The 57151-nt window shown below is 69.2% G+C and carries 47 protein-coding genes and 4 pseudogenes (2 of these 51 cut by a window edge); 21 read left to right on the top strand and 30 right to left on the bottom strand.

Annotated elements, in window-relative coordinates:
* Window positions 1–472: the end of a methyl-accepting chemotaxis protein gene (locus DEW08_RS22910; RefSeq protein ID WP_109331649.1), read on the top strand. It extends 743 nt beyond the left edge of the window; the window shows 472 of its 1215 coding nt (coding positions 744–1215); the start codon falls outside the window, past its left edge; its stop codon occupies window positions 470–472.
* 15 nt (window positions 473–487) lie between these two features.
* Here DEW08_RS22910 and DEW08_RS22905 read toward each other — a convergent pair whose 3' ends face one another.
* Window positions 488–1246 carry a class I SAM-dependent methyltransferase gene (locus tag DEW08_RS22905; protein WP_109331648.1) on the bottom strand — a complete coding sequence of 253 codons (759 nt, stop codon included), beginning with the start codon at window positions 1244–1246 and terminating at the stop codon, window positions 488–490.
* A 65-nt stretch (window positions 1247–1311) separates the two neighbouring features.
* Between DEW08_RS22905 and gloB the strand changes: the two genes are divergently transcribed.
* The 5 genes from gloB to DEW08_RS22880 all read left to right on the top strand — a co-directional run bounded on the left by gloB (window position 1312) and on the right by DEW08_RS22880 (window position 5034).
* A complete protein-coding gene (gene gloB / locus DEW08_RS22900; RefSeq protein ID WP_109331647.1) occupies window positions 1312–2079 on the top strand; it encodes a hydroxyacylglutathione hydrolase in 768 nt (255 codons plus the stop codon).
* Window positions 2080–2198: 119 nt separating this feature from the next.
* Entirely contained in the window at window positions 2199–2801 is a 603-nt protein-coding gene (locus DEW08_RS22895) for a glutathione S-transferase N-terminal domain-containing protein (RefSeq protein WP_109332353.1), read from the top strand.
* Between the two features lie 2 nt (window positions 2802–2803).
* Window positions 2804–3232 carry a cupin domain-containing protein gene (locus DEW08_RS22890; protein ID WP_109332357.1) on the top strand — a complete coding sequence of 143 codons (429 nt, stop codon included), beginning with the start codon at window positions 2804–2806 and terminating at the stop codon, window positions 3230–3232.
* 185 nt (window positions 3233–3417) lie between these two features.
* A complete protein-coding gene (locus tag DEW08_RS31325) occupies window positions 3418–4452 on the top strand; it encodes a hypothetical protein (protein ID WP_168220482.1) in 1035 nt (344 codons plus the stop codon).
* A gap of 144 nt (window positions 4453–4596) precedes the next feature.
* The gene (locus DEW08_RS22880) at window positions 4597–5034 is read left to right on the top strand and encodes a c-type cytochrome (protein WP_109331644.1); all 438 of its coding nucleotides are present in this window, start codon (window positions 4597–4599) and stop codon (window positions 5032–5034) included.
* Between the two features lie 130 nt (window positions 5035–5164).
* Here DEW08_RS22880 and DEW08_RS22875 read toward each other — a convergent pair whose 3' ends face one another.
* The 3 genes and pseudogenes from DEW08_RS22875 to DEW08_RS22865 form a co-directional block, all read right to left on the bottom strand.
* Window positions 5165–5746, bottom strand: coding sequence for a cytochrome b/b6 domain-containing protein (locus tag DEW08_RS22875; RefSeq protein ID WP_245986916.1), 582 nt, complete (start codon window positions 5744–5746; stop codon window positions 5165–5167).
* An 83-nt stretch (window positions 5747–5829) separates the two neighbouring features.
* Window positions 5830–6752 (bottom strand): annotated as a pseudogene (gene yddG, locus DEW08_RS22870) (aromatic amino acid exporter YddG).
* A 53-nt stretch (window positions 6753–6805) separates the two neighbouring features.
* Window positions 6806–7528 (bottom strand): hypothetical protein, encoded by a 723-nt coding sequence (locus DEW08_RS22865; protein WP_109331639.1) that lies wholly within the window; start codon window positions 7526–7528, stop codon window positions 6806–6808.
* Window positions 7529–7772: 244 nt separating this feature from the next.
* On the opposite strand from DEW08_RS22865, the gene DEW08_RS22860 reads away from it, so the two are divergent.
* The 4 genes from DEW08_RS22860 (at window position 7773) to DEW08_RS22845 (ending at window position 10970) form a co-directional block, all read left to right on the top strand.
* Window positions 7773–8912 (top strand): NAD(P)/FAD-dependent oxidoreductase, encoded by a 1140-nt coding sequence (locus DEW08_RS22860; RefSeq protein WP_109331638.1) that lies wholly within the window; start codon window positions 7773–7775, stop codon window positions 8910–8912.
* 35 nt (window positions 8913–8947) lie between these two features.
* Window positions 8948–9433, top strand: coding sequence for a hypothetical protein (locus tag DEW08_RS22855; protein WP_109332352.1), 486 nt, complete (start codon window positions 8948–8950; stop codon window positions 9431–9433).
* A gap of 169 nt (window positions 9434–9602) precedes the next feature.
* Complete coding sequence (locus DEW08_RS22850) at window positions 9603–10310, top strand: OmpW/AlkL family protein (RefSeq protein WP_109331635.1); 708 nt, start codon at window positions 9603–9605, stop codon at window positions 10308–10310.
* Window positions 10311–10535: 225 nt separating this feature from the next.
* Complete coding sequence (locus DEW08_RS22845; RefSeq protein ID WP_109331634.1) at window positions 10536–10970, top strand: CBS domain-containing protein; 435 nt, start codon at window positions 10536–10538, stop codon at window positions 10968–10970.
* A 104-nt stretch (window positions 10971–11074) separates the two neighbouring features.
* On the opposite strand, the gene DEW08_RS22840 is transcribed toward DEW08_RS22845, so the two are convergent.
* The 14 genes and pseudogenes from DEW08_RS22840 to DEW08_RS22785 all read right to left on the bottom strand — a co-directional run bounded on the left by DEW08_RS22840 (window position 11075) and on the right by DEW08_RS22785 (window position 31571).
* Window positions 11075–11725, bottom strand: coding sequence for a response regulator (locus tag DEW08_RS22840; RefSeq protein WP_109331633.1), 651 nt, complete (start codon window positions 11723–11725; stop codon window positions 11075–11077).
* A gap of 407 nt (window positions 11726–12132) precedes the next feature.
* Window positions 12133–13922 (bottom strand): annotated as a pseudogene (locus DEW08_RS22835) (acyl-CoA dehydrogenase C-terminal domain-containing protein).
* Between the two features lie 16 nt (window positions 13923–13938).
* Complete coding sequence (locus DEW08_RS22830) at window positions 13939–16272, bottom strand: 3-hydroxyacyl-CoA dehydrogenase/enoyl-CoA hydratase family protein (protein ID WP_109331632.1); 2334 nt, start codon at window positions 16270–16272, stop codon at window positions 13939–13941.
* 30 nt (window positions 16273–16302) lie between these two features.
* Window positions 16303–17438 (bottom strand): annotated as a pseudogene (locus DEW08_RS22825) (thiolase family protein).
* Window positions 17435–17893, bottom strand: coding sequence for a MerR family transcriptional regulator (locus DEW08_RS22820; RefSeq protein WP_109331631.1), 459 nt, complete (start codon window positions 17891–17893; stop codon window positions 17435–17437). The pseudogene DEW08_RS22825 and the gene DEW08_RS22820 overlap by 4 nt, the downstream one beginning before the upstream one ends.
* Window positions 17894–18546: 653 nt before the next feature.
* The gene (locus DEW08_RS22815) at window positions 18547–22500 is read right to left on the bottom strand and encodes an alpha-2-macroglobulin family protein (protein WP_245986915.1); all 3954 of its coding nucleotides are present in this window, start codon (window positions 22498–22500) and stop codon (window positions 18547–18549) included.
* Between the two features lie 26 nt (window positions 22501–22526).
* A complete protein-coding gene (locus DEW08_RS32795; RefSeq protein WP_245986914.1) occupies window positions 22527–23297 on the bottom strand; it encodes a hypothetical protein in 771 nt (256 codons plus the stop codon).
* Between the two features lie 142 nt (window positions 23298–23439).
* Window positions 23440–25065 (bottom strand): sensor histidine kinase, encoded by a 1626-nt coding sequence (locus tag DEW08_RS22810; protein ID WP_109331630.1) that lies wholly within the window; start codon window positions 25063–25065, stop codon window positions 23440–23442.
* Between the two features lie 152 nt (window positions 25066–25217).
* The gene (locus DEW08_RS22805) at window positions 25218–26393 is read right to left on the bottom strand and encodes an aminotransferase (protein WP_109331628.1); all 1176 of its coding nucleotides are present in this window, start codon (window positions 26391–26393) and stop codon (window positions 25218–25220) included.
* A gap of 380 nt (window positions 26394–26773) precedes the next feature.
* The gene (locus DEW08_RS22800; RefSeq protein ID WP_109331627.1) at window positions 26774–27085 is read right to left on the bottom strand and encodes a PGPGW domain-containing protein; all 312 of its coding nucleotides are present in this window, start codon (window positions 27083–27085) and stop codon (window positions 26774–26776) included.
* 77 nt (window positions 27086–27162) lie between these two features.
* Window positions 27163–27576 (bottom strand): hypothetical protein, encoded by a 414-nt coding sequence (locus DEW08_RS22795; RefSeq protein ID WP_245986913.1) that lies wholly within the window; start codon window positions 27574–27576, stop codon window positions 27163–27165.
* Window positions 27577–27738: 162 nt separating this feature from the next.
* Entirely contained in the window at window positions 27739–29517 is a 1779-nt protein-coding gene (locus DEW08_RS22790) for an SLC13 family permease (protein ID WP_109331621.1), read from the bottom strand.
* A gap of 42 nt (window positions 29518–29559) precedes the next feature.
* Window positions 29560–30108, bottom strand: coding sequence for an AsmA-like C-terminal region-containing protein (locus DEW08_RS32790; protein ID WP_245986912.1), 549 nt, complete (start codon window positions 30106–30108; stop codon window positions 29560–29562).
* A complete protein-coding gene (locus DEW08_RS22785; protein WP_245986911.1) occupies window positions 30075–31571 on the bottom strand; it encodes an AsmA family protein in 1497 nt (498 codons plus the stop codon). The genes DEW08_RS32790 and DEW08_RS22785 overlap by 34 nt, the downstream gene beginning before the upstream one ends.
* 214 nt (window positions 31572–31785) lie before the next feature.
* On the opposite strand from DEW08_RS22785, the gene DEW08_RS22780 reads away from it, so the two are divergent.
* The 3 genes from DEW08_RS22780 to DEW08_RS22770 are packed head-to-tail and all read left to right on the top strand — an operon-like array spanning window position 31786 to window position 34593.
* Window positions 31786–32889: a hypothetical protein gene (locus DEW08_RS22780; protein WP_109331615.1), complete on the top strand. Its 1104-nt coding sequence runs from the start codon at window positions 31786–31788 to the stop codon at window positions 32887–32889.
* Window positions 32890–32891: 2 nt separating this feature from the next.
* A complete protein-coding gene (locus DEW08_RS22775) occupies window positions 32892–34205 on the top strand; it encodes a hypothetical protein (protein ID WP_109331614.1) in 1314 nt (437 codons plus the stop codon).
* 19 nt (window positions 34206–34224) lie between these two features.
* A complete protein-coding gene (locus DEW08_RS22770) occupies window positions 34225–34593 on the top strand; it encodes a hypothetical protein (RefSeq protein WP_342760794.1) in 369 nt (122 codons plus the stop codon).
* A gap of 9 nt (window positions 34594–34602) precedes the next feature.
* Here DEW08_RS22770 and DEW08_RS22765 read toward each other — a convergent pair whose 3' ends face one another.
* The 3 genes from DEW08_RS22765 to DEW08_RS22755 are packed head-to-tail and all read right to left on the bottom strand — an operon-like array spanning window position 34603 to window position 38330.
* Window positions 34603–35514, bottom strand: coding sequence for a DMT family transporter (locus tag DEW08_RS22765; RefSeq protein ID WP_109331605.1), 912 nt, complete (start codon window positions 35512–35514; stop codon window positions 34603–34605).
* 40 nt (window positions 35515–35554) lie between these two features.
* On the bottom strand, window positions 35555–36841 hold the full coding sequence (gene gabT, locus DEW08_RS22760) for a 4-aminobutyrate--2-oxoglutarate transaminase (RefSeq protein ID WP_109331604.1): 1287 nt from the start codon (window positions 36839–36841) through the stop codon (window positions 35555–35557).
* Window positions 36842–36869: 28 nt separating this feature from the next.
* Window positions 36870–38330: an NAD-dependent succinate-semialdehyde dehydrogenase gene (locus DEW08_RS22755; protein WP_181449474.1), complete on the bottom strand. Its 1461-nt coding sequence runs from the start codon at window positions 38328–38330 to the stop codon at window positions 36870–36872.
* 153 nt (window positions 38331–38483) lie between these two features.
* On the opposite strand from DEW08_RS22755, the gene DEW08_RS22750 reads away from it, so the two are divergent.
* Window positions 38484–39050, top strand: coding sequence for a cupin domain-containing protein (locus DEW08_RS22750; protein ID WP_109331603.1), 567 nt, complete (start codon window positions 38484–38486; stop codon window positions 39048–39050).
* 44 nt (window positions 39051–39094) lie between these two features.
* Here the strand turns inward: DEW08_RS22750 and DEW08_RS22745 are convergent, their stop codons facing one another.
* The 6 genes from DEW08_RS22745 to DEW08_RS22720 all read right to left on the bottom strand — a co-directional run bounded on the left by DEW08_RS22745 (window position 39095) and on the right by DEW08_RS22720 (window position 47156).
* Window positions 39095–40783: a methyl-accepting chemotaxis protein gene (locus DEW08_RS22745; RefSeq protein ID WP_109331602.1), complete on the bottom strand. Its 1689-nt coding sequence runs from the start codon at window positions 40781–40783 to the stop codon at window positions 39095–39097.
* A gap of 149 nt (window positions 40784–40932) precedes the next feature.
* Window positions 40933–41760, bottom strand: a complete 828-nt coding sequence (locus DEW08_RS22740) for an ABC transporter permease (RefSeq protein ID WP_168220481.1) — start codon at window positions 41758–41760, stop codon at window positions 40933–40935.
* Window positions 41757–43007: an ABC transporter permease gene (locus DEW08_RS22735; RefSeq protein ID WP_109331601.1), complete on the bottom strand. Its 1251-nt coding sequence runs from the start codon at window positions 43005–43007 to the stop codon at window positions 41757–41759. The genes DEW08_RS22740 and DEW08_RS22735 overlap by 4 nt, the downstream gene beginning before the upstream one ends.
* Before the next feature lie 156 nt (window positions 43008–43163).
* The gene (locus tag DEW08_RS22730; RefSeq protein WP_109331596.1) at window positions 43164–44210 is read right to left on the bottom strand and encodes an ABC transporter substrate-binding protein; all 1047 of its coding nucleotides are present in this window, start codon (window positions 44208–44210) and stop codon (window positions 43164–43166) included.
* 67 nt (window positions 44211–44277) lie between these two features.
* Entirely contained in the window at window positions 44278–45390 is a 1113-nt protein-coding gene (locus DEW08_RS22725; protein WP_109331595.1) for an ABC transporter ATP-binding protein, read from the bottom strand.
* 818 nt (window positions 45391–46208) lie between these two features.
* Window positions 46209–47156 carry a replication protein RepA gene (locus DEW08_RS22720; RefSeq protein WP_109331593.1) on the bottom strand — a complete coding sequence of 316 codons (948 nt, stop codon included), beginning with the start codon at window positions 47154–47156 and terminating at the stop codon, window positions 46209–46211.
* 632 nt (window positions 47157–47788) lie between these two features.
* Here DEW08_RS22720 and DEW08_RS22715 point away from each other — a divergent pair.
* Window positions 47789–48670, top strand: a complete 882-nt coding sequence (locus DEW08_RS22715; RefSeq protein ID WP_245986910.1) for a ParA family protein — start codon at window positions 47789–47791, stop codon at window positions 48668–48670.
* Window positions 48657–49517 (top strand): ParB/RepB/Spo0J family partition protein, encoded by an 861-nt coding sequence (locus tag DEW08_RS22710; RefSeq protein WP_109331591.1) that lies wholly within the window; start codon window positions 48657–48659, stop codon window positions 49515–49517. The genes DEW08_RS22715 and DEW08_RS22710 overlap by 14 nt, the downstream gene beginning before the upstream one ends.
* A gap of 95 nt (window positions 49518–49612) precedes the next feature.
* On the opposite strand, the gene DEW08_RS22705 is transcribed toward DEW08_RS22710, so the two are convergent.
* Complete coding sequence (locus DEW08_RS22705) at window positions 49613–50245, bottom strand: MBL fold metallo-hydrolase (protein ID WP_109331590.1); 633 nt, start codon at window positions 50243–50245, stop codon at window positions 49613–49615.
* A 344-nt stretch (window positions 50246–50589) separates the two neighbouring features.
* Here DEW08_RS22705 and DEW08_RS22700 point away from each other — a divergent pair, with 344 nt between their 5' ends.
* Complete coding sequence (locus DEW08_RS22700; protein ID WP_109331589.1) at window positions 50590–51042, top strand: RrF2 family transcriptional regulator; 453 nt, start codon at window positions 50590–50592, stop codon at window positions 51040–51042.
* A gap of 99 nt (window positions 51043–51141) precedes the next feature.
* Here DEW08_RS22700 and DEW08_RS22695 read toward each other — a convergent pair whose 3' ends face one another.
* The gene (locus DEW08_RS22695) at window positions 51142–52281 is read right to left on the bottom strand and encodes a Fic family protein (RefSeq protein WP_109331586.1); all 1140 of its coding nucleotides are present in this window, start codon (window positions 52279–52281) and stop codon (window positions 51142–51144) included.
* A 225-nt stretch (window positions 52282–52506) separates the two neighbouring features.
* Here DEW08_RS22695 and DEW08_RS22690 point away from each other — a divergent pair, with 225 nt between their 5' ends.
* The 4 genes and pseudogenes from DEW08_RS22690 to DEW08_RS22675 all read left to right on the top strand — a co-directional run bounded on the left by DEW08_RS22690 (window position 52507) and on the right by DEW08_RS22675 (window position 56307).
* Complete coding sequence (locus DEW08_RS22690; protein WP_109331585.1) at window positions 52507–53520, top strand: sulfate ABC transporter substrate-binding protein; 1014 nt, start codon at window positions 52507–52509, stop codon at window positions 53518–53520.
* Between the two features lie 53 nt (window positions 53521–53573).
* A pseudogene (gene cysT, locus DEW08_RS22685) lies at window positions 53574–54409 on the top strand (sulfate ABC transporter permease subunit CysT).
* Complete coding sequence (gene cysW, locus DEW08_RS22680) at window positions 54399–55250, top strand: sulfate ABC transporter permease subunit CysW (protein ID WP_109331584.1); 852 nt, start codon at window positions 54399–54401, stop codon at window positions 55248–55250. Before cysT ends, cysW begins: the two are co-directional and overlap by 11 nt.
* Before the next feature lie 16 nt (window positions 55251–55266).
* Window positions 55267–56307: a sulfate/molybdate ABC transporter ATP-binding protein gene (locus tag DEW08_RS22675; RefSeq protein ID WP_109331581.1), complete on the top strand. Its 1041-nt coding sequence runs from the start codon at window positions 55267–55269 to the stop codon at window positions 56305–56307.
* 44 nt (window positions 56308–56351) lie between these two features.
* On the opposite strand, the gene DEW08_RS22670 is transcribed toward DEW08_RS22675, so the two are convergent.
* Window positions 56352–57151, bottom strand: partial view of a monovalent cation:proton antiporter-2 (CPA2) family protein gene (locus tag DEW08_RS22670; RefSeq protein WP_109331580.1) — the end only. It continues 919 nt past the right edge of the window; the window shows 800 of its 1719 coding nt (coding positions 920–1719); its start codon lies beyond the right edge, outside the window; it ends in the stop codon at window positions 56352–56354.

Raw genomic sequence — 57151 nt, 5'->3', positions numbered from 1 at the left:
CAGCCAGACCAACCTGCTGGCGCTGAACGCCACCATCGAGGCGGCGCGGGCGGGGGAGGCCGGCCGCGGCTTCGCCGTCGTCGCCAACGAGGTGAAGGCGCTGTCCCGCCAGACCGCCGAGGCGACCAAGCAGATCGCCGACCAGGTCGCCAACCTGCAGAAGGAGACGGCGGCGGTGGACGAGGCGCTGGGCCGCATCCACACCACCATCGGCTCCATCCAGACGATCAACGGCACCGTCTCCGCGGCGATCGAGGAGCAGGCGGCCCTGACCGCCGACGTCTCGCGCAGCATCGACCAGTCGCGGCAGGACGCCGTGGCGGCCGAACAGCGGATCGGCGACGCGGAGCGCACGGTGACCGACGTGGCGCAGACGCTGGACCAGCTCGGCGGGCTGGCCCGCACGGTGACGGAGCGGGTCGGCGGGCTGAACGCCCGCGTCGGCGACCTGCTGCGCCAGCTCCGCGCCTGAGAGAGCGCGCCGGGGCTATTTCGTCCCGGCGCTGCGCCGGGCGGCGGGGGCCGCCCCGCCCGGCAGCGGGACGATCAGGCGGCGCTTCACCGGCACCGCCTGCGTCCGGCGCGACACGCCGGCGAAGATCTGCTTCGACGCCTCGATCATCGTCACGCCGGCGAAGGCCTTGAACCAGCGCCCGCCGACCTCCTCCCACGCCGGGGCGGTCTTCAGCAGGAAGCGGGAGCGCAGCGGCGGCATGAACAGGGCGTGGCCGGTGCGTTCCGGCACGAACATCGCCTCGCGCAGCACCTGCTTGAGCTGCGAGGCGGAATAGGGGAAGCCGTGGCCGAACGGCGTCCAGTCGGCCCGTGCCCACAGGCCGCGCCGGTTCGGCACCACCACCAGCACCCGGCCGCCGCCGGCCAGCACGCGCCAGATCTCCCGCATCAGCGGGCGGAGCTGCTCCGTCCCCTCCAGCCCATGGACCAGCAGCACCCGGTCGATCGTCATATCGCCGAAGGGAAGGTCCGCCTCGTCGCCCAGCGCCACCAGCCCCGGGCCCTCCGGCGGCCAGAAGGTGACGCCCTGGCTGGCCGGCATCACCGCGACGACCCGGTCGGCCTCACCCTGGAAGGGCCGCAAATAAGGGGTGGTGTAGCCGATGCCGAGAACGATCTGCCCCCGCAGATCCGGCCAGATCATGCGGATCCGCCGCCGGATCATGCGGCGCGCGGCCTGCCCGAGGCCCGATTCGTAGAACTCCCGCAGGTCGACGATGTCTGTATACATGGATATCCTGATCAGGCTGTTCAGATCGTACCACGTCCAACACGACGACAGGGAGGGTTGCTGCCGTGGAGGTCCATCTCGTTCCGGCCTTTGCCGACAACTATATCTATCTGCTGCGCGATGCGGCGACAGGCAAGGTCGGGGTCGTCGATCCGGGGGATGCCGCCCCGGTGAAGGCCGCGCTGCGCGAGCGCGGCTGGAGCCTGACGCATATCTTCGCCACCCACCACCATGACGACCATATCGGCGGCTGCACCGAGCTGAAGGCGGAGAGCGGCGCCACCCTGATCGGCGCCCGCGCCGATTCGCACCGCATCCCCGGCCTGGACATCGCGCTGGATGACGGCGACAGCGTCACCTTCGGCGGCGAAACCGCCGAGATCCTGTCTGTGCCCGGCCACACCCGCGGCCATGTCGCCTTCTGGTTCGCCGGGGCCAAGGCCCTGTTCTGCGGCGACACGCTGTTCGCGCTCGGCTGCGGCCGGCTGTTCGAAGGCACGCCGGAGGAGATGTGGGGCTCGCTGACCGCGCTGCGCCGGCTGCCCGACGACACGGCGGTCTATTGCGGACACGAATACACCCTGTCCAACGCCCGCTTCGCCGTCACGGTCGATCCCGACAACCCGGACCTGCGCCGGCGCGCCGAGGCCATCGCCGCCGCCCGCGAGCGGGGGGAGCCGACCATCCCCTTCACGCTGGGCGAGGACAAGCGGACCAACCCCTTCCTGCGCGCCGACGATCCGGGGGTGCAGGCGGCGGTCGGGCTGCCGGGCGCCGATCCGGTGCGCGTCTTCGCCGAGATCCGCAGCCGCAAGGACCATTTCCGCGGGTGAAGCCCGAGATTTCCGAATGGGACGGGGCGGGAGTGCCCGGCTAGGCTCCTCCCCATCCGGCCGGTCCGGCCGGCGGAGCCCGAGCGACCGCCAGAACCTTCAGGGGGAAATACGGCATGATGAAGCTGCGCTGGAGTGCGACCTCGCCCTATGTCCGCAAGGTCATGATGGTGATCATCGAACGCGGCCTGGACTCCGCGGTGGAGCGGCAGCAGACCGACGCCTGGTCGCCGGAAACCGACCTGCCGAAGGACAATCCGCTCGGCAAGGTGCCGGCCCTGGTTCTGGAGGACGGCACCACCCTGTTCGACAGCCCGGTGATCGTCGAATATCTCGATTCGCTGGGCAGCGGCCCGGCGCTGTTCCCGGCCGCCGGCCCGGCCCGCTGGACGGCGCTTCGCCTGCAGGCGCTGGCCGACGGCATCTGCGACGCCGCGATCCTGCGCCGGCTGGAGACCAACCGGCCGGACGGCGAGAAATCCGTCGCCTGGGCCGACCGCCAGGGCCGCGCCGTCGCCCGCGCGCTCGACCTGCTGGAGGCGGAGGCCGACGGCCTGGGCGGCGACCTGACCATCGGCACGCTGGCCGTTATGGTCGCTCTCGGCTACCTCGACTTCCGCTTCGGCCACGAGCCCTGGCGGGAGGGCCGGCCGAAGCTGGCCGCCTGGTTCGCGACGGCGTCCGACCGCGACAGCTTCCGCCGCACGGCGCCCCCGGTGTGATCATGGCCGACCTGACGCCGGAGCGGATCATCGACCTCCTCGGGATGCAGCCGCATCCCGAGGGCGGCCATTATGTCGAGACCTACCGCGACAGCCCGCCGGGCGGCGGGCGCGGGGTAAAGACCGGCATCTACTTCCTGCTGCGGGCCGGCGAACGCTCGCATTGGCACCGGGTGGATGCGGTGGAGATGTGGCACTGGCATGCCGGCGGCCCGCTGGAGCTTGCCGTCTCGACCGACGGCCGGACGGTGACGCGCAGCATCCTCGGCATGGATCTCGCGGCCGGCCAGCGCCCGCAGGGCGTCGTTCCGGCCGACGCCTGGCAGGCCGCCCGCCCGCTCGGCGACTGGGTGCTGGTCGGCTGCACCGTCTCCCCCGCCTTCGAGTTCGCCGGCTTCGAACTGGCCCCGGAGGGCTGGGAGCCGGGCTGAGCGGCGACCGGCGTTCCTGCTGGCGAAACTGCGGGTGCTGTTCCGAAAGCGCACCCGCAGGATGGCCGATATCGCTTGTCATCACCCTTTTTGCAGGCTTTCATGCCACCATGAACCACCCATGAGGGTGGATTGCACCAACAGCATCGATCATTCACGCCATGCGGTTCCCGGATTGGATCAGATTGGTTGACGCCGTCGCGGCAACCCTGGCGACGGCCATGGCAGGCGATCAGGAACTGGCCAACGCCGAGCGGGCCGGGCATTTCAGGGAAGCCGTGGCGGCGCTTTCCGGACTGTTCCTGAAGGCCCCTGCCGATGTCGGCGTGGCATTCCGCGATCTCCACGAAGACGCATTGGCGGCGGAATCCTCCAACTGGATCAGACGGTTCGAGCAGGGGACATTCCGGCCCGAGTTCCATGGGACCGCGCAGAAGGATACCCTGGCGGCCGGCGCCTTCCTGCGTGCGCTCGACCGGGAATTGCATGATGCCCGTCCCCATCTGGGGGCGGTGTCGGATCCCGGGGCGGCATACCGGACGCCGTCAGGCACCGCCTATGTCGTGCCGAGGGCCATCCCGCGATCCGCCACGCGAAGGTCGCAGCCTTTTCAGAAGAGAGGCCTGCTGTTCAACCGCGTCCTGCCGGCGGAAATCGCCGGGCTGCCGGTTCGGCTGACGGAACAGCGGGTGGCGAGAACGCCCGACCAGCCGCCGCTGTTCGGCGCGGCGCTGTTCAAGGACTACGAGTTGAAGATCGCGTCGACCGGTGCGGGCTTCCTGGTGACCGGCGTCGATTGTCCGGACCAGTTGGATGCCATCCGCCGGCAGCTCGATACTGCCCTCGACGCTGGCTGCACCGTCGTGACGTGGCCGGAACTGATGATACCGGCCGAGGCGCGGGATCATATCGCCGAGACGTTGAGCGGGTTCGCTCTGGAGCGCGGCAGCGGCAAGGTTCCGGCTCTCGTCGTCGCGGGAACCTGGCATGAACGGCAGGAGGGCGGCCAGCAGCCCGCGGGCGGCCCATCGCTCGTCCGACGACCAGTAGGGCTTGGCGAGCAGCCAGACGTCCTTCAGGAAAGCACGGGCGAGGGCAAGGCGACGGAACATGGCGGCAGCGTCCGGAGGGCACGATCGATGCAGACGCCTTACCACCCTTCGGGTGGCTTGGCCCAGGAAATCGGCGTCAAGCCCCTGTCAGGCTCCGGTGCTTCGTGACTTCGTCACTTGACCTGATCGATCAGCCCTCCCTAATGTCCGTCGTCTTTCGTGTTTCGTGCAGCGCACCCACAACCGTCCGTGCCGCGCGGGACCATTGATCGGACCATTCACGTTCGCAGCATTCACCCCGAGGAGATTGTGATGACCCTTCGCAAGGCCGTGGCCTATGCCGCCCTCGCGGCCGGCCTGCTCGCCGCCGGCACCGTCAGCGCCCAGGACCCCATCGCGGCCCGCAAGGACGGCTTCAAGGCCGCCAAGGAGGCCATGGGCATGATCAAGAAGACGCTCGACGACGGCGGCGACCTCGCCGTCGTGAAGACCAGCGCCGACAAGCTGGCGGACGTCGCCACCAAGGCGGGCGGCCTGTTCCCCGCCGGGTCCGACAAGGGCGACACCAAGGCCAAGCCGGCGATCTGGTCGAACATGGACGACTTCAAGGCCAAGAACGCCGCCTTCGCGGCCGAAAGCGCCAAGCTGTCGCAGATCGCCGCCGCGGGCGACGCCGCCGCCACCAAGAAGCAGTTCGGCGCCGTCGCCGGCACCTGCAAGGCCTGCCACGACAGCTATCGTTCCGAGTAAAGCTCGCGACCGACAGCAGAAGGCCCGCTGCGGTGTTTGCCGAAGCGGGCCTTTTTTATACCGGAATGATCCGTATCCGGAATGGAACGATGACGGAACGAACCGGATGCGAAACAGCGCCCGGGGCTGGTCAGCCCTTCCTCGACGCGCTCTTCCAGCCGGTGACCATCGGGCGGATCAGGTTCTCGCGGAAGACCAGCAGATAGACGAGCACCGCCGCCACATGCAGCAGGACCAGGGCCAGGATCGCCTTGGCCTCCAGCCGGTGGATGGTGCTGAGCAGGCTCGCCGTCCTGGACGAGACAGAGGATACCAGCGGGCCGTCCACCGCGATGTCGTCGCTGGTGAACAGGCCGGTTCCCGCCTGGACGGCCAGAACCAGCAGCAGGACCACCACCATCCAGCCGCCCAGCGGGTTGTGGCCCGGCGGCGGTTCGATCCCGCCCGGCTTGCCCAGGCGATGGCGGATGTAGCCGATGACGGCCGCCGGTCCGCGGACGAACTGCGCGAATCGGGCGGTCGGCGACCCGACGAAGCCCCAGAGCAGCCGGAAAGCCAGCAGGCCAAGGATCACGTAGCCCAGAATGAAATGCAGGTCGAACTTGCCGTTCTCGCCGGACCACCAGGCGGCCGCGACGCAGACGGCCAGAAGCCAGTGGAACAGCCGGGTCGGCAGGTCCCAGACCCGGAGCTTGGAAGTCGCCGCAGACATGTCCATCCTCGCGTATCAGGAAACTCTGATAGTCTCCCAGGATCGTTGACGCGCCGCAACGGACGCGCCGCCGCAGGGGCCGATCAGCCCTTCAGAACGTCGCGGCTCGCCAGTACGGCACCACCGACGATCAGGCCGCAGGCCGTCCACACGGTCCAGCCCCCCACCGCCTGCCCGAACAGGATCAGCAGCAGGGTGGAGGCCAGCGGCGTGGCATAGGACAGCACGCCCAGCGCCCGGATGTCGCCGCGCTTCACCCCGTGGTCCCAGACGAAGAAGGCGGCGCCGACCGGCCCGACGCCCATGGCCAGCACGGCCAGCCACTCGCCCCCCACCGGGACGACGGTCGTCTCGAAGGCGAAATGGCAAAGCGCCGCCAGGATGGCGGTGGCGAGGCAGAAGCCGCCGACCGCTTCGGTCGGGACATTGCCGAAGCGGCGGGACAGCACCGAATAGGCGGCCCAGGTGACCGCGCAGGCAAGGGCCGACAGGTAGCCGGGCAGGCTCCCGGCCTCCAGCGAGACGCCCCGGCCGCGGCCGGTGACGATCAGCACGGTTCCCGCCAGCCCGCAGAAGGCGCCCAGCAGGTGGCCGCGCTTCAGCCGCTCCCCGGCAGCAGGGCCGAGAACAGGACGATCAGCAGCGGCCAGAGATAGTTGAGGAGGTTGACCTCGACCGCCGCGTCCGGCGCCAGCCGGAAGGCCAGGAAGTAGAAGAAGTGATAGCCGAACAGGCCGGCGATCCCCAGCAGCCAGACCGCCGGCGGCTGCCGCAGCACGCCGACCACGTCCTTGCCGCGCAGCATCCCAGCCGCCGTCCCGACCAGGAAGGCGATGGTGAAGGCCATGGCGACGAGCTGGAACGGAGGAATGGTCCCCGACAGCGCCGTCAGCAGCGCCAGCGTGGACCACAGGAGGATGGCGAGCGCACCGACGGCGGTGGCACGGCGCACCGCGGCGGTGGAGGCCCGGGCGCTGGATTCGGTGGTGGAGGTCTCGGCAGTCATGGTGCCCTGGATAGCGCGCCCTGCGGAATGTCGCAAGGCACCCCGGTCGCGGGTCAGAACAGACCGTTCAGCAGGGAGCCCCGGCCGCCATAGCCCGTGCCGAGGATCCGCGAGGCCGGGCCGGCGGAGCCTGCCGGGCCGGAGCCGGTGAGGATCGCCGCCAGCCCCTGCAGCCTGGTGTTCCCGCCGAAGGGATTGTCGCCCTTGGCCGGCTGCTTGGCGATGGTGTCGTAGTCCTTGCTGTAGCCGCCCATGCGGAGCTGGACGCCGTAGTTCTGGGCGTCCTTCAGCGGCACGTCCTTGTCGCGGGTGACGCGCAGGGTATAGTCGCCCTTGTCCAGCGTCAGCTCGCCCTTCTCCATCTTCTTGTAGGCATCGTAGGCGGCCCCGGCATCCTTGCCGCTGTCGGCCAGCACCTTGCCCTGCCGGTCCATCAGCTGGACCCGGACCGTGGCGTCGCCGACCCGGCCGATGGTGGCCTCCCCCTTCACCGGGACCGTGAACTTGTAGAAGTCCGCCGGATCGTTGGCGGCGAGCGTGCTGAACACGTTCAGGCGGCTGGTGTCCTTGACCAGCGTGCCGATGTTGGTGGCGAAGGGGGCGAGGTTGCTGGCCGACTTGCGGACAGTCTGCTCATACTCCTGCACCTTGCCCTTGGCGCCGGTATCCTGCGCGCCGGACGCCTGCTCCCGTACCCGCTTGACCGCGGCGTCGATCGACTGCTGCAGGCTCTGCGCCATGCTGCCGATATCACCGAGACCGGATAGGCCTGCCATCTCATCCCTCCATGCGCTCTTCGCGGAGCGTTCGAGGATTCGGAATGCAGAATGCAGGCCAACCGCGAAAACCAGCGATTGCAGCAGCGCCGCGGCCGAAGGGGCCGGCAAGGGCGGCAATTCCGGCCGGCCCCTGCGGAAATTTCTGCCTCCCCTGCGCAGGACGAGGTTGCCTTGCCCCGCCCGGCCGGTGAAGGATCGAACAACCGAGAGCGGCGCCTGAACGGACAAGAGGAGGAGTGAGGTGGAGCGAGCGGACTTTCTGGTCGTCGGCGCCGGCATGGCCGGTGCCTCCGCCGCCTATGAACTGGCCCGGCACGGCAGCGTGCTGCTGCTGGAGCGCGAGCCGCAGCCGGGCTACCACTCCACCGGCCGCTCCGCCGCGCTCTATACCCAGACCTACGGCCATGCCGTCGTCCGCGCCATGACGGTGGCGAGCTGGGAGTTCTACACCAACCCGCCCGACGGCTTCGCGGAGCATCCGCTGCTGACGCCCCGCGGTGCGCTGATCATCGGCCGCCCCGACCAGGCGGACCTGTTGGAGGACGAGTACCGGCAGTCGCGCGCCCTGGTGCCGAGCGTGGAGCGGCTGGACGCGGCCCAGGTGATGGAGATGGCGCCGTTCCTGCGCCCGGACTATGCGCTCGCCGCGGTGTGGGAGCCGGAGGCGCGCGACATCGACGTGCATTCCCTGCATCACGGCTACCTGCGCGGGCTGAAGGCCCGCGGCGGCCGGCTGGTGACCGGTGCGGAGGTCACGGCCGCCGCCAGTCGCGACGGGCTGTGGGTGGTCGACACCTCAGCCGGCAGCGTCGCGGCACCGGTTCTGGTCAACGCCGCCGGCGCCTGGGCCGACGAGCTGGCAGCGCTGGCCGGGGTGCGCCCGGTCGGGCTGGTGCCGAAGCGGCGCACCGCCGTCACCTTCGATCCCGTCTTCGCCGATCCGGGGATCAAGGAGAGCCTGGACCGCTGGCCGATGGTCAGCGACGTGGGCGAGGGGTTCTACGTGAAGCCGGACGCCGGACGGCTGCTGGCGTCCCCGGCCGACCAGACGCCCATGCCGCCCTGCGACGTGCAGCCGGACGAGTTCGACGTCGCGGTGGTGATCGACCGGCTGGAACAGGCGACACGCTTTACCGTTCCACGGTTGGCGCACCGCTGGGCCGGCCTGCGCAGCTTCGTCGCCGACAAGGTGCCGGTGGTCGGTTTCGACGACGCGGCGGAGGGCTTCTTCTGGCTGGCCGGACAGGGCGGCTACGGCATCCAGACGGCGCCGGCGATGGGGCGGACGGCCGCGGCCCTGGCAACCGGCGCCTCCCTGCCGCCGGAGGTCGCGGCCCTCGGCGTCGATGTCGGCGATCTGGCGCCGTCGCGCTTGCGGTGAAGCGACCGGGGCCGCTGCGAGAAGTGGAGGTCATCATGGCTGTGCGATCGTTCGGACGGTGGATTCTCATGGCCGGCGTGCTGGCCGGGAGCCTGGGCGGCTGCGCCAACCCGGCGGCCGACCAGGCGCTTTTCGCCCAGAACGCGCTGGTCGGAATGCCGAAGGCCACCCTGCTGTCCTGTGCCGGCGTACCGGAACGGCAGGCTGCGGTCGACAACCGCGAATTCTTCACCTACCGGAGCGGCCGGATCGTCAGCTATCCCAGCCCGTCGGTCGGCCTGTGGGGCGGGCATTGGGGCCCGCGCTACGGCTACGGGCTCGGCTATCACGACTGGCCGGACTACGGCACCGAGGTGGCCAGCGTCGATTGCGAAGCGACCTTCACCCTGCGCAACGGCGTGGTGGAGCGCATCGTCTATGGCGGCGCAACCGGCGGAGCGACACGCCTCGGCCAGTGCTATGCCATCGTCCAGAACTGCCTGGCCCTGATCCCGCCGCCCGTTCCGGTTCCCAAACCCTGAGAACGGCCTATGCGCAATTGTCTATGCGACAACTCGTCACTGTTGCATGACTGCTGCAGAATCTGGCGTGCGGTTGTGTCGCACTGGTAACCCCAGGCACGGTCTGGTAATAGCTCAAGTGGCAATTGCCAAAGATAACAGCAACACCGCATTCGCCTGGAGTGAATCCATGACCGTCCTGACCCGCGCCGCCGCCGTCCTGCTGGCGACTACGGCCCTCGCCGCCATTTCGTCTCCGTCGCTGGCCCAGGATTTCAAGGGCAAGTCGGCTGGTGACATCGTGATCCGCGCCCGCGGCGTTGCCGTGCTGCCGCAGGAGAAGGGCACCCTGAACGCCGGTGCCCCGGTCAACGCCTCCATCGGCTCCGCCAAGGTCGGCAACGACTATATTCCGGAAGTCGATTTCACCTACTTCTTCACCGACAACATCGCCGCCGAGCTGATCGCCGGCACCAGCCGCCACAAGGTGCGCGGCAACCTGAACAGCATCGTGGGCGGAAACAACATCGAGATCGGCAAGGTCTCCCTGCTGCCGCCGACCCTGACCGTTCAGTACCACTTCATGCCGAAGGAGCGGATCAGCCCGTACGTCGGCGCCGGCGTCAACTACACGCTGTTCTACAACGAGGACGCGGCGAACACGAACAACCCGAACAACCTCCGCATCACCAGCACCAACTACAAGAACCGCTTCGGCTTCGCCCTGCAGGCCGGTGTGGACGTTGCCCTGACCGGCAACTGGTCGCTGAACGTGGACGTCAAGAAGATCTTCCTGAAGACCGACGTGACCGCCTCGGTCAACGGCGCCATCCCGGTCACCTCGAAGGTTACGCTGGATCCGTGGCTGGTCGGCGTCGGCATCGGCTACCGCTTCTAATCTCCGGCTCGACCGGAACGCCGAAAAACGGCGGCCTCTCCGGAGGCCGCCGTTTTCTTTTGCCATCACATGAAACCCGGGACATGACGGGCGGAGCATGCCCGTTTCGAAAGTCAGTCGGCCGTTAAACCGAAAAGGGTAGCCTCCCCTGTCTTTTTCCGGCTTCCATCAGCGACCACAACAGTGTGATGATCTAACCTTTCCTTGGAGGGAGGCCGATACGCCATGCATGTCGCCGCCGTCTTGAAACGAAAGGGCAGCCGGATCATCTCTGCCCGCCCGACCGACACGGTCGCGGAAATCGCTACGCTGTTGACGCAGAACCGCATCGGCGCCGTCCTCGTCCAGGATGGGGACGGTCAACCGCAGGGGATCGTGTCGGAACGCGACATCGTCCGCGCCATCGCCCGCCTCGGTGCATCCGCACTCGACCTTCCGGCAACGGAGTTGATGACACGCGAACTCGTCACTGCCGGTCCCGACGACACGGTCGCCCAGATGATGGAAGTGATGACGGAGCGGCGTATCCGCCACGTCCCCATCCTGGAGGGCGGCCAAGTCATCGGCCTCGTCAGCATCGGCGACGTGGTGAAGGCACGCATCGACGATGCCGAGCTGGAGGTCGAATCGTTGCGTGGTTTCGTCGCGGGGATCGGCTGAGCGGCAGGCCCGGCCGCCCTGGCAAACGAAAAAAACCCCTCTCCCGGATCGGGAGAGGGGACTTTCATGATCGGCTCCGGCGCTGCTGGTGCGCCAGATCGGCGTCAGGCGGAGTGGGACTGCGGGAACGCCATCGCAGCCTGGGTGCGGTTGCGTACGCCCAGCGACTTGAAAATCGCGGTCATGTGGATCTTGACCGTTCCTTCGGACAGACCCAATTCGTGCGCGATCTGCTTGTTCGACTTGCCTTCACGCAGGCGGTCCAGAACCTCACGCTGACGGTGCGTCAGCAGTTGCTCGAGCTGCGGATCGACCGGCGGAACCGCAGGGCCGCCGCGGGTCTCCGGTTCGGAGTTGCCTTCACGCAGGACAGTCGGCGGAACATAGACACCGCCGGAGAAGATCAGGTCGAGCGCACTCAGCATGATCTTGACGCTGGAGGATTTGGGGATGTAGCCGACGGCCCCGTGCTCCAGCGCGTCGCGCACGTCGTGGTGAGCCTCCGATGCGGAGACCACAACCACCTTGGCGTTCGGCTGCTTCTCGCGCAGCATCTCGATGCCGCTGAACCCCGGCCATCCGGGCATTCGCAGGTCGGTCAGGACCAGATCATAGGACTCGTCCCTGCCGCACATCTCCAGCAACTCGTCAAAGTTGCTGGCTTCGGCAAAGGTCGCGCCCTCCTTCAACTGCTCCAGCAGACGACGCAATCCCTCCCGGAACAGCACATGGTCGTCTCCGATCAGGATCTTCATGACTTCAACTCCCGAACTCAAGGCTGCCCAGACACCGGCCTATGGACCATGCAGAGGAACGGTCGCCATGGACCCTCATATGTCTAAAATGCCAAAGGTATAGGAGGGGCATGACTATTGTAATGGCTGTTAAGATGTACCACGCCGTGCAGGGGATCGACAACCCGAAATTAACTTTTGTCACACGCTACAGCCTGCGGAAACGGTGTCGACTCACAACCGTCCGGGGCAATGCCGTTCGGCGATCACCCGGCCGATCTTAAGGATGGGGTCGATTCCCGCAACTCGATCTTGGCTCATATGAAGAAAGGCCGGCACGGCACCCGGAGGGTGCCGCAGCCGGCCGGAAGTCGGGAGATCTCGACAGACCAATCGGGCCGCGGCGGACCGCGGCCCTCACCACCGCCTCAGAACGCGGCTTCCTCGAACTCCATCAGCGGCTTGGCGCCGGCCATGATGGTCGCGAACAAGGAACTGTTCTGCGGCAGCAGCTTGGTGAAGTAGAAACGGGCCGTCTTGATCTTGGCGTCGAAGTAGGCGGCATCGCCTTCCCCGGCGGCAAGCCCGGCCTTCGCCTTCTTCACCATCTCCAGCCACATCCAGCCGAGCGCCACCAGCCCGAACAGGCGCAGATAGTCGGTGGCGGCCGCACCGGCCTCCTCCGGATCCTTCATGCCCTTCTGCGCGATCAGCGCGGTGGCCTGCTGCAGCTTCGCGTAGGCCTTGGCCAGCGGCAGGACGAATTCCGCCAGCTCGTCATCCTCCATGTCGGCCTCGATGCTGGCACCGACCGGGTGGAAGAAGTGACGCAGCAGCCGGCCCATGTCCTGCGGCAGCTTGCGGCCGACGAGGTCCAGTGCCTGGATGCCGTTGGTGCCTTCGTAGATCTGGCAGATGCGCGCATCGCGGACATACTGCTCGACGCCGGTTTCCCAGATGAAGCCGTGACCGCCATGGACCTGCACCGCGATGTTGGCGGCGTCGAACCCGATGTCGGTGAAGAGGGCCTTCACGATCGGGGTCATGAGCTGCACGAACTCGTCGGCATCCCGGCGGGTGCGGGCGTCCGGGTGCTTCTCCGCCACATCGAGCTTGTAGGCGGTGAGCGCGCCCAGGGCACGGGCCCCCTCGGTGAAGGCCCGGGCGGTCAGCAGGTTCCGGCGCACGTCGGGATGAACGATGATCGGGTCGGCCGGCTTGTCCGGAGCCTTCACCCCCGACAGTGACCGGCCCTGCAGACGCTCCTTGGCATAGTTGACGGCGTTCTGGTAGCTGACCTCGGCCAGTCCCAGACCCTGGATGCCCACGGCCAGCCGGGCCGCGTTCATCATCACGAACATCGCCCGCATGCCCTTGTGCGGCTCGCCGACCAGCCAGCCGGTGGCGTCCTCGAAGTTCATGACGCAGGTGGCCGACGCCTTGATGCCCATCTTGTGCTCGATGGAGCCACAAGCGACGCCGTTGCGCGGGCCGGGGGTGCCGTCCTCGTTGGGCATGAACTTCGGCACCAGGAACAGGCTGATGCCGCGGGTCCCGGCCGGCGCGTCGGGCAGGCGCGCCAGCACGAGATGGAGGATGTTCTCCGTCAGGTCATGCTCGCCGGCCGAGATGAAGATCTTCGTGCCGGTGATCTTGTAGGAACCGTCGCCGGCCGGCACCGCCTTGGTGCGGATGATGCCGAGGTCGGTGCCGCTGTGCGGCTCGGTCAGGCACATGGTGCCGGACCAGGTGCCGTCCACCAGCTTCGGCAGGAAGCGGGCCTTCAGCTCGTCCGATCCGTACATCGACAGCGCGTTGTAGGCGCCGAGCGACAGGCCGGGATACATGCCGAAGCTGAGGTTGGCGGAGCAGATGAACTCCTCCAGCATGATGTTGATCAGCTTCGGCAGGCCCTGCCCGCCATAGGCCGGATCGCAGGCGAGCCCCTGCCAGCCGGCCTCGATGTAGGTCTGGTAGGCCTCCTTGAAGCCCTTCGGCGTGCGGACCACGCCGTTCTCGTAATGGCAGCCTTCGCCGTCGCCCGGCTGGTTGAGGGGAACAGGACCTCCTCGCACAGCTTGGCGCCCTCGCCCAGCACCTGCTCGACCAGGTCCGGCGTCACCTCTTCATAGCCCGGCAGGGCGGAGAGCTTGTCCAGCCCGACGATCTCGTTGAGGACGAAGCGCACGTCCTCCAGCGGAGCCTTGTAGATCGGCATTCCTCGTTCCTCCCGCTCAGTTCCGCAGCGGCTTGCCGGTGGTGAGCATATGCTCGATACGGTCGATGGTGCCGGGGGTGCGGACCAGCTCCATGAAGGCCTTGCGCTCCAGGCGCAGCAGGTCGTCCTCGCCCACCGGCTTGCTGATGTCGGCATCGCCGCCGGTCAGGATCTCGGCGAGCGCCGAGCAGACCACCTTGTCGTGGGGCGTGACCTTGCCCTGCAGGGCGAAGCCCTCCACGAACAGGTCGAGCGCCGCCTTGCCGCCCGGCCCCGGCAGGACATAGCTGTCCTTCTCCGGCGGCGTGTAGCCGGCAGCCAGTTCCAGCGCCTTCGCCTTGGCGTCGGCCAGCAGCCGGTCGCGGTTCATGGTGATGCCGTCGGTGGCACGCAGGAACATCAGGTCCCTGGCCTCAGCCGCCGACTTGGCGACCTTGGCGAGGCTGATGGTCTCGAACGCGGTGGCGACGGGCGGCATGGGCCCGCGCGGCGCCTTTGGGTTTCTGGCGTAGCGCGCCAGCATCTCGGTGCAGCCACCCCAGCCCGGGATCAGGCCGACGCCGACCTCGACGAGGCCGACATAGGTCTCGGCATGCGCCTGGACATGGTCGGAGTGCAGCAGGATCTCGCAGCCGCCGCCCAGAGCCATGCCGCTCGGCGCGGCCACTACCGGGAAGGGGGCGTAGCGCAGGGCGCGGTAGGTGCGCTGGCCGGCCTCGACCATCTCCTCGATCTGCGACCACATCCCGATGTTCAGCGCGAACAGCGCCAGACCCAGGTTGGCACCGACCGAGAAATTGTCCGCCTCGTTGTGGATGACGAGCGCCTTCCACTCGCCCTTGCCGTCGCCGATCAGCTTCATGGCCTTGCCGTAGGCGGCCATGATGTCGCCGTCCACCGCGTTCATCTTCGAGGTGAACTCGCAGCACAGAACACCGTCGCCGATATCCCACAGGCTGGCCGAGCCGTTCTTCCACACCGGCTTGTTGCCGGCGGCGCGCTTGACGTCCGACAGCAGCAGGACGCCGTCCGGCCGGACCACGGTGTCGTAGACGCCCGCGGTGGTCAGATGCTGCAGCTTGCCGTCCTCGACCCGGTAGAAGGGCCGGCCGGCGGCGGTCTCGACCAGGGCCGGAACCGGAAGACCCTCGGAGCGGCAGAGCTCGGCGAACCAGGCGGTGCCCAGCCGGTCGATCAGTTCGAACGGACCCTGCTTCCAGTTGTAGCCAAGCCGCATGCCCTCATCGACGGCGACGATGCTGTCGGCGATCTCCGGCACCAGACTGGCGGCATAGGCCAGCGTGTGGGCGAGGACGCGACGGGCGAACCGGCCGCCCTTGTCCGGGTGCTCACACAGCTTGCGCAGGTCCCGGCCGGCGGCGGAGACGCTGTCCAGCCGGGCCTTCTCCGACGGACGGTACTCGCCGGTCCGCAGGTCCACCGACTCCTTGACCTTGGCGCCGTTGGCCTTGTTCAGGCGATAGAAGCCGCCCTTGCCCTTGCGGCCGGTGTAGCCCTCCGCGATCATCTTGGCGATGACCGGATGCTCGCGCACCGAGTCCCGATAGGGATCGTTGGGCGGCAGGGTCGCCAGCATGCTCTTGGCGATGTGCGGCATCAGGTCGAGCCCGACGAGGTCCATCAGGCCGAACACGCCGGTCTTCGGGATGCCCATCGGACGGCCGCCGACCGCATCCGCCTCCTCGACCGTCAGGCCCAGGTCGACGGCGGCGTTGACCGCGGTCTGGATCCAGAAGACGCCGATGCGGTTGGCGATGAAGCCCGGGGTGTCCTTGCAGTGGACGACGCCCTTGCCCAGCCGCCGGTCGCAGACGTCGGCCACCGCCGCCAGGGCATCGGCCCGCGTATCGGTGCCGCCCACGATCTCCAGCAGCCGCATGTAGCGCGGCGGGTTGAAGAAGTGGGTGATCAGGAAGTCCTTGCGGAACCGCTCCGACTGGCCTTCGACCAGCAGGTTCAGCGGGATGGTCGAGGTGTTGGACGACACGACCGATCCCGGCTTGCGCACCGGGTCGATGCGCTTGTAGAGGTCCGCCTTGATCGCCGGGTTCTCGATGATCGCCTCGACGATCCAGTCCACGTCGGCCAGGAGGTTGAGGTCGTCCTCCAGGTTGCCGGTGGTGATCAGCTTGGCGTTCTTCGGATGCATGAACGGAGCCGGGTCCGTCTTCAGCATCTTCTGGACCGCACCCTTGGCGATCGCGCTGCGGTCACCCTCCTTGGCGGGGATGTCGAGCAGGACGACCGGGATGCCGGCGTTGGCGAAATGGGCGGCGATGCCGGCGCCCATCACACCCGCACCGATCACGGCGGCGCGTTCGATCTTCATGAGGTTCTCCTCCCTTCGCCGGGGCTGCCGTCAGACCGCTTCCAGGACGGTCGCGATGCCCTGGCCGCCGCCGATGCACTGGGTGGCGAGCGCGAACTGCTTGCCCTCGCGCTTCAGCAGCGAGGCCGCCTTGCCGGTGATGCGGGCACCGGTGGCCCCCAACGGGTGGCCGAGCGCCAGCGCGCCGCCATCAAGGTTGACCTTGGCGAGGTCGATGTCGAGCTCGCGCATGCAGGCGATGGCCTGGGACGAGAAGGCCTCGTTGATCTCGATGATGTCGATGTCGCCGATCGAGAGGCCGGCGCGGGCCAGCGCCTTGCGGGTCGCCGGGACGGGACCCATGCCCATCAGCTCCGGCTCGCAGCCGGCGACGGCGACCGAGCGGATCTTGGCCAGGATCGGCAGGCCGTTGGCCCGGGCATACTCCTCGGTCGTCACCAGCACCGCGGCGGCGCCGTCGGTCAGCGGCGAGGAGGTGCCGGCGGTCACCACGCCGTCGGCCATGAAGGCGGGCTTCAGTTCGCCCAGCTTCTCGGCGGTGGTGCCAGGGCGGACGCAGCCGTCGCGGTCGACCAGACCGGCCGGGGTCTCGATCGCCACCATCTCGTCCTTGAAGCGGCCGTCCGCCTGGGCCTCGCCGGCCTTGGCATGCGAGCCGACGGCGAGCTGCTCCTGCTCGGCGCGGGAGATTCCGAACTTGCGGGCGACGTTCTCCGCCGTGATGCCCATCGAGCAATAGGCCTCCGGATAGCTCTCCTTCAGCGCCGGGTTGATCATCGGGTTGAAACCCATGATCGGAACGCGGGTCATCGACTCGATGCCGCCGCAGATGAAGACCTCGCCGGCCCCCATCTGGATGGCGCCGGCCGCCTGGTGGATCGACTGCATGGACGAGCCGCAGTAGCGGTTGACCGTCGTGGCGGCGGCCGTCAGCGGCAGCTTCGCCAGGAAGGAAACGGTGCGGGCGACGTTCATGCCCTGCTCGCCCTCGGGAAGGAGCAGCCGACGATGACGTCCTCGACGTCCTGCGCATTGACGCCGGTGCGCTCGACCAGGGCCGCGATCACGCGCGCCAGAAGGTCGTCCGGGCGGACCTTGGTCAGTTCGCCCTTGTGGGCGAAGGCGAAGGGCGAACGGGCGAACCCGGCGATGACGACCGACTTCATGTGCGAGACTCCTCCATGCTCTGCGTCTCCGTGGCGCCGTAGCGGCGAAGGTATTCGGAGATCTGGGTGTCGATGACCTGCAGTTCGCCCAGCGTCTGGCGGACGTCGACGAGCTGCCGTTCGAGGGCCTGGATGCGGCGCCGGGCGATCATCTGCGCATAGCGCATCTGCTCCACCTGGGCGTCGTCCGTGTCGTAGAGGTTCAGGAAATCCTTGATCTCGGCCAGGCTGAAGCCCAGCCGCTTCCCCCGGCAGATCAAGGCAAGCCGGGCGCGGTCCCGATGGCCGTAGAGGCGCATCTGGCCGTCCCGCGCGGGCGCCAGGAGGCCTTCCTCCTCGTAATGGCGGATGGTGCGGTGGGTCAGCCCGAACTCGGCCGCAAGCTCGCCGATCGGACGGAGGCGGTCGTCCGCCCCATCCTCAATCGGAGTTGGCCCGCAACCGGCCTGAGCCATTCCCACACTCCCTCAACCATTCCGTCGCCTGACGTTTACGTAAAGGTAAGGTGTCTGTCGCTTGCTGTCAAGCGTCGAACGGACTGTTCGCGCACTCCGCCATTCCCCGGCGTTCATTGCTGTGCGGGCTGCAGATGGCTGTCTCCGGAAGACAATTAGGGTTCGGCGCCGCCACGGCGACCGGCGTCGGCGCCCTTTCCCGCAAGCCTGAAGGAGGTGTTGCAAGGTGTCGCAGTTATTGCGGAGGGCCGCAGCGCCCACATGTCAGGAGTCGGCTGCAGGTCAGGTGCGACCGAGCCGCACTGTGACAGCTTGCCACGGTTTGTTACGACAATGAACTATGGCAGGCTGATGGTGACGAACCGGGCCTCCGCACGGAGAGGGTGCAGTCCCCGACGGGACAGGGCCAGCGGCGGATTGACAAAGAGTGTACGGAAAACGGGGGTTGGGACAGACGATGTCGTCGCGCGCCATCGTATTGCTGGGCATATCCTACCTTGCGGCGGTACTGGCCGGTACCGTCCTGGGGCATGCCCTGCTCGTCTACGCGGCTCTCGCGGCGGTATTCATGGCCATAGCCGCCGCGATGATCCGGTTGAGCCGGCGGCGGGAAGCGGAGCAGGAGGGCCTGTACCCGCTTCCCGCCGCCACAATCACGGAGCCTGCGTCGGCAGCACCCGCAGGCGGGCCGCTGCGGTCCGCGCCGACAGGTGCGGACGCTGCAGATCCTCGGCCGTCGCTCCCGGCAGCGCGAATTCGCCCGGCGTGACCGCCCGCACCAGATAGACCAGACGGAACCGCGGCGCCTGCTTGGGCAGGTCGACCGCAGCGACGAAGCGGTCGTCGCGGAACTCCACATGGCGGGCCGACGACAGATCGCCCAGCCAGGACAGGTTGCCGAGCTGCCCGCTGTTGGCCAGCCGGACATTCTCGATCTCGAATCCCGCCGGCAGCGGATCGGTCACCAGAACCTGGTGGTCGAACGGATTTGCCGCCTCCCCCTCCAGGATCACCACCAGCAGATCGTTGTGGCGGACCCCCGCGAGGTCGACCTGCCGGCCGGCCATGTCGAAGACCCGGCGGCTGATCGTCATCCCCTGCTCCTCCGGCCCCGGCGGCTCAGCCGGCACTCCGACGGCCGAGACGATCTGGCGCACCGGCTCCGTTCCCGCATTGCGCAGGACCGGCGGATTTGCCGGATCGATGCGCTGGAACAGCGGCTTGGCGTTCTCCACCGTCTGGTCGCCGACCAGCAGCTTCATCGGCGGCGCCCGGTCGATCAGCGCCTTCGCCGCCATCAGCAGCCAGGCCTGCTCCTGAGCATTGGTCGTGCGCACCGCGGCAAAGGTCTTGGCGACGCGGTCGGCGGCCTGGGTCAGACGCTCGCGCTCCACGACCCCGCTTTCGGCCATCAGCCAGACCACGCCGGCCTCGTCGCGGAGCGAGGAGCCGTGGTCGTTCAATGTCGACGTCACCACCCGCGCGCCGGTCAGCTTGCCGAAGGCCTCGACCGCCCGGCCCTGGTCGCCCAGGACGGCTGTCGCCGCGGCGATCTGCGCCCGGCCGAGATCGGTCTGGAGCTGGCCCCAGTAGGTCTCCTGGAAATAGCGGACCGCATTGCCGTCGGTCATCTTGGCCCGCGCCAGCACATAGAGGGTGTAGGCGCGGCCGGGCAGATCGGCCGGCTCGACCCAGGCGTTGTCGATGGTCCGCTTCAACCAGTCCAGGGCCTTGCGGTAGGGGACGTCCGGCACCCGATAGCCGGCGGTCCGCGCCCGGCCCAGCACGTCGGCGGCATAGGCGGTCAGCCAGGGATCGACCTCCCCCTTCGGCGACCAGTTGGCGAAGCCGCCGTCCGCGGTCTGGAAGGTGAGCAACCGGTCGATGCCGCGCTGGACGCGCGCCGTGATCCGCTCCTCGCTGCCGATGCCCAGCGACACCGCGACATCGCCGAACGACAGCAGGGGCAGGACGCGGCTCGCCGTCTGCTCGGCGCCGCCGATGCCGGCGCGGTCGAGCGACAGGAGAAGACCCGCCACGTCGATCTCCGGCAGGGTGCTGACGGAAGCCGCGGCCGTCACCGTCTCCGGCCGCAGGCCGGTGGTGAGATCGGCCGGCACGGTCAGCCCCTTGTCGGGGCCGAGGGTGGAGACCGCACGGCGCACCTGCGGCGACGCGGCGGGGCGGACCGTCACGTCCCAGCTCCGCGTGATGCGCAGCCCGTCCGGACCGGTGACGTCGAGGGTGAGATGGCCGGAGCCGACCGCGGTGGCGGTCAGCACACGGCCGGCGGTCGCCCGCTTGCCGCGGCCGAGGCCCGGAACGGTCAGCTCGCCACCGGACAGCGCGATCGCCCCGTCGGCCGACAAGGCGACGCGATAATCGCCGGCCGGCCCAGCCAGATTGTCGAGCGTCACCAGAAGCTGCGCCGTGTCGCCCGGAGACAGGAAGCGCGGCAGCGTCAGATCGGCCAGGACGGGGTCGCGGACCAGGACGAAGCTCTCGGCGCGGCCCAGCTTGTCGCCGCTCCAGGCCACGGCCATCACGCGCAGGCGTCCCTGGAAGTCCGGCAGATCGAAGGGCACCTGCGCCTTGCCGCCCGCTCCGGCGGTGACGATGCCGGAGAACAGGGAGACCACCCGCTCCGACTTCTGCGGCAGCATGCCGCCGATCTGGCGCAGCCGCGGCGAGCCGGGCGACCGGACCCGGTCGGTTTCGACGCCCGCCGGGTCGATCAGCCGGCCGAAGGAGTCGCGCAGCTCGACGGACAGGCGCCGCTTGCCCAGATAGTGGCCGGCCGGGTCCGGGGTCTGCTGGTCGGTGAGCTGGAGGACCGAATCGTCCACCGCCGCCAGCGTGACATAGGCCTGCTGCCCCTCCGGCACACCATCCAGCGTCACTTCGGCGGTCATGGCGCGGCGCGGCTCGGTTTCGGCCGGGGTGTTCAGACGGACGGCCAGAGCGCGCTGACTCTCGTCCATCGCCAGCCAGGACAGGCCGACGGCGCGGCGCGGTCCTCCCTTGGCCTCGGGATCGGTGGAGAAGGCGGTGGCCAGGACGTAGACCCCGCCGGTCCAGGACGGGTCGACGGGAACCTGCAGGAAGGCGCCCTCCGGACCGATCTCCTGCGTGATGGCCTGACGGATCCTGCGGTCGGCGACCGCGATCAGGACCTGGCTGCGGTAGGGCGGCTTGACGTGGATCCAGGCGGTCTCCCCGCCGCGATAGGCCGGCATCATGACCGAGACGTCGACCTCGTCCGGCCGCTCCTGGGCGGTCGGGGTCATCCACCAGCCGGCTACGAAGCGCACGCTGCTCGCCACGCCGGTCTTGGCGTCGAACACCTCCAGCCGGTAGCGCCCGGCGGTGACCGGGGCCTCGACCGATCCCGGCTTGTCGGTGCCGGCGGACAGGGTGCCGCCGGTGACCCGCCGGTCGCGGACGGTCACCTTGTAATCCCAGCGGCCGTTGGCCTCGAACCAGGCGTAGTCGTACTCCTCCTCGAACAGCTCGAAGGAGAGGTCGGACTTGTCCACCGGCTTGCCGTCCGGCCCCACCGCGACGACGTCGAAGCCGGCGGTGGCCCCCTCCGGCACGCCGTCACCCTCGAATCGGGGGCGGATGCCGATGGCGAAAGGCTGGTGGCGCACCGGCAGGACGAGGTCGCGACCGACCGGGCGGCCGCCGATGTCGAACAGCGTCGCACGGACCACCGCTTCCAGCGGCCGGGTGCTTTCCGGCGGCTGCGGCAGGCGGACGTTCAGCGAGGCGTCGCCGGAGCTGTTGGTGATGAAGCCCGGCAGCTCGGACTTGCGCGGCGTGACCTCTTCCTGGATCAGGCCGAACCGGTATCCGGGCAGGTCGGGATAGGGATTGGCGGCACGGCGCAGGGTCACCGACAGTTCGCCGGGCAGGCCGGCGGCCGGCGCCCCGTAGAGATAGCGGCCGTCGAGCTCCACCGTCGCGCCGCCATCGGGCGTCAGCTCCCTGGCGGTGGAGGACAGCGCGATGTCCAGGCGGGGCGGGACGAAATCCTCCAGCAGGAACTCGACCCGGCCGAGCGCCGGGCCATCGGGTTCGGCATGGGCGGTCACCGTCCAGGTCCCCGCGAAGCCGTTGGCCGGCAGGTCGATGCGGGTGGCGTAGGCGCCGGCCCCGCTGTCGGTCAGGCTGCGGCGCTCCACCTCGAGCCCATCGGGTCGCAGGACCTTTACGGTCAACCCCCGGCCGGGCAGCGGCCGGGCGTCGGGGTCACGCAACAGCACAGTCAGATGGACCGGTTCTCCCGGACGGTAGATGCCGCGCTCGGTATAGAGAAAGGCGTCGGGCTGACCGGGGACCGACCGGGTGGCCGCGGGGCGGTCGGGCTGATCGCCGACCGGGTTGTTGGCGGTCAGGTCCAGCACGGCGAAGTCGCCGGCGCCGCGGGTGGCGAAGAGGGCCTGCGCCGGCTCCCCGCCGGCGGCCCGCAGGGCGGCGAGATCGAAGCGGGCAAGCCCGTCCTCCCCGGTCTGCGCCCGGCCGAGCTCCGCCCCGTTGCGCGCCACCAGCCGCAGCTCGACCCCGCCCACCGGGGCGGAGGAGCGCAGCGAACGGGCGAAGACCACCAGCGAGTCCTCGCCGGCGATGGTGTTCAGGCCGAGGTCGGAGACGACGAACCACTGGGTCGCCTTCTGCTCCCAGCCGCCGGGCTTGATCTCCTCGGCTCCGGCGACGGCGATGTAGACCCCGGCTCCAGCTTGCCGAGCACCGCGTCGATCGGGAAGGCGGTGACCACGGCCTTGTTCGGCAGGTTGCTGATCGCCATCTCGCCGCGCCAGACCTCCTGGCCGGCGCGGTCGACCATCTCGCCGACGTCGTAGTCGGAGAGCTGCTGGCCGATGCGGCCGAAATAGATCTTCTCCACCAGCGCCCGGTCGGCGATGCGCAGGACCTGCAGCTTGGCGCGGTCCAGGTTGATGGAGCGCAGCGGCAGCCCCTCCGCCCCGACGCGGGGCAGGATGTAGCCGGCGCCGCGGAAGGCGAGCGACGGCTTGCGGTTCGGGACCGCCACCTCGCGCAGATCGGCAGCCGGCAGGCGCTTGCCGTCGGCGCCGGGCAGCCCGTCGCGCAGCGTGATCTGGTACTTCTGCCCGTGCTGCAGCCCCTCGACGCAGAGCGTCCGGTCGCGGGCGATCGCCGCGCCGTCGACCGCCGGCTGCACCTCCACGAAGTCGCGGTAGTTCACCGCCCGCGACCGCTCCAGCCGGTCGGTGAAGGTGAAGCAGGCCTGGGGCACGTCGCGCTCGGCCACCACCTCGACGCTGGAGACGCCGAAGGGAACCGGCTCCGCCGGGGTGGCGGCGATGGCGGGAACGGACGATGCGAGGAGGACGGCACAGACACGCGCCAGCACGGGCAACATACGCAGGAGGCCTCAATGTCCACGGCCCGGCCTCCCGGCACGAGGGTGCCGGACCGGGCCTATGCAAAACCGGCGCGGAGTATGCCCAACCGGTCGGGAATTCGCCATGGGTTTACGGCCCTGCGACTCGACGCCCGACCGGTCAGCCGACGAATTCCAGCGTGATCTGGCTGCCTTCGCCCGGACGGCTGTCGATGTGCATGCGTCCGCCCTGCGCCTCCATCAGCGACTTGACGATGGAGAGGCCGAGGCCGGTCCCCTGCCCGTCCTGCCTGGTCTGGGCCGACGCCTGGCCGAGCGGGATGACCGCCTGGCGGAGCTGTTCCGGCGTCATGCCGATGCCGGTGTCGGCGATGCGCAGGACGCAGGTCCCGCCCTGCCGTTCCGCGGCCACCCGGATCGAGCCGCCGCGCGGCGTGAACTTGACCGCGTTGTGGAGGAGGTTCAGCAGCATCTGCTTCACCGCCCGGTCGTCGGCGCGGATGGTCCGCAGGTCCGCCGGAAGCTCGCAGAACAGGCGGATGTCCTTCTGCTCCGCCTGCACGGCGATGATGCGCATGACCCACTCCACCGCCGAGCGCAGGTCGACCGGTTCGATCTGCAGGGTCATGCGGCCGGCCTGCAGGCGGGACAGGTCGAGGATGTCGTCGATCAGGGCCAGCAGATGCCGCCCCGACTCGTGGATGTCCGCGGCATAGTCGGCATAGCGCCCGTCGGCCCGCGGCCCCAGCAGCCGGTCGCGGATCACCTCCGAGAAGCCGAGGATGGCGTTCAGCGGGGTGCGCAGCTCGTGGCTGACGCGGGCGAGGAAGTCGCGGTTGACCGCCAGCGCCTCCTCCAGCCTGCGGGCGTTGCGGTGCTGGGCCAGCAGGAAGCCGGCGACGGTCAGGATGGAGAGGGTCAGCAGCAGGGCGATGATCAGGAGATGGCGGTGCAGGCCGGAGACCGCCGCCTGGATGTCCTCCAGCGCCACCCCGACCATCACGATCAGCGGGTACCCCTGCACGGTCCGGTAGGCATAGACCCGGCGCCTGCCGTCGGCCGCATCGGTCTGCCAGACGACGCCGGTGATGGCGGTGCCGATCGCCTCCCACAGCGGCGACTCGGGCATGACGGTCCCGATCGCCTGCCTGCCGGCCCCGCCGGCCTGCACCCGCACCATCCGGTCGAGCCCGGCCAGGATCACCGAGCCGCGCGGCCCGACCAGCGCCTGGCTGTAGACGTCCGACAGTTCGTCAGGGTCGGCGTTGGCGACGACCACCCCGGCGAAGCCCCCGTCCGGCGACTCGATCCGCCGGCTGAAGCGCAGCAGCGGCTGGCCGGTGGTGGAGCCGGCGAAGGGCTGGCCGGCATACATCAGGCTCTGTCCCACGCCCTTGTGGAAGGCGAAGAAGGGCTGGTCGGCGACGCAGGTGACCGTATCCTGCCCCTCGTTGCGGAAGACGAGATCGCCGTCCGAGTCGAAGAAGGCGAAGTGGTGGATCAGGTTGGGGTCGTACAGCCCCTGCTCGATCAGCCGGCGGGCGCCCTGGACGCCCTGCTCGCCGTACCGCAGGGCGAGGTTGTGGAGCGTGACGTCGATCTCGTGGAGCGTGCGGTGGGTGCTGCGCTCGAAGGCCCGCGCCGCCGTTTCGGCCGAGGAGACCGATTCGCGGAGCTGCCGGTCGTAGACGGCCCGGCTCATCTGGGCATGGCCGCCCCACACGGCCAGCAGGGCGACCAGGCTCGAAACGAAGATGCCCCACCGGAAGGTAACCGGAACCACCATGATGCGCGTCCTGCCCGGCGGGCCGCCCCCGGTCGGAAGACCGGTCGGTTCGACCCGCTATGGTAAGGACGCTAAACGGAATTCCTGGCGATTCCGTTAACGCCGTAAACTGTTTTCACCTCCATTGTGCCGTCTACGTAGGATTGTCTTCGTCACCCCTTGGCAAAGCGCCTCCGCAACCTAGCGATGGCCTCGTCGAGCACTTGGTCTTTCTTGGAGAAGCAGAAGCGGATACAGGTTTGCGGCGCGTTCTCCACGAAGAAGGCGCTGACCGGGATGGCCGTCACGCCCGCCTCGGCGGTCATCCAGCGGCAGAACTCCTGGTCGTCGCCGTCGAAGCCGGCCGCGGCCGCGAGGGACGCGATGTCCGCGACGACGAAGTAGGTCCCCGCCCCCGGCAGCACGTCGAACCCGACCGAGCGCAGCCCGGCCGACAGCCGGTCGCGCTTGGCCTGCAGCCCGTTCGCGAGATCGGCGAAATAGCCCTCGTCCTTGCCGAGGCCGTAGGCCACGGCCGCCTGGAGGTTCGGCGGGGTGGTGAAGGTGAGGAACTGGTGGGCCTTGGCGACCGGCTGCAGCAGGTGCGGCGCCGCCGTGACGTAGCCGACCTTCCAGCCGGTCAGCGAGAAGGTCTTGCCGGCCGAGCCGATCTTCAGGCAACGGTCGCGCAGGCCCGGCAGGGTCATCAGCGGGATGTGCCGCCGGCCGTCGTAGACGAGATGCTCGTACACCTCGTCGCATACCGCCAGCGTGTCGAAGCGCAGCATGAACTCGGCGATCAGGTCCAGCTCCCCGCGGGAGAAGACCTTGGCCGCCGGGTTCAGCGGGTCGTTGATGACCACCAGCTTGGTCTTCGGCGAGAAGGCCGCCTCCAGATCGGCGCGGGTGAAGCTCCAGTCCGGCGCCTTCAGCGAGACGTAGCGCGGGACGCCGCCGGCCAGCCGGATGATCGGCAGGTAGCTGTCGTACATCGGCTGGAACAGCACCACCTCGTCGCCCGGATCGATCAGGCCGAGCAGGCAGGCGGTCAGCGCCTCGGTCGCGCCGGAGGTCACCATCGTCTCGGTCTTCCAGTCGACGTCCAGACCGTAGAAGCGCTTGGCATGGCCGGCCAGCGCCTGCCGCAGCTCCGGCGTGCCCATCATCGAGGGGTACTGGTTCCACCCCTCCAGCAGGGCCCTGGACGCCGCCTCCAGCACGTCGGCCGGACCACGGTCGTCGGGGAAGCCCTGGCCGAGGTTGATGGCGCCATGCTCCTCCGACAGGCGGGACATCACCTCGAAAATCGTGGTTCCATAGCTCGACAGGATCGCGTTGCCCGACTTCACCGTTGCCTCCCAACCGCAGGACGGCCGACAGGATGGTCCGGCGCGCCGCCGCCTGTCCAGAGCCAGTGCAGGACGACCGTCCGGCGGAGACGGAACCACCCCGCCGGGCGGCACGGTGCGCGTTGTGCGGAACTCTTTTCCCGCACAATGCACAATCCGCCTGTTTCCCGTTCCGGATCAACGGCTTGCCAAACCCGTTCGTACACGTCCGTCGTGCAGGGGATGCACAATCCGGCACCCGGCCGGCACAGGCCCGACCCTCCGCCCCGGCGGGCGGCGGTCACGGCAGGCGTGGTTCGGGAGGAGACGGCCTCAGACTAGCCGGAGCCCGGCGGACCGGCAACAGGAGCGCAAAAAAGGGCGGGGGCGCCGGTCCCCGGTCAGGCCTTTCGGCGGTTGCGCAGGCGCTGGCGCAGGCGTTCGACCGGGCCGAACATGCGGGGGTAGCGCCGCTTCAGCCGCACGAAGCCGCGCCGCGCATCGGCCGAATTGCGCAGGAGAAGCACCCCGCCGAGCGCGATCACCGGAAGGCCGCCCGGCCCGGGCAGCGGAGCGATCAGGATGCCGAGCACGATGATGGTCCATCCCATGCCGATCAGCGCCAGCTGGCGCAGCCGGCCGAGCGAGGGGGCGCGGACGGTGTCCCGGTCGTCGAACCGACCGGTCCTGGGCGAGCCTCCGGAAAAGAACATCGGAACCACAATCCTCCGTCACCGACTGGACCTCGCATATGGTGGCGAGGCCGCCGCGCGACCAGAGGGGTCGGCCGTCAGTGGACGGTGGGACCCGCGGCCCCCGGCCGTTCGGCATCCAACTGACGGAATACCGCGTTGAGCTCCGCCGGCTGCGGGTTCCAGGCGAACTCGCGCATCAGCTGGTCGCGGGCCGCGCCGGCCCGGCGGGACAGCGTGGCGCAGTCCGGCCGCGCCGCCGGCGCCCGGCGGCAGATCCGGTCGGCGCAGCTCTCCAGCATCAGGCGGATCATCCGTTCGCGCTTGGCGGCGTCGACGAAGCCGGACTCGTCGAAATAGAGCTTGGTGAAGGAGACCTCCGCCACCTGCGGCGCGTCCCCCCGTCCGCCCACCAGGATGGCGGAGACCATCTCGACGCAGCGCCCCGCGAAGCCGGGCAGCGGCGCGGTGCCGTCGTCGGCATGGTCGAACTGGCGGCTCGGCAGTTCCACGAGCCGTCCGGAAGCGTCCTTTACGAGATACCGGCGCCACACCGTCATGCCCGCCTCCCCCGTCCGGATTTCCCCGTCCAGGCAAAGGCTACACCAGCATGGCGGGGGACGGAACCAGACAAGCGTACAGGCCATCCTATTCCCCCGCCCGGACTCCGGGAATCAGCGCGGGACGAGCGGCCAGAACAGCGCGATCGCCCCGGTGCCCAGCACGATCACCAGGATCGACAGCGGCAGGCCCAGCCGCCAGTAGTCGCCGAAGCGGTAGCCGCCCGGCCCCATCACCAGCGTGTTGCACTGGTGCCCGATGGGGGTGAGGAAGTCGCAGCCCGCGCCGACCGCCACCGCCATCAGGAAGGCGTCCGGCCGCAGCCCCAGATGCTCGGCCATGCTGGCGCCGATCGGCGCCATCACCAGCACGGTGGCGGCATTGTTCAGGAAGGGCGTCACCGCCATCGCCGCCACCAGGATCAGGGCCAGCGCGCCGACCGGCGGCAGCCCCTGCGCCACCTGCGACAGCCAGCCGGCGATCAGTTCCGTCCCGCCGGTGGTGCGCAGCGATTCGCTGACCGGGATCAGCGCCCCCAGCAGGATCAGGATCGGCCATTCGATGGCGTCGTAAGCATCCTTCACGGTGATGACCCGCAGCGCGGTCATGGCGACCGCCGCCCCGAAGAAGGCGATGGCGACCGGGACGAGGCTGGTGGCGACCAGCGCGATGGTGATGCCGAGCACGGCGAGCGCCGCCGTGCGCTTCTGCGTGCGGCCGATGGCGAGGTCGCGTTCCGCCAGCGGCAGGCAGCCGAGCGCGCGCAGGGTGTCGCTGAGCCCGGCGCTGCGCGCCTGCAGCACCACGAGGTCGCCGAACTGGAAGCGGACCCGGCGCAGGCGCTGGCGCACCGGCCGGCCGCGGCGGCTGAGCGCCAGCAGGTTGACGCCGAACCGCTCGCGCAGCGACATCTCCTCGACATGGTTGCCGATGAGCGGCGAGCGTTGCTCCACCACCGCCTCGATGACGGTGATGTCCTCCTCGCTGGTGACGCCCTCCAGGTCCTTCTCGTGCATGAGCTGCAGACCGGCATGCTTCACCAGGTCGGCCAGCGCCTGGGTGTCGGCCTCCAGCACCAGGATGTCGTTCTCGTAGAGCACCCAGTGGCCGGACGGGACATAGCGGCGGTTGTTCTCGCGCACGATGGCGGCGATCGTCACCTCCCCCTCGCCATAGGCCTCCAGGTCGGCGACGGTCCGGTTGACGAAGGGGGAGGTGGGGGGCAGCCGCACCTCCGCCGTGTAGTCGTCGATGGAGAAGGCCGGCCGGCTCTCCGCCGCCTTGCGGCCCGAGGGCAGCAGCCGGTAGCCGAGGGCGAGGAAGGCGACGCCGGCAACCGCGATGGCCAGCCCGACCGGCGTGAAGTCGAACATGCCGAAGGGTTCGCCCATCATCTCGCCGCGCAGGCGCGACACGATGATGTTGGGCGAGGTGCCGACCAGCGTCATCAGCCCGCCGAGCAGCGACCCGAAGGCCATCGGCATCAGCAGGCAGGAGACCGAGGTGCCGTTGCGCCGGGCGATCTGCATGGCGATGGGGATGAAGATCGCCAGCGCCCCGATGTTCTTCACCACCGCCGACAGCAGCGTGACGGCCCCGGTCAGCACCAGGATCTGCGAAGCCGGGGTGCGCATGCGGGCGGCCAGCGGGCGCATCGCCGCCTCCACCACGCCCGACCGCCCGACCGCGGCGCTGACCACCAGGGCGGACCCCACGATGATGACGATGTCGTCCGAGAAGCCCTGGAAGGCCTCCTTGGGTTTGACGATCCCGGCGGCGAGTGCCGCCAGAAGGGCGATCATGGCCACGAGGTCGTAGCGCAGGCGGTCCCAGATCAGCAGCGCGATCACGGCGCCGATGATCCCGAAGGCGAACATCTGGTCGAGGGTCATTCTCTCTCGATTGTCGTGGAGACGGCCGTTGCCGGGTTCATATCAGCGGGCACTGCCGGAGGGGGCCGTTTTCTGCCCGCCGCCGGAGCCGGCCGCGTTGCCGTTGGCCGGCGCCTTGTCCGGCGACCGCGCGTCCTCGACGAGCCGGCCGCAATGGGGCTGCTCGTCGCTGCCGGGGTCGAGGAAGGGCAGGATGCCCGCCAGCGGAGTCAGCAGCACGCCCAGCGCCACCGCGGCGGCGCCGCGGGCTGCCGATTCGGTCGGATCGACCCCGATGTCGGGATTGCCGAGGGTGCCGCGCACCAGGACCGGGACATGGGTGGCCAGCACCTGCGCCTCCTTCGCGCGGCCGACCAGCCGCAGGTCCAGCGCCTCGGTGCGCAGGTTGATGCCGCCCTCGCCGGTCAGCAGGGTTTCCGGCGTGTCGAGCACCAGCGCGTCGGCCCTGGCCACGCCGTTCTCGACGGTCATGTTGGCGACGAGGCAGTTGAAGGGCAGAGGCTGGCTGCCCGACAGGACGACGCCCAGCGTTTCCAGGATGTTCGTCTTCAGCCCCTTCACCGCGAGGCTGGAGATGCGTCCGCCGTCCACCGCCACCCCAGCTTGCCGTCGGCCGAGCCCAGGATGTCGGCCACCGTGCCGCCGCCGCCGGCGAGCTGGATGCGGCCGGAGGCGGTGCCGCCCATGTCCCTGGCGAAGGGCGTGTCGCGGAAGAACTGGGCGAGCTGGAGCTTGCGGACCTCCAGGTTGGTCCGCATGGCCGGCGTCCTGCGGCTGCCGTCGAGCGTCACCGTCCCGGCGATCCTGCCGCCGCCGATGCCGAGCGACAGGGGATCGAGAGTCATGCGCCCGTTGTCCAGCCGGATGCGGGTGTCGAGCGCGTCGAGCGGGGCGAAGGGCGCCTCCACCCTCTCCCCCTTGAAGCGGACGTCCATGTCGGTGGTGCGCAGCTTCTCCAGCGGGATCGGCGTCGCCGGGATGACCCGGTCGCGCCCGCGCGTCGGATAGTCGCCGGTGCCGCGCGGCGAGGCGCCGACGAAGCCGGCGAGGTCGAGGGCGGCCAGACGCTTCGACGTCAGGTCGGCGGTCACCATCGGACGGCCGCCGCCGAGGTCGACCTGCAGGTGGCCGGACAGGTCGCTTTCGCCCACCCGGCCGTGCATGCCTTCGAAGCGCCAGCGCTGCTCCTCGCGGGTCAGGTGGCCGCTGATGGCGTAGGGGCGGGTCTTGGGCGTCGGGATGCCGACGATGGGAAAGATCTCGGCCAGATCGTCGCCGCTCATCTCGACAGACAGGTCGATGCCTTCCAGCTTCACCGGTTCGGCGACGGAGCCCTCGATCCTGGCCTTGGTCTTGCCGATGGCGGCCTCGACCTTCAGCGGGTAGGGCTTCGGGTCGTCGCGCAGGTAGAAGAGCGAGCCGCCCTCCGCCGTCAGGGTGAAGGGCTTGCCGGCGAAGCCGCCCTTGCCGTTCAGGTTGACCCGGTCCTCGCCGTTGCCGCCGGTGGCGGTGTTGAGCGCGCTGTCGACGTCGATCTCGGCGCCGGGGTCGCGGTAGCGGACCCGCCCGTCGTCGATCACCAGCGAGCCGATGACCGGGATGTCGCCGCGCTTGTCCGGCGTCGCCGCCTCCTTCGCCGCCTCCCTGCGGGGGTCGGGCGGGCCGAAGGTCCAGTTGGCCTCGCCCTCCCGGTTCCTCTCCAGGATCAGCTTCGGGCCGGTGAGGCGCAACTCCGGCAGTTCCCAGTCGCCGCGCAGCAGGGGCCAGGGGCGCAGGGTGGCGTCCAGCACCCGCAGTTCGGCCATGGTCTTCTCGTCGCTCCAGGGGACGTTGGCGACCCGCAGGCCTTCCACATGGATATGGATGGGATTGCCGAGCCGCAGCTTCAGGTCGCCGTCGATGGCGACCTCCCGGTTCAGCGCCTTGGACGCCTGCCGCGCGACGAAGCCGCGCGCGTCGTTCCAGTCGAACACGGCCAGCGCGATGCCGACCCCGGCCACAGTCACGGCGACCAGCCCCAGCAGCCCGAGACCGATCCACTTCAGCACGGCCATGCCGCCCATCCTCCCTGCACGTCCACAGCCGACGCCCTCCGTCACCAGGAGTCAACGGGTGGCGGGGCCGGGAGGCTCCGGACTAACCCTTAGGAGTTGATTGCATGGTTCCGGAATCCGTGATGCGCCGATAGATTGGATTTAACTCTAAATTCAGTTTGCCATGGCCAGATGGGTCCCATCCGGCCGGACAGGTCAATCCTCGAAGCGAACCATGCGATCCCTCACCAACTTCGCCCCGTCCACATTCGAGGAGCGCGGCGCCTCCGTCGCCTTCACGACGCCGGTGCTGGCCCAGACCCGGGTGCGCAAGGACAGCCGCGACCAGCTCGAGGTGCTGATCCCCAACCTGTCGGAAGGGCGCGGGATGTATGTCGTGCCGTGGAAGTCGCTGCCGCTGGCCTTTCCCATGACGGTGCACGACCGCATGCTGCACGAGCTGATCGCCAAGGCGGAGGGCTGCTCGCCGGAGACCATCCGCAAGGCGGTGATGGAGGCGGCGCGCTGCGGCCTCGCCGGCCCGCAGGCGGTGGAGGCGGCGGAGGCCGCCCTGAAGGACGACGACGAGCAGCGGCTGCTGATCAACTTCCAGCTCATCGTCGAGGTGCTGAAGGCGGTGGGCCTGGAATCGACCGAGATCCTGCGCGCCGGTCTCGCCTCGGAACAGGGGCAGAAGCTGACCCGCGACCTGATGCTGAAGGCCGCCCACCGGCTGTCGCTGGAGCCGACCGAGCTCTATGGCCGCATCGCCGAGCTGGCGGTCTACATGGAGCCGATCGGCATGGCCTCCTCGCCGAAGCCGGCGCGGCTGCGCCGCCTGATGCGCGACCTCGGCGGCTTCCGCGACAGCATGGCCGACTGGGCGGCCGACAACGTGTCGGAGGCGGCTCCCATCGGCGTCTTCTGCGCCGAGGTGGCCGAGCATACGCTGAACCATGCCCGCAACATCATGGGCCAGCTCGACCAGGCGGTGTCGTCCTTCGAGCTTCTGCTGCGCCAGTGGGACGGCAAGGGACCGCTGGTCCGCCAGTCGGCGACGCGGCTGTCCTGGCTGCTCGACGGCTGGGAGTTCCTGATGCTGCTGTGGGCCGACGCGCTGACCAAGGGGCGGCACGACCAGGACATGGCGGTGAACGAGATCTTCCGCGTCATCCCCCTGCTGCCGCGCAACGAGACGCATGCCGATCTGGCGCTGGCCGCGGAGAAGGTGCAGGTGAGCAACCGCCGCACCGTCCGCGCCTATGTCGACTGGCGCAGCGGACAGCTCGACGTCGATCTCGTGATGCGCATCGAAACCATCAAGTCCAAGGCGGCCTGACGATGGATCCGAAGGACCTGCACGTTCTGGGCGACCAGCTTCTCCACATCGAGGAGACGAAGTTCCGGCAGATCGTCGGGCTGCTGGAGCAGATGAACGAGCATCCGGACGTGCAGCGGACGATGGCGGCGATCCGGCCGCGGCTGGCCGAGCTGCGCGTCCACCGCCGGCCGACGCTGAAGCGCCTGTTCTGCGAGCCGTTCGAGGACCTGTTCCTGCCCTTCAGCCGGACGGCGCCGACCCCGCTCAACACGCTGGAACGGGCGCTGATGAACCGGCTGTGGCCCCTGGTGGAGGCGCAGATCGGCCGGGAGCGGCTGAAGGGCTTCTCCCCCGCCCTGAAGGACGGGCCGCAGCGCGACGCGGCGGCGGACGCCTTCTGGACGGAGGCGGCGGCGACGGTGCAGGCCATCGCCGGCCAGTCGTCGGATGCCGGGCGCTTCGACGACGCGCTGGAGCTGCGGATGAACCCGAGCCGCGTGCAGGCGGTGGCGGACATCGCGCTGATCCTGTCGATCGCGCCGGAGATCCGCGCCCTGAAGAAGGTGCTGGCGCCCAAGCCGGTGCCGAAGCTGCACCCCGACCATCTGGAGGACATCCAGGAGATCGGGCGGCGCATCACGCGCGGCCGGCCCGAGGCGCTGCGCCCCTTCGTGCAGATCGCCGCGTCGCGCATGGCCGACCCGTCGCACCTGCTGGGCGCCCTGTGGACGATGGACCTGGGCCAGAAGTCGGCCGACCGCGCCGACCTGTTCCTGCAGCTGTCGGGCACCGTCGTCACGCAGATCGAGGAGCGGTCGCGCACGCTGAAGGCGGCGCCGCAGGGCTCCGCCGACCGGCTGGCGGTCGCCGATCTGGCGGTCGACCTGATGGCCAGCCTGGAGGCCACCCGCGCCGCCATGGAGCAGAGCCGCAACAAGGACTTCGACAAGCGGCTGAAGGAGGTGCGCAGCTCCGTCCACGAGATGGTGAGGAGCCAGGTGCTGGACGGGGCGGACGCCGGCATCGTCGGCGCCATCGGCGCGCTGGACGGCGGAGCGGGCGACCGCGACCAGCTCGTCCAGGCGGAGAACCAGGCGCGGGCGCTGCGCAAGTGCGGCGTCATCGCCGATACGCTCGGCCTGCGCGGCGAGCTGAAGGCGGTGACGCAGAAGGCGACCTCCTCGCTGGTGGACGCGGCGCAGCAGGCGCTGGGCGGCGGCCCGGCGGCGAATTCGCGCTCGGGCTACAGCGCGATCCGCATGATCGAGTTGATCGCCGGGCCGGCCGAGGCCAATAAGGTGATGGACGAGATCCTGCGGGACGGGAAGCGCTGACGGAGGAGGCTGGATGCGCATGGGATACACCGGCTGGGCCCTGCCCGAGGAGGAGCGCGCGCGCCTGCTCACCCTCGTGCCCGCGCGGTACGAGCGGCTGATCGCCCACCATGTGACGCGCGAGTACAATGTGCCGGAGGGCCATCCCCTGCCGGCCGCCACCGCGGGCGACGTCGTCGGTGTCGTGGACGACGGCGAGGGCGTCCAGGCCCTGATCGTCGAGATCGACGGGACCACCGATCGGCCGGACGGCTCGACCAACCACATCACTTGGTCGCTGGGACCGGGCCGCCAGCCCGTCGAATCGAACAGCGTGATCGCCGGCTACGGCTGGCGCCCGGTCGAGCCGGTCACCATCCGGCTGGAGCCGCGCTTCTTCCCCCTGTGACCGGACCGCTCAGTCCGCGGCCCCCAGGTCGGCGCTCGCCTGCGTGGCCGCGGAACGGTTGAGACGCTGTTCGCGGTAGAAGATGAAGAGGCCGCTGCCGATGATCAGCGCGGCGCCCAGCCCGATGCGCGCCGTCGGCATCGTCCCCCAGACCAGCAGGTCGAGCACCACCGCCCAGACGATCGAGACGTACTGGAACGGAACGACCACCGCGGCCGGGCTGAGCTGCAGCGAGCGGTTGATGGCGGAATGGCCGGCCAGCGCGGTGACGCCGAGCAGGCCGAGGAGCAGGAAGTCGAGCCAGCCGGGATCGACCCAGGCCATCGGCAGCGTCACCCCGCCCAGCACGAGGCCGCCCAGCGTCTGGTAGGTGACGAGCGACAGGGTGCCCGCCCCGCGCAGCACGCGGGTGAAGATCAGCCCGGCGGAGAAGATCACCGCGCCGAGCAGCGCCATCGCCGACGGCAGCGGGTCGAAGGTGCCGGTCGGGTTCAGCACCACGACCACCCCGACGAAGCCGACCACCACCGCCGCCCAGCGGCGCCAGCCGACCTTCTCGCCGAGGAAGAGGACCGAGAGCGCCGTGACGATCAGCGGCGCCGACATGTAGATCGTCATCACGTCGGCGAGCGGCAGATAGCGGACCGCCCAGTAGAAGCAGCCGATATCCGCCGTCACGCAGACGACCCGCAGCAGGTGCATCTTCAGACGCCCCACCGCGAAGACCGCCGCCAGCCCCTCCCGCCAGATCAGCGGGAGGAGGATCGCAGTGCCGAACAGGCTGCGCACCGCGACCAGCATCCCCACGGGGTACTCCGCGACCAGCCACTTGCCGAGCGCGTCGTTGAAGGTGAAGAGGGACATGCCCAGCAGCATCATGAGGATGCCGAGGCGGCTGTCGGTCGCGGTGGAGGCGGTCATTTTCCGATATGGACTCTGAATTGCTGGAGGCGCGAGCCTATTACGCGCCGACCAGCTCCTCAAGAGACCGTTCGATGATGTCCAGCCCCTCGTCCACCACCGCGTCGGACGCGGTCAGCGGCACCAGGATGCGGATGACGTTGGCGTAGGTGCCGCAGGACAGCAGGATCAGGCCCTTTTCCGCCGCCTTGGCGACCAGCGCCTTGGTCAGGTCGGCGGCCGGCTCCTTGCTGTCGCGGTCCTTCACCAGCTCCATGGCGACCATGGCGCCGAGGTTGCGGACGTCGCCGATCACCGACAGGCTGTTGCGCTGCGCCATCGACCGGAAGCGGCCGGCGATGCGCTCGCCCAGCGCCTGGGCGCGCTCGACCAGCTTCTCCTCCTCGATGGCCTCGATGACGGCCAGGGCGGCGGTGGTCGCCAGCGGGCTGCCGGCATAGGTGCCGCCGAGGCCGCCCGGAACCGGCGCGTCCATCAGGGCCGCCTTGCCGGTGACCGCCGACAGCGGGAAGCCGCCGGCCAGGCTCTTCGCCATGGTGACGAGGTCCGGCTCGATCCCGGCATGCTCGAAGGCGAACATCTTGCCGGTGCGGGCGAAGCCGGTCTGGATCTCGTCGACGACGAAGACGATGCCGTGCTGGTCGCACAGCGCCCGCAGCTTCTGCAGGAACTCCGGCGAGGCGATGTTGAAGCCGCCCTCGCCCTGCACCGGCTCGACGATGATGGCGGCGACGCGGGCCGGATCGACATCCGACTTGAAGAGGGTGTCGAGCGCCTTCAGGCTGTCGGCGACGGAGATGTCGCGGTAGGGGTTGGGGAACGGCACATGGTAGACCTCGGCCGGGAAGGGACCGAAGCCGACCTTGTAGGGCACCACCTTGCCGGTCAGCGCCATGCCGAGCAGCGTGCGGCCGTGGAAGGCGCCGGAGAAGGCGACCACCGCCGGCCGGCCGGTGGCGGCGCGGGCGATCTTCACCGCGTTCTCGACCGCCTCGGCGCCGGTGGTGAAGAAGGCGGTCTTCTTCGGGGTCGGGCCGGGCACCAGCGCGTTCAGCTTCTCCGCCAGCTCCACGAAGGAGTCGTAGGGGGTGACCATCGCGCAGGTGTGGGTGAAGCGGTCGAGCTGGGCCTTCACCGCCTCCATCACCTTGGGGTGGCGATGGCCGGTGTTCAGCACGGCGATGCCGCCGGCGAAATCGATGAAGCGGCGGCCCTCGACGTCCCACATCTCGGCGTTCTCGGCGCGGTCGATGTAGATCGGCAGGCCGGCGGAGATGCCCCGGGACACGGCGGCCTCGCGCCGTGCAACGAACGACTGGTTGCTCATGTCACTTTCCTTCGTTGTGCGCTGCGCGTCAGGCGCCGAGGCCGACGCAGAGATATTTGATTTCCAGGAAATCCTCGATGCCGTACTTCGAGCCCTCGCGGCCGATGCCCGACTCCTTCATGCCGCCGAACGGCGCCACCTCGGTCGAGATGATGCCCTCGTTGATGCCGACGATGCCGTATTCCAGCTTCTCCGCCACGCGCCAGACACGGCCGATGTCGCGGCTGTAGAAGTAGGCGGCGAGGCCGTATTCGGTGTCGTTGGCCATGCGGACGGCGTCGTCCTCCGTCTCGAACTTGAAGAGCGGGGCGACCGGGCCGAAGATCTCCTCGCGCGACACCCGCATCTCCGGCGTCAGGCCGGTGACCACCGTCGGCTCGAAGAAGGTGCCGCCGAGTTCATGGCGCTTGCCGCCGAGCACCACCCGGGCGCCCTTGGCGACCGCGTCGCCCAGCAGCTCCTCCACCTTCTCCACCGCCTGCGGATTGATCAGCGGACCCTGGGTCACGCCGGCCTCGGCGCCGTTGCCGACCTTGAACCGGCTGACCGCCTCGACCAGCTTGGCGGTGAAGGCCTCGTAGACGCTGGCCTGGACGAGCAGCCGGTTGGCGCACACGCAGGTCTGGCCGGCGTTGCGGTACTTGGAGGCCAGCGCCCCCTGCACCGCCGCGTCGAGGTCGGCGTCGTCGAACACGATGAAGGGCGCGTTGCCGCCGAGCTCCAGCGACACCTTCTTCACCGTGTCGGCCGACTGGCGCATCAGGATCTTGCCGACCTCGGTCGAGCCGGTGAAGCTGACCTTGCGGACGATCGGGCTGCCGGTCAGCTCGCCGCCGATGGCGACGGGGTCGGAGCCCATGACGATGTTGAGGACGCCCGCCGGGACGCCGGCGCGCCCGGCCAGCTCGGCCAGCGCCAGCGCGGTCAGCGGCGTGTCCTCGGCCGGCTTCACCACGACGGTGCAGCCCGCGGCGATCGCCGGGGCCACCTTGCGGGTGATCATGGCGAGCGGGAAGTTCCAGGGCGTGATCGCCGCGACGACGCCGATCGGCTCCTTCAGCACGACGAGCCGCTTGTTCGCCGCGAAGCTGGGGATCACGTCGCCGTAGACGCGCTTGGCCTCCTCCGCGAACCACTCGATGAAGGAGGCGCCGTAGACCACCTCGCCGCGGGACTCGGTCAGGGGCTTGCCCTGCTCCGCCGTCATGAGCTGGGCCAGATCCTCCTGGTTCGCCAGGATCAGCTCGAACCAGCGGCGCAGGATGGCCGCCCGCTCCTTGGCGGTCCTGCCGCGCCAGGCCGGCAGGGCGTCGGCGGCGGCCCGGATGGCCTCGCGCGTTTCCTCGGCGCCCATGTCGGCGACCGTGGCGATCACGGCGCCGGTGGCCGGGTTGGTCACCGGGAAGCTGCGACCGGAGGCAGCCCCGCGCCATGCTCCGTTCACGTATCCGTTGGTCTGGAGAAGGCTCTGATCGTTGAGCGACAACATGTTCGGTCCGCCATTGCAGAAGGGGGGAATGGTCAGTGGAGGTGAGCGTACCATGTTTAATAAATTAAACAACCACTGTTTAGCTGTTGAGATTTTGGTGACGCGCGAACAGGGATCCGGTATGGCTTAGGTCGGGAAATCAGGAGTCGGGCGATGGATTTCGACGTCGGGTCGCGGCTGAAGCAGGTGCGTGAACAACATGGTCTGTCCCAGCGGGCGCTGGCGCAGCGGGCCGGGGTGACGAACGGCACGATCTCGCTGATCGAGCAGAACCGCTGCAGCCCGTCGGTCTCCTCCCTGCGCAAGGTCCTGCAGGGCATCCCGATGAGCCTTGCGGAGTTCTTCGCCTCCGACGACCTGCCGCCGCCCGAGCAGATCTTCTTCAAGAGCGGCGACCTGATCGAGCTGGCTGACGAGCTGAAGGGCACCGTCGGCCAGGTCTCCTTCCGTCAGGTCGGCGACCTGCGCGGCCGCAACCTGCAGGTCCTGCACGAGCGCTACGCCCCCGGCGCCGACACCGGCCGCACCATGCTGCAGCACGAATCGGAGGAGGGCGGCATCGTCGTCCGCGGCCGGATCGAGCTGACGGTGGGCGACCGCAAGGAGATCCTGGGCCCGGGCGACGCCTATCTCTTCGACAGCCGCATCCCCCACAGGTTCCGCAACATCGGCGACGAGGAGTGCGAGCTGATCAGCGCCTGCACCCCGCCCTATCTGTAAGCCGCCCGTCGCGCGCATCGCCTGCCCTCCCCCGCCCGGTCCCGTCAGGCCGCCCGCAGGGCGTCGAGGAAACCCGACACCTCGCGCCGCATGCGCGACGCCTCGCCGGACACCGATTCGGCCGACCGCACCATCGTCACCGAGGCCTGCCGCGCCGCCGCCGCCGCGTCGGTCACCGCCGCGATGTTGGTCGAGACGTCGCGCGTCCCGGCCGCCGTGTGGGTGATGCTGGAGGCGATCTCGTCCACCGCGGCGCTCTGCTGGCCGACGGCGGCGGAGATCTGGGCGGAAATCTCGTTGATGCGGGCGATGGTGCGGGTGACCGCGGTGATCGCCGCGACCGCCGTGCCGGAGGCCGACTGGATCTCGGCGATGCGCGCCTGGATCTCGTCGGTCGCCTTGCCGGTCTGGGCGGCGAGCTGCTTGACCTCGCCCGCGACCACGGCGAAGCCCTTGCCCGCCTCCCCTGCCCGCGCCGCCTCGATGGTGGCGTTCAGCGCCAGCAGGTTGGTCTGGCTGGCGATGCCGGAAATCAGCTCCACCACCTTGCCGATCTCCTGCGCCGCGGCGGCGAGGCCGCCCATCACCTGGCTGCCGCGCTCGGCGTCGCCGCTGGCGGCCCGGGCGATGCTGGCGGAGTCGGAGACCAGCCGGCCGATCTCGGCGAAGGAGGCGGACAGTTCCACCGTGGCGCCGGCGACGCTGTCGGCGCTGGCGGAGGCCATCTGTGCCGCGGCGGACACCGCGTCGGCATGCTCGGCCGTCTCCGACGCACTGGACGCCATGGTGCCGGCGGCGGCGGCCATGCCGGCGGTGGAGGAGGCGAGCGTCTCCACCAGCGCCATCACCGTCGCCTCGAAGGAGCCGGCGAGCCGGTCGAGCTCCCGGCGCCGCTCCTCGGCGGCGGCGGCCTTCAGCCGCTCCTGCTCGGCCTGCAGCCGGTCGGTCTCCAGCATGCTCTCGCGGAAGACGCGGGCGGCGGCGGCCATGCGGCCGATCTCGTCCCGGCGCCCGCCGTCGTCGAAGGTCACCGTGGTGTCGCGGGCGGCCAGCCGTTCCAGCGCGCCGGCCACCCGCAGGATCGGGCGGGAGATGCCGCGGACCATCAGCACGCCGCTCGCCACCGCCCCCAGCGCGCAGAGCGCCAGCGCCAGCAGCACGAGGCTGCGGGCCTGCCGGTAGACGGCGGCCCCGTGGTCGGCGATCTCGCCGGCCTCGGTCACCGCGCTGTCCACCAGGGCCGACAGGCTCTCCTGCACGCGGACGAAGGCGACGGCGCTCGGCCGCTTGAAGACGCTGGCCGCCGACTGGCTGTTGCCCTCGCGCGCCAGACTACGCACCCGGTCGCTGACCTGCCGGTACTCGGTCCAGGCGGCGTCGAAGGCCGCCAGCCGGTCCGCCATCCGGCCGCTGCCGAACAGCGGCCCGGCCTGATCGCGCAGCGTCTGGACGGCGCCGGCGACCGCCGCGTGGCCGGCCTCCACCTGCCCGACCTGCATGGCGTTGGTCGACAGGGCGTAGGCCGCCTCGGCGATGCGGTAGTTCTGCGCCGCGGCGAGGAGCTGGCCCGCCACCTGCGCGCCGGTGAGCGAGCTGCCGCGGATCGTCTCGGCGGCGCCGTTCAGCGTCTCCAGCCGGTCGAGCGTGAAGGCGCCGAAGCCGCAGACGAACAGCATCATGCAGGCGGCGGCGCCGATGATCCTGCTGCGGATCGACAAGGTCGGGAAACGCATGGCGACGAGCCTCCCTGGTCACGGCGATGACGGGCAACGGCGGGGCGGTCCGGCGACGGAAGCCCGCCGGTCTCTCGGATGCGGACAGGGTCGGGCCGGGGGGCCGGGGACGGCCGGCGCCCCCGGAAGCGCCCCCGGCCGGCGGCCGGTCAGGCGGCGCCCTTCAGCCGCTCGTTGCGGCGGCGCAGCGCCTCGACGACCGACAGAAGGATGACCGAGATCACGGTGAGGATCACCGCGACCGCCGTGATGGTCGGGCTGATGTTCTCGCGGATGCCGCTGAACATCTCGCGCGGCAGGGTGCGCTGCTCCGGCCCGGCGAGGAACAGCACGGTCACCACCTCGTCGAAGCTGGTCGCGAAGGCGAAGAGCGCGCCCGACGCCATGCCCGGCAGGATCAGCGGCAGGATCACCTTGCGGAAGGCCAGCAGCGGCGGCGCGCCGAGCGAGGCGGCGGCGCGGGCCAGCGTCATGTCGAAGCCCTGCAGGGTGGCCGACACGGTGATGACCACGAAGGGGGTGGACAGCGCCGTGTGGGCCAGGATCAGGCCGGCATAGTTGCCGGTCAGCCCGAGCGGGGCGAAGAAGAAGTAGACGCCGACCGCGGTGATGACCACCGGCACGACCATGGGCGACAGCACCACGGCCAGCACCAGCGACTTCCACCGGCTCTTCCACTGGGCGAGCCCGAGGGCGGCCAGCGTGCCGAGGATCATCGACAGGATGGTGGAGGACACGCCGATGATGACGCTGTTCTTCAGCGACATCATCCAGCGCGGCGAGGTGAGGAAATCCTCGTACCAGCGCAGCGACAGGCCCGGCAGCGGATAGGTCAGGTAGGCGCCGGAGCTGAAGGACAACGGCACGATCGCCAGGATGGGCGCCATCAGGAAGATGAAGACCAGGGTGGCGGCGACGACCGTGGTGCTCCAGGCGGCGCGCTGGCTGAGGGTGCGGGGTGCGTGGTTGTCGCTCAATTCTTGAGCCCTCCGGTGTTCTGCCGGCCGTGGACCAGCTTGCCGTAGACGACCGCCAGGATCAGCGTGGCGAACAGCAGGACCGTTCCCAGCGCCGACGCCAGGCCCCAGTTGACCGTTTCCGTGGTGTAGAAGGCGATGAAGGCGCTGATCATCTGGTCGGCCGCACCGCCGACCAGCGCCGGGGTGATGTAGTAGCCGATGGCCAGGATGAAGACGAGCAGGCTGCCGGCGCCGATCCCCGGCAGGGTCTGCGGCAGGTAGATCCGCAGGAAGGCGACCGCCGGCGGCGCGCCGAGCGAGGCGGCGGCCCGCATGTAGGCCGGGGAGATCGACCGCATGACGCTGTAGAGCGGCAGGATCATGAAGGGCAGCAGCACATGGGTCATCGCCATGTAGACGCCGAACCGGTTGTAGATCAGCCGCAGCGGCGCATCGATGATGCCCAGCCACTGCATGACGCCGTTCACGATGCCCTCGCTCTGCAGCAGCACGATCCAGGCGCAGGTGCGCACCAGCAGCGACGTCCAGAAGGGCAGCAGGACGAAGATCATCAGCAGGTTCGACTGGCCGGTGGGCAGGGTGGCCAGCAGATAGGCGACCGGAAAGCCCAGCAGCAGGCACAGCGCGGTGACGCCGAGGCCGATGGTGAAGGTGCGGGCGAAGACGTCGCGGTAGATCGCCTGGTCCTCCGGGGCGGCGACGATGGCGCCGTCCAGGTTGCGCGTCAGGTCGAGGGCGGCCAGCAGGTAGAAGCCGGTGACCGGCCCGCTCGCCCCCTTGATCGCCACCCAGGTCGACCGCTCGCCCCAGGCCGGGTTGACGGCGACCAGCGAGGCCCGCGCCTGCCCCGGCTCCGGCATGGTCTTCAGGTTGCGCGCCGTGGAGGTGAGGATGGTGCGGAAGCCGTTGACGCTGTAGTTCAGCCGCTTGGCCGCGATGGCGGTGGTGCCGGAGGCGCGGGCGACCTGCAGGTCGGCGGCCAGCGCGGCGAAGGCGGCCTCGCCCGGCAGATCCCTGCCGTCCCAGCCGGCCAGCGCCTCGACGGTCTTGGGCAGGACCTGCGGCACCTCCCAGTCGTCCACCGAGCGCCAGAGCATGCCGGCGATCGGGCCGAGGAAGGTGAGCAGCAGGAAGAGCAGGAGCGGCAGCACGAGGCCGAGCGCGCGCAGCTGCCGGGCCCGTTCGGCCCGTTTCAGGCGACGCTTCAACGGCACGTCGGCGCCGGCGACGAACGCGGCGGTCATTGGCGGACCCTCGGTTGGAGCGTCCTCTCCACCCGGGAGAGGGGATCGGCGCGAGGGGGAGCCGGCGGACTGTCCGTCAGCCCCCCTCGCCGCCATGTCGGTTCCGTCCCCGGCAGGCGGCGGCCGGGGACGGCAGGTCGGCTTGCGGGCGGCGGCTTACTTGGCCGCCCACTTGTTGAAGCGCTCGGTCAGACGGTCGATGTTCTCCAGCCAGAAGTTGGTGTCGATCTCCACCGCGTTCTTCATGTTGGCCGGAGCGGTCGGCAGGTCCGCCAGGATCGCCGGGGCGATCTTCGCCGGGGCGTTCTTGTTGGAGGTGCCGTAGGCGATGTTCTCGGACAGCTTGGCCTGGTTCTCCGCCTTGCCGACGAAGTCGAGGAACTTGTAGGCGGCCTCGGCGTTCGGGCTGCCCTTCAGGATCACCCAGCTGTCGATGGTGAACAGCGCGCCGTTCCACACCATGCCGAAGTTCTTCTTCTCGGTCTTGTTGGCGGCGTCGATGCGGCCGTTGTAGACCGAGGTCATCGCCACCTCGCCCGAGGCGAGGAGCTGCGGCGGCTGGGCGCCGGCCTTCCACCAGACGATGTCGTTCTTGATGGTGTCGAGCTTCTTGAAGGCGCGCTCGACGCCGGCGTCGGTCGCCAGCACCTTGTAGACGTCGGCCGGGGCGACGCCGTCGGCCATCAGCGCGATCTCCAGCGTGGTCTTGGCGCCCTGGCGCAGGCCGCGCTTGCCGGGGAACTTCTTGGTGTCGAAGAAGTCGGCCCAGCTCTTCGGCGCCTCCTTCAGCTTGTCCTTGTCGTAGCCGAGCACGAAGTCATAGACGATGGCGCCGACGCCGCAGGGGTTGACCGTCGCCGGGAGATACTGGCCCTCGCCGCCGATGCGGGAGTAGTTGATCTTCTCGAACAGCCCTTCCTCGCAGCCGAGCGCCAGCTCCTCGCTCTCGACCTGGACCACGTCCCAGGTGGCGTTGCCGCCCTGCACCTTGGCGCGCAGGACGCCGATGCCGCCGTCCCACGATTCGTCGTTCATCGCCGTGCCGGTCGCCTTGAACGGCTCGAAATAGACCTTCTTCTGCGCCTCCTGATAGGCGCCGCCCCACGACACGACGGTCAGGTCGCGGGCGCTGGCGGCCGGGGCCAGAGCGCTGATGGCGGTGAAGGTTGCCACGAAACCGAGAGCCACCCTGAACTTCGACATGATCCCCGTCCTTATGTTTGTGTGGTTGTGACTGTCCCAATGATGCCCGGCCCGGGGGGAGACCCCGTCAGACCGGATCCAGCGCCCGGCAATCCTCGGGGCGGAAGGTGATGGTCACCGGCTCGCCGTGGGAGAGCCCGGCATGGGCGCCGGCCGGCAGCTTGACCATGAACTCGTCGTTCCCGGCGGCGGTCAGAACGGCCAGCGTGTGGTCGCCGAGATAGATCATGTCCTGGATGACGGCCGGCAGGCGGTTCGGCCCCTCCCCCGCGGCATCCGGGCCGGCGAGGATGGTGACGCGCTCCGGCCGGATCGACAGCGAGGTGCGGGCGCCGGCCCCGGCGATGTTGACCGCGGTGGCGACCACCGATCCCCCGGCATCCAGGGCGACGCGGCAGTATTCCTGTTCAATATTTTCGACGGTCCCGTTGAGGACGTTGTTCTCGCCGATGAAATTGGCGACGAAGCTGTTGACCGGACGTTCGTAGAGGGCGGCCGGGCGGTCGATCTGCTGGACGATGCCGTCGTTGAAGACCGCGATGCGGTCGGACATCGTCAGCGCCTCGCCCTGGTCGTGGGTGACGTAGACGACGGTGATGCCCATCGTCTCGTGCAGGTGCTTGATCTCGAGCTGCATATGCTCGCGCAGCCGCTTGTCGAGCGCGCCGAGAGGCTCGTCCATCAGCACGAGCGTCGGGTTGAACACCAGGGCGCGGGCGAGCGCCACGCGCTGCTGCTGGCCGCCGGAAAGCTGCCCGGGGCGGCGGCTGGCGAGGGTCTCCAGCTTGATCATCCGCAGCGCCTTGGTGACGCGCTCCCTGATCTCCGCCTTCGGGACGCCGCGCACCGACAGCGGGAAGGCGACGTTCTCCTCGATCGTCAGGTGGGGGAACAGGGCGTAGTTCTGGAAGACCATGCCGATGTCGCGCTTGTGCGGCGGCATGTTCTTGATCGGACGGTCGGCAAGGTAGATTTCGCCCTGTGTCGGGATCTCGAAGCCGGCCAGCATCATCAGCGTGGTGGTCTTGCCGGACCCGGAGGGGCCGAGAAGGGTGAGGAACTCGCCCTTGCGGATGTCGAGGTCCAGGCTCTTCACCACCAGATGTTCGCCGTCGTAGGTCTTCTGCACCCCGGCGAAGCGAACCAGAGCTTGCGTCGTCGCGATCATCCCACCGTCCATTGATCCCCTCCCACCAGAGGCCGTGCGTGTCAGGGGCACGGGCCCCCGGCGCCCCCGTATCGACGGCCCTGACGGTACCACGCGTTTAAGAAAATAGACAAGCCCATTGCTCGTGTCCGGATGATTTCAACAGCCTGCTGTTTCCTTGTGCAACTTGATGGCCTTTGCCCGCCATTCGACCAGGAGTGTGCGCTTTCCATAGGCCGTTGAGAAGACTGATAAAGCGCCAGCCCAGCAGTTCCGTTGCCGCTTCCCGCCCGAATCGGTACCGCCTCGCCGCTCCCGCCCGCGCAGCCGTCCGTATGCGGCATCGCATCCAGGGCCGACGGACCGCGACCCACAGGGGAGAAGCGGCGGGAGCGCTGCCACAAGAATACGAGTCGCCTGTCCGCTCCGCCCTGCCCCCGACGCATGGGATGCGTAGTCTTGTGGAAGGCCGCGCCGCTCGCGGTCCGCGAGTCGCAGGATGGCCGGCGGCCGTGCGTAGTCTTGTGGAGAAGGACGCCGGCCGATTCGTAATCTGGTGGAGGGTGGCCGCCGGTGCCGCAGCGGCGCCGGTGCCGGCCTGCGTAGTCTTGTGGAAGCCCCCCTCGGGAGAGCAGGCGAGGCCCGGCCCCGCGCCCCGGATGCGTATCCTTGTGGAAGTCGTTGAAGGAAAAGGATTTTCCTGCCTGCGGCCGGCCTGACCGAGCGGCCAGGTCCGGTTCCGGAAACAGCAACGGCGGCCCTGCCATCCGGTGGGGCCGCCGTGCGTAATGTGGTGGAAGTGGTTGTCTTGAAAGGGTTTTCGGCTTCGTACTCTGGTGGTTCTTCGCCGCTCACATGGCGAAGAGCGCCGCCTGCCGGCGGTCCGAGGCGATGGGCGGCAGCGAGGGATGCAGCACCATGCCTTCCCGATTCACCTCCACCTTCGCTTCCGGGTAGACGTTCAGCGCGACGCGCAGCGTGTCGGGGAAGCGGGTCTTGAAGTGCCGGATCTCGTCATAGCCGCCGCCGAACTGGGCGTAGAGCGACTGCCAGGAGATCTTCGTCGCCTCGCTCAGCGAATGCAGCCGGTAGGCCAGCCAGATATAGACGTCGATCGCCATGGACTTGCTGGAGATCTCGCGGATCGCCGACTCCAGGACCGGCACCGGATGCTCGCGCAGCGACTTGAAGAAGCTTTCGGACAGCAGCACGCGCTCTTCCCACAGCGAGCCCTGGCGGTAGTCCTCCTCGGTGAAGGTCAGGCCACCGACGACGATCGAGTCCTTGGCGAACTTGCTGCCGCGGCCCTTGGCGTCGGCCTCGTCCCAGAAGAAGGTCAGGTGGCAGGCCGACAGGCGGTTGCACTGTTCCTTGACGTCCCGATAGGATTGCCCGCCGGTGGACACGTTCATCCGGCTCATCCAATCGCGCATGGAGGCGCCCAGCTCGACCTCGCGGCTGTTGGACTGCAGGGCGCGGGTCTGCAGATACAGCATGATCAGCCTGGCCCGCGAGCCGTAGGGCACGCCGAACAGCTTCTCCTTGCCGCCGACCAGCAGCACACCCGGCTGCACCACCAGCGTCACCCGGTGGCCATCGCGCCGCCAGGTCTGGTCGTCGGGAATGCGCTTGTGCGGCAACGCCGTCAGGCAGAAACCGCTGTAGGTGATGCCCATGGCACGCGATTCATCGGCGAGCACGGCCGCCGCGGCATCCACCAGGGGCCGCTGGTCGCGGGGAACCAGCTCCCGGGCGCGCTCCCGGCCGTGTTGCATGATGAGATCATGGATTTCAGCCATGGCTGTCTCCGGTTCGCTTCCACTTGTGCCCGTCCGACGCCGGAAGCCGGCGGCGGACCGTAACGTTTCGCTGATTGGTAAACAATCTGGGTTGGTCAAGGTGCCCGCGTCAATGCGTATTCTTGTGGGTCGGGCTATTAGAAGCTAGTAGATTCATAACTATTTGTATGTGCCACCAGACTACGCGGGAAAAGCCGAGTCGCAGCGACAAGACTACGCATTTCCCGCACCAGATTACGCGGGATGACAGCCTCCGCCTGTGGGTTTCGCTCTGCTCCGCCCCCGCCCCGCCCCTGCCCTGTGCTGCGAATCGGCTCCGAATCACTGATCCTTTGCGACTCCGGAACAAGCCGCGATCGCGCATATGCGACGTCCGATGCCCCGGCGTTGCCGCGGGGAGCCGGGCCAGGGATTGGGGCTGGGGGGATTCGTAATGAAGCGCGCTGTTGACATTTTTCGTCAACAGCGGCAGGGTGCGCCCTATCGAACCACACAAGCCATTGCATCGCGGGGGCGAACGCGGGATGACCGGCGAGGAATTGCAGGCCATACGGGAGGCGCGGGGCGTCACCCAGCAGGAATTCGCGTCTTGGTTGAATGAAAGACTGGGACGACGCTACGACCGTGCTCGGATGAGCCGCTGGGAAAGCGGAGCGGAACGCATTCCGCCGCGCGTCGAGCTGTTCCTGAAGACGGAGCAGGCGAACGCCAAGCCCGACCGGTCCAACCGCCGGGCGCAGGTCGTCGCGGTCGCCAACCAGAAGGGCGGCGTCGGCAAGACCACCACCGCGGTCAACGTCGCCTATGCCCTGGCGAAGCGGGGCGAGCGGGTATTGCTGATCGACGCCGACCCGCAGGCCAGCGCCACCATCTTCCTCGGCCAGGACCCGCGCCAGCTCGAAGGTCGCAAGGCGACGCTCTATTACGCGCTGCTGAAGGACGTCCCCCTGTCCTCCATCGTGCTGCCGGGGGAGTTCGGGCTGGTCCCCTCCTCCATCATGCTGGCGGCGGCGGATACCGAGCTGATGGCGGAACCCTTCGCCTCCTCGGTTCTGCGGGAGAAGATCGCCGACCTGCGCAGCGACTATGACCACATCATCATCGACTGTCCGCCGAACCTGTCGCTGCTGACCGTCAACGCACTGTCGGCGGCCGATCAGGTCATCATCCCGGTGAAGACCGAGTTCCTCGACATCATGGGCATCCCGCTGCTGCTCGACACGGTCGAGAAGATCCGCCGCCGCGGCAATCCCGACCTGACGGTGCTCGGCATCCTGCCGACCATGTTCAACGCGCGCTACACGCAGGACAACGAGACGCTGCGGGAGCTGCGGGAATCGCTGGGCGGCAAGACGCGGATCTTCGCGCCGATCAACCGGTCGACCGGCTACGGCCAGTCGGCGGCGGCTGGCCGTCCGACGCTGGAGGTGCTGCCGGACACACCGGGCGTGCAGGGCTATGTCGATCTGGCACGCGAGCTTGCGGAGGAGGTGACCAGCCATGGCGAAGCCTAAGACGCGCAACTTCGGCCTGTTCCGCGGCGCCGTGGAAGAGCAGGGGCGGGACGCGCTGTTCGGCGTCAGCTCCGACTTTCCCCGCCTCGTCGAGGTCGAGCTGGACCGCATCGAGCGGAACCCCGATCAGCCGCGCCGCATCTTCGACCCGGAAGACATGCAGACGCTGGCGGAGTCGATCGAACGCTACGGCATGAAGCAGCCGATCCTGGTCCAGGATACCGGCGACGGGCGCTTCCTGCTGGTGGCCGGCGAGCGGCGGTACCGCGCGCACGAGATGCTGGGCCGCGACACCATCTTCGCCATCGTCACCTCCGGCGATGCCGACGAGCTGGCGCTGGTGGAGAATGTCCAGCGCGTCGACCTGAACGCCATCGAACTGGCCCAGGCGCTCGCCCGCCTGATGGAGCGGCACGGCTATACGCAGGAAGAGCTTGGCCGCATCGTCGGAAAGAGCCAGAGTGCGATCAGCCACACGCTGCGTCTCAATGCGCTGCCGGATCGCATCAAGGACGAATATGCGACGTCGCATAGGGACGTCTCGCGCTCGGTCCTGGTGGAGATCGCCTGGATCAAGGATGAGGTCGAGCAGCTTGCGCTGTGGGAGCGGGTGAAGGCGGGCGAGGGCACCGTGAAGGCGGCGCGCAGCCGCAAGGACAGCGCCAAGGAGCCGGCCGCCGCCCCGTCCCCTGCCCGCGCCACCCCGGTCGCCCGTTTCCTCGACACGCTGCGCAAGGCGACCAAGCAGCTCGGTGATCCGGCGGAGCTGCGCAGCCAGATCGACGACACGCAGCGCAGCGAGCTGATGGAACTGCGCCGGCGGATCGACCTGCTGCTCGGCGAGTGAGCCTGCCGCGCTTCACAGAGACGGACGCCAAAGAAAAGCCCCCGCCTGCCGGATGCAGACGGGGGCTTTTTCGTGCCCGGACGTGACCCGACCGGTCAGTCGGTGAGGAAGGGGTTGTACAGGCGCTCCTCCCCGAAGGTCGACATCGGGCCGTGACCGGGGATGAAGGCCATGTCGTCGCCGTAGGGGAACAGCCGGGTCCGGATGGAGTCCAGCAGGTCGGCATGGTTGCCGCGCGGGAAGTCGGTCCGCCCGATCGAGCCCTGGAACAGCACGTCGCCGACGATGGCGAGACGGCTCGGCTGGTGGATGAACACGACATGGCCGGGCGTGTGGCCGGGGCAATGGCGGACATCCAGCGTCAGCTTGCCCACCGTGACGGTATCGCCATCCTCCAGCCAGCGGTCGGGCGTGAAGGAGCGGACGGGGGGGAAGCCGAACATCTTGCTCTGCGACGGCATGCCGTCGATCCAGAACTGGTCCTCGCGCTGCGGTCCTTCGATGGGCAGCGTCAACTGCTCCGCCAGATCGGCGACGCCGCCGGCATGGTCGATATGGCCATGGGTCACCAGGATCTTCTCCAGCGTGACGCCCTTGGCCTGCACGGCGCGCAGGATCAGCGGCAGGTCGCCACCGGGATCCACGGCCGCGCCCTTCATCGTCTCTGGACACCAGAGGACGGTGCAGTTCTGCTGGAACGGCGTGACCGGAACGATGGTATAGTGCATGGCGCTGACCTCTTCCTGCAGGCTGTCTTGGGCAAACGGTCTGCCGGACCTTACGCGGTGCGCCATGAGCGGGCAAGGCGCCGCTTCCCGCTCGCATCCAGCGGAAAAGCACGCTACACTATCGCCGTCGGCCCCTCCGCGACGTCCGGAAAAGCCAGGCGGTGCAAGGCTGCCGGGCTGCCGATTATACCGAAATCCAAAATTGCTTCCGCGACCGTGCAGCACTGCCGGATTGCCCGGACACGCATTATTTGTTACCTGTCTGCCGCTTGACCGCGGCCGGGTGGCCGGCCCGCCGGTCCATCCCGACACCAGACCGCCGTACGAGAACAGGCTCATCCGGAATGCTCTCCCAGAAAGCCAAATACGCACTTCGGGCCCTGATCATGCTGGCCGAGCGGCCGGACGACGAACTGGTTCTGATCGCCGACATCGCCGAGCGGGAGAACATCCCGCGCAAGTTCCTCGAGGCGATCCTGGTGGAGCTGCGCAAGCAGGGCCTGCTGTTCGCCAAGCGCGGGAAGAGCGGCGGCTACCGCCTTGCCCGCCCGGCAAACGAGATCTCCTTCGGCGAGGTGATCCGGCTGATCGACGGGCACCTCGCCCCGATCCCCTGCGCCAGCAAATACTCCTTCAAGCCCTGCGAGGACTGCATCGATCCGGACACCTGCTCGGTGCGCTGGCTGATGGTGCAGGTGCGCGACGCCACGGCCGGCGTCCTCGACAAGCGCACGCTGGCCGATGCGCTGCGCCACCGGCAGGCGACCGGCGGGCTCGCGGCCAACTTCGACATCTGAGCGGGGCGATCGCGCACGCTTCGGCCGCCGGGTGGGGCGGGCGCCCTGCCCGGTCCCGCCGCGCTGTGATTCCGGCTGCGGCTGCGGCTGCGGCTGCGGCTACGGCATCAGGTCGACCGCGACGAACACACGGTCGAGCGCGCGGTTGGTCACCTCGCGGGCGATGCCCGCCTCGATCAGGTCATCGACGATCAGCTGCGCCCCGCGGAAGGTGGTGCCGAGCGTCCGCTGGATACGGCGCACGGTGAAGGCCGGCTCCTCGAACAGCCGGTCGAGCACCTCGGGCAGGCGGGAGTTGCGCCGCCGCGTCCCTACCCTGCGCCGCCAGGACTCCGCCGCCTGGTCGAGGCTGTAGACCCGCTGGCGTTCCCGCCGCGCCGTTTCCGCCACCATGTCCGCCAGCCAGGCCAGCCACTCCTCGTCCCGGCCGCGCGCCGCGATCGCGGCGGCGGTCCGGTCGGTCCACAGCGATACCGACAGCGGCAGCCACAGGGCCGGCAGACGGCAGCAGCGCGCCACCGCCTGGGCGGCGAGCAGCCGGGCCGTCGGCACCGCCCAGCTCGGCAGCCGCAGGTCGGGAGCCGGCCGCAGCAGCTCCGCCAGCAGCCCGACGCCGCCGAGCAGGGCCGGCGGCCGGGCCGCAGCGTCGAGACGCCCGAGCAAGGTGCAGGCCTCGGCTTCGCGCTCCGCCGAGAAGGCCAGACGGTCGGGGTCCCGGCCGGACACCTCCGCCTGCAGGACGCGCCAGCAGCATTCCATCCAGTCGAGCGTCCAGGACTCCGGCATGGCGGCGGCGGACGGGGAGGGGCGCCCGTCCTCCCCCTCCTCGGGATCGGTGAGTCCGGCTTCCAGATCCGCCACCGCCTGCCAGACCTCGGACGCGACACTCATGCCGCCGCGAGACAGGGCGGCGGGAGACGGCCGCCGCTCGGGTGCCGGCAGGGCGCCCTGGCTGAACCGGCAGCCCTGCCAGAGCGAGCGGACCGACTGGGCGTCGCCGCGGCCGGCGGTCGGGACGAGGTCGGTGCTGACGGTCGCGATCAGGAAATCGGTGGTGTCCACGGCGATGCCGTCCAGCCGCGCCGCCGCGCAGGCCTCGCGCCGCGCCGCATCGGCCCACAGCCGCCGCCGCCGCTCCGCATCCTGCATCAGCTCGGCCAGCCGGCCGAGGGCGCGCTCGGCTTCCAGCAGGGCGGTGAGCAGGGCAGGGGACAGGGCAGGGGAGAGCGCGGTCTGCATGTGACACTCGTCGCGGTACACATCCGGGTGTCGACATGATACCGATTATATCGTTCACTTGCACCAAGCGCGTCAATTCACAATCGGCCCACAATCGGCGCTGGAGATGAAAAAAGGGCTTTGCCAGTTCCGGGCATTTTGGCAAAGTCTATCGGAGATATGGGAATAAAGCCGCAGGAAAACTTGTGAAACTGTGGTTCAGGGGACCAACCGAAGGAGAGCCCTATGCCGATCCGCCGAAGCCTGACCATTCTCGCCGCGGGGCTCACGCTGGCTTGGCTCGGTGCCGCCGCCGCCGATGCCCAGGATACGCTGCTCAACGTGTCCTACGACCCGACGCGTGAATTCTATGTGGAATTCAACCAGGCCTTTGCCAAGAAGTGGAAGGCGGAAACCGGCCGGGCGGTCACGATCAAGCAGTCCCACGGCGGATCGGGCAAGCAGGCGCGCTCGGTGATCGACGGGCTGGACGCGGACGTGGTCACGCTGGCGCTCGGCTACGACATCGACGCCATCGCCGATTCGGGCCTGCTCGCCAAGGACTGGCAGGCGCGGCTGCCCAACAACAGCTCCCCCTACACCTCGACCATCGTCTTCCTGGTCCGCAAGGGCAATCCGAAGCAGGTCAAGGACTGGGACGATCTGGTGAAGCCGGGCGTCCAGGTCATCACGCCCAACCCCAAGACCTCGGGCGGCGCCCGCTGGAACTATCTCGGCGCCTGGGCCTACGCGCTGGAGAAGTCCGGCAACGACGAGGCGAAGGCGAAGGAGTTCGTCGGGCAGCTCTTCAGGAACGTGCCGGTGCTGGACAGCGGCGCGCGGGGCTCCACCGTCACCTTCACCCAGCGCGGCATCGGCGACGTGCTGCTGGCCTGGGAGAACGAGGCCTTCCTGTCGCTCCAGGAATTCGGCGCCGACAAGTTCGAGATCGTCGTGCCGTCCCTGTCGATCCTGGCGGAACCGCCGGTCGCGGTGGTCGATTCGGTCGTCGACCGCAAGGGAACCCGCAAGGCGGCGGAGGCTTACCTTCAATTCCTCTACACCCGCGAGGGCCAGGAACTCGCCGCCAAGCATTTTTACCGGCCGCGCCAGCCCGAACTTGCGACGCAGTATGCGGGGCGCTTCGCCAATGTTAAGCTGGTGACGATCGACCAGACCTTCGGCGGCTGGCGTCCGACCCAGGAGAAGCATTTCGCTGATGGCGGGGTGTTCGACCAGATCTACCAGAAGGGCCGCTGACCGGTGGTCGCGGTCGCCTCTTCCGACACCGTGGCCACCACGAGGGGGGCGCGGTGACCGGCGTCTTCAGGAAACCGAGCGTGATCCCCGGCTTCGGCCTGACGCTGGGCTTCACGCTGGCCTATCTCAGCCTGATCGTCCTGGTGCCGCTGGCCGCCCTGGCGGTGAAGGCCGGCGGGCTGGGGTGGAGCGGCTTCTGGGCGGCCGTGCTGACGCCGCGCGTGATGTCGGCCTTCCAGGTCAGCTTCGGCCTGTCGCTGGTGGCGGCGGCGGTCAACGCGGTGTTCGGCTTCATCGTCGCCTGGGTGCTGGTGCGCTACCGCTTTCCGGGAAAGCGGCTGGTGGACGCGCTGGTCGATCTGCCCTTCGCCCTGCCGACCGCGGTGGCGGGCATCGCGCTCAGCGCGCTCTATGCCCCGAACGGCTGGCTGGGCAAGCCGCTGATGGACGCCTTCGGCCTGAAGGTGGCCTTCACGCCGATCGGCATCGCCATCGCCCTGACCTTCATCGGGTTGCCCTTCGTCGTGCGGACGGTCCAGCCCATCCTGCAGGACCTTCCGGCGGAGGAGGAGGAGGCCGCGGCCTCCCTCGGCGCCTCGCGCGGGCAGACCTTCTTCAAGGTGGTGTTCCCCGCCATCCTGCCGGCGCTGGTCACCGGCTTCGCGCTCGCCTTCGCCCGCGGGTGGGGGAGTACGGGTCGGTCATCTTCATCGCCGGCAACATGCCCGGCGTGTCGGAGATCGCCCCGCTGCTGATCGTCATCAAGCTGGAGCAGTACGACTATGCCGGGGCGGCGGCGGTCGGCCTGCTGATGCTGATGGTGTCCTTCATCATGCTGCTGGTGCTGAACCTGCTGCAGAACTGGATGAGAACCCGCCATGCGCGCTAGCAGACAGACCTCCGCGCTGGCCGATCCCGTCTGGGTCCGCCTTGCGCTGATCGGCACGGCGCTCGCCTTCCTCGTGCTGTTCCTCGTCCTGCCGCTGGTCGCCGTCTTCACCGAGGCGCTGCGCCGCGGCTTCGACGCCTACTGGGCGGCGCTGGTCGAGCCGGACGCCATGGCGGCGATCCGCCTGACCCTGCTCGTCGCCGCCATCGCGGTCCCCGCCAACCTGATCTTCGGCGTGGCGGCGAGCTGGTGCGTGGCGAAGTTCGAATTCCGCGGCAAGAACCTGCTGATCACGCTGATCGACCTGCCGTTCTCCGTCTCGCCGGTGATCTCCGGCCTGATCTACGTGCTGCTCTACGGCATGCGCGGGCTGCTCGGCCCCTGGCTGAAGTCGGAGGGCATCCAGATCATCTTCGCCGTGCCGGGGCTGGTGCTGGCGACCATCTTCGTCACCTTCCCCTTCGTCGCCCGCGAGCTGATCCCGCTGATGCAGGAGCAGGGCTCGGAGGAGGAGGAGGCGGCCCTCGTGCTCGGCGCGTCGGGCTGGCAGACCTTCTGGCGGGTGACCCTGCCCAACATCAAGTGGGGCCTGCTCTACGGCGTCCTGCTCTGCAACGCGCGGGCGATGGGCGAGTTCGGCGCGGTGTCCGTCGTCTCCGGCCATATCCGGGGCGAGACCAACACGATGCCGCTGCATGTCGAGATTCTCTACAACGAATACAACTTCGTCGCCGCCTTCGCGGTGGCCTCGGTGCTGGCCCTGCTCGCCCTCGTCACGCTGGTGGTGAAGACGGTGCTGGAATGGCGCTTCGAGGCCGAGATCGCGGCCACGCGGCATTAGGGGACGGGCGAGAGAGATGGCGATCCAGGTATCCGGCATCACGAAGCGGTTCGGCGCCTACACGGCACTCGACTCCGTCGACCTCGAGGTGCGGTCGGGCGAGCTGCTGGCTCTCCTCGGCCCCTCCGGCTCGGGCAAGACCACCCTGCTGCGCATCATGGCGGGGCTGGAGCATCCCGACGGCGGCAGCCTGCAGCTGAACGGGGAGGAGGCGCTGGGCCTCAAGCCGCGCGACCGGCAGGTCGGCTTCGTCTTCCAGCACTACGCCCTGTTCCGCCACATGACGGTGTTCGACAACGTCGCCTTCGGGCTGAAGGTGCGTCCGCGCGGCGAGCGGCTGGGCCGCGCCGAGATCCGGCGGCGGGTGCTGGAGCTGCTGGAGCTGGTGCAGCTCGGCCATTTCGCCGAGCGCTACCCGGCGCAGCTCTCCGGCGGCCAGCGCCAGCGCGTGGCGCTCGCCCGTGCGCTCGCCATCGAGCCGAAGGTGCTGCTGCTCGACGAGCCGTTCGGCGCGCTCGACGCCAAGGTCCGCAAGGAGCTGCGGCGCTGGCTGCGCAAGCTGCACGACGACATTCACATCACCTCCGTCTTCGTCACCCACGACCAGGAGGAGGCGCTGGAACTCGCCGACCGGGTGGTGGTGATGAGCCAGGGGCGGATCGAGCAGATCGGCACGCCGGCGGAGGTCTACGACCATCCCTCCTCGGCCTTCGTCTATGAATTCCTCGGACAGGTGAACCGGTTCGACTGCGTGGTCGACGGCGGGGTGGCGGTGGCGGCCAACGGCGCCCTGTCCATCCCGGCGGAGATCTCGCTGCGCGGCCCCGGCATCGCCTATGTGCGGCCGCACGACCTCGGGCTGAGCCCGGCGTCCGGCGGGCCGGGCCGGGTCTCCGGCATCCATGTCGTCGGCCCGGACGCGCGGGTGGAGATCGACCTGGCCGGCTTGGCGCTGGAGGCCGAGATGGACCGCGAGCGGCTGCAGATGCTGGGCCTGCGCACCGGCGACCCCTGCGCGGTCCATGTCGACCGGGCGCGGATCTTCCCCCGCGCCTGAGGGCAGGGGGCCGGAGCGAGGGCAGGGCCCACGGGGAGGGGCGCTCAGTCGGCCCCGGCCGCTTCCTTGCCCTTGGTCTCCAGCTCCATCAGGGCTTCATAGTTGCCGTCGCGGTAGGCCTGCAGGTTGCGGTCGACCGTCTGCGGATCGATGCCGGCCTTGCGCAGGACCAGGGCGGCCATGTGCAGGCTGGCCTCGATGGTCTCCGGCACCACGGCGGTGGCGCCGGCCGCCGACAGGATGCCGCGCTGCCCCAGGTCGTGGGCGCGGGCGACGATGGGCAGGTCGGGTGCGGCGCGGCGGATGGCCTCCACCGCCCGCTCGGCACGCTCCGGCCGGTTCAGCGTGATGACGGCGGCGCGCGCCCGCTCGATCCCCGCCACCCGCAGGACCACCTCCTGGCTGGCGTCGCCGTAGTAGACGGGCAGCCCATGCTGGCGCGCCCGCGCCACCCGCTGCGGTTCGAGGTCCAGCGCCAGGAAGGGGACGTCGTGGGCGGCGAGCAGGCGGGCGACCGCCGCCCCGACGCGCCCATAGCCGGCGATCAGCACATGGCCGGTGCGGCCGTCCGCCTCCACCCCGAAGGTCTCGGCTCCCCGCCTCGCCTCGATCGCCTGGGCCAGCCGCTGGGCGGCGGTGCCGATCAGCGGCGTGACCGCCATGCTCAGCGCCACGGAAGAGGAGAGCAGAAGCCCGGTCTCGCCATCCATCACCTTCAATGCCGTCGCCTTGCCGATCAGGACGAAGGCGAACTCGCCGCCCTGCGCCAGCAGCAGCCCGATCCGCAGCGAGGTGGCGAGACCCAGCCCCGACAGCCGGCACAGCAGGAACAGCAGCGTGCTCT

Source organism: Azospirillum thermophilum, from assembly GCF_003130795.1.
Classification (GTDB): domain Bacteria; phylum Pseudomonadota; class Alphaproteobacteria; order Azospirillales; family Azospirillaceae; genus Azospirillum; species Azospirillum thermophilum.
Note: the sequence above shows the minus strand (reverse complement) of the source record. Positions and strands in the feature narration are given on the sequence as shown.

What these genes read in the sequence shown, in the direction of transcription:
- DEW08_RS22905 (WP_109331648.1), bottom strand. Translation starts at nt 1,246, where the DNA reads ATGTATACAGACATCGTCGACCTGCGGGAGTTCTACGAATCGGGCCTC.
- DEW08_RS22895 (WP_109332353.1), top strand. Translation starts at nt 2,199, where the DNA reads ATGAAGCTGCGCTGGAGTGCGACCTCGCCCTATGTCCGCAAGGTCATG.
- DEW08_RS22890 (WP_109332357.1), top strand. Translation starts at nt 2,804, where the DNA reads ATGGCCGACCTGACGCCGGAGCGGATCATCGACCTCCTCGGGATGCAG.
- DEW08_RS22880 (WP_109331644.1), top strand. Translation starts at nt 4,597, where the DNA reads ATGACCCTTCGCAAGGCCGTGGCCTATGCCGCCCTCGCGGCCGGCCTG.
- DEW08_RS22875 (WP_245986916.1), bottom strand. Translation starts at nt 5,746, where the DNA reads ATGTCTGCGGCGACTTCCAAGCTCCGGGTCTGGGACCTGCCGACCCGG.
- DEW08_RS22865 (WP_109331639.1), bottom strand. Translation starts at nt 7,528, where the DNA reads ATGGCAGGCCTATCCGGTCTCGGTGATATCGGCAGCATGGCGCAGAGC.
- DEW08_RS22855 (WP_109332352.1), top strand. Translation starts at nt 8,948, where the DNA reads ATGGCTGTGCGATCGTTCGGACGGTGGATTCTCATGGCCGGCGTGCTG.
- DEW08_RS22850 (WP_109331635.1), top strand. Translation starts at nt 9,603, where the DNA reads ATGACCGTCCTGACCCGCGCCGCCGCCGTCCTGCTGGCGACTACGGCC.
- DEW08_RS22845 (WP_109331634.1), top strand. Translation starts at nt 10,536, where the DNA reads ATGCATGTCGCCGCCGTCTTGAAACGAAAGGGCAGCCGGATCATCTCT.
- DEW08_RS22840 (WP_109331633.1), bottom strand. Translation starts at nt 11,725, where the DNA reads ATGAAGATCCTGATCGGAGACGACCATGTGCTGTTCCGGGAGGGATTG.
- DEW08_RS22830 (WP_109331632.1), bottom strand. Translation starts at nt 16,272, where the DNA reads ATGAAGATCGAACGCGCCGCCGTGATCGGTGCGGGTGTGATGGGCGCC.
- DEW08_RS22820 (WP_109331631.1), bottom strand. Translation starts at nt 17,893, where the DNA reads ATGGCTCAGGCCGGTTGCGGGCCAACTCCGATTGAGGATGGGGCGGAC.
- DEW08_RS32795 (WP_245986914.1), bottom strand. Translation starts at nt 23,297, where the DNA reads ATGTTGCCCGTGCTGGCGCGTGTCTGTGCCGTCCTCCTCGCATCGTCC.
- DEW08_RS22810 (WP_109331630.1), bottom strand. Translation starts at nt 25,065, where the DNA reads ATGGTGGTTCCGGTTACCTTCCGGTGGGGCATCTTCGTTTCGAGCCTG.
- DEW08_RS22800 (WP_109331627.1), bottom strand. Translation starts at nt 27,085, where the DNA reads ATGTTCTTTTCCGGAGGCTCGCCCAGGACCGGTCGGTTCGACGACCGG.
- DEW08_RS22790 (WP_109331621.1), bottom strand. Translation starts at nt 29,517, where the DNA reads ATGACCCTCGACCAGATGTTCGCCTTCGGGATCATCGGCGCCGTGATC.
- DEW08_RS22785 (WP_245986911.1), bottom strand. Translation starts at nt 31,571, where the DNA reads ATGGCCGTGCTGAAGTGGATCGGTCTCGGGCTGCTGGGGCTGGTCGCC.
- DEW08_RS22780 (WP_109331615.1), top strand. Translation starts at nt 31,786, where the DNA reads ATGCGATCCCTCACCAACTTCGCCCCGTCCACATTCGAGGAGCGCGGC.
- DEW08_RS22775 (WP_109331614.1), top strand. Translation starts at nt 32,892, where the DNA reads ATGGATCCGAAGGACCTGCACGTTCTGGGCGACCAGCTTCTCCACATC.
- DEW08_RS22770 (WP_342760794.1), top strand. Translation starts at nt 34,225, where the DNA reads ATGGGATACACCGGCTGGGCCCTGCCCGAGGAGGAGCGCGCGCGCCTG.
- DEW08_RS22765 (WP_109331605.1), bottom strand. Translation starts at nt 35,514, where the DNA reads ATGACCGCCTCCACCGCGACCGACAGCCGCCTCGGCATCCTCATGATG.
- gabT (WP_109331604.1), bottom strand. Translation starts at nt 36,841, where the DNA reads ATGAGCAACCAGTCGTTCGTTGCACGGCGCGAGGCCGCCGTGTCCCGG.
- DEW08_RS22755 (WP_181449474.1), bottom strand. Translation starts at nt 38,330, where the DNA reads ATGTTGTCGCTCAACGATCAGAGCCTTCTCCAGACCAACGGATACGTG.
- DEW08_RS22750 (WP_109331603.1), top strand. Translation starts at nt 38,484, where the DNA reads ATGGATTTCGACGTCGGGTCGCGGCTGAAGCAGGTGCGTGAACAACAT.
- DEW08_RS22745 (WP_109331602.1), bottom strand. Translation starts at nt 40,783, where the DNA reads ATGCGTTTCCCGACCTTGTCGATCCGCAGCAGGATCATCGGCGCCGCC.
- DEW08_RS22735 (WP_109331601.1), bottom strand. Translation starts at nt 43,007, where the DNA reads ATGACCGCCGCGTTCGTCGCCGGCGCCGACGTGCCGTTGAAGCGTCGC.
- DEW08_RS22730 (WP_109331596.1), bottom strand. Translation starts at nt 44,210, where the DNA reads ATGTCGAAGTTCAGGGTGGCTCTCGGTTTCGTGGCAACCTTCACCGCC.
- DEW08_RS22725 (WP_109331595.1), bottom strand. Translation starts at nt 45,390, where the DNA reads ATGGACGGTGGGATGATCGCGACGACGCAAGCTCTGGTTCGCTTCGCC.
- DEW08_RS22720 (WP_109331593.1), bottom strand. Translation starts at nt 47,156, where the DNA reads ATGGCTGAAATCCATGATCTCATCATGCAACACGGCCGGGAGCGCGCC.
- DEW08_RS22715 (WP_245986910.1), top strand. Translation starts at nt 47,789, where the DNA reads ATGAGCCGCTGGGAAAGCGGAGCGGAACGCATTCCGCCGCGCGTCGAG.
- DEW08_RS22710 (WP_109331591.1), top strand. Translation starts at nt 48,657, where the DNA reads ATGGCGAAGCCTAAGACGCGCAACTTCGGCCTGTTCCGCGGCGCCGTG.
- DEW08_RS22705 (WP_109331590.1), bottom strand. Translation starts at nt 50,245, where the DNA reads ATGCACTATACCATCGTTCCGGTCACGCCGTTCCAGCAGAACTGCACC.
- DEW08_RS22700 (WP_109331589.1), top strand. Translation starts at nt 50,590, where the DNA reads ATGCTCTCCCAGAAAGCCAAATACGCACTTCGGGCCCTGATCATGCTG.
- DEW08_RS22695 (WP_109331586.1), bottom strand. Translation starts at nt 52,281, where the DNA reads ATGCAGACCGCGCTCTCCCCTGCCCTGTCCCCTGCCCTGCTCACCGCC.
- DEW08_RS22690 (WP_109331585.1), top strand. Translation starts at nt 52,507, where the DNA reads ATGCCGATCCGCCGAAGCCTGACCATTCTCGCCGCGGGGCTCACGCTG.
- cysW (WP_109331584.1), top strand. Translation starts at nt 54,399, where the DNA reads ATGCGCGCTAGCAGACAGACCTCCGCGCTGGCCGATCCCGTCTGGGTC.
- DEW08_RS22675 (WP_109331581.1), top strand. Translation starts at nt 55,267, where the DNA reads ATGGCGATCCAGGTATCCGGCATCACGAAGCGGTTCGGCGCCTACACG.